Annotated in this window: 50 protein-coding genes, 5 tRNA genes and 3 pseudogenes (2 of these 58 only partly in view); 36 read left to right on the top strand and 22 right to left on the bottom strand. The window is 71.4% G+C overall.

Annotated elements, in window-relative coordinates:
* The 3 genes in view from OG875_RS07580 to OG875_RS07570 are tightly spaced (at most 8 nt apart) and all read right to left on the bottom strand, a layout consistent with a single transcriptional unit that may run on beyond the window.
* Positions 1–758: the 5' portion of a lysophospholipid acyltransferase family protein gene (locus tag OG875_RS07580; RefSeq protein WP_330173449.1), read on the bottom strand. 655 nt of this gene lie to the left of the window's left edge; 758 of the gene's 1413 nt are visible here — the first part of the coding sequence; its start codon is at positions 756–758; its stop codon lies beyond the left edge, outside the window.
* On the bottom strand, positions 755–1621 hold the full coding sequence (locus tag OG875_RS07575; RefSeq protein WP_443079074.1) for a phosphatidate cytidylyltransferase: 867 nt from the start codon (positions 1619–1621) through the stop codon (positions 755–757). Before OG875_RS07575 ends, OG875_RS07580 begins: the two co-directional genes overlap by 4 nt.
* Before the next feature lie 8 nt (positions 1622–1629).
* Positions 1630–2205 carry a CDP-alcohol phosphatidyltransferase family protein gene (locus OG875_RS07570; protein WP_330173447.1) on the bottom strand — a complete coding sequence of 192 codons (576 nt, stop codon included), beginning with the start codon at positions 2203–2205 and terminating at the stop codon, positions 1630–1632.
* A gap of 102 nt (positions 2206–2307) precedes the next feature.
* Between OG875_RS07570 and OG875_RS07565 the strand changes: the two genes are divergently transcribed.
* Positions 2308–2853, top strand: a complete 546-nt coding sequence (locus OG875_RS07565) for a GNAT family N-acetyltransferase (protein WP_330173446.1) — start codon at positions 2308–2310, stop codon at positions 2851–2853.
* 126 nt (positions 2854–2979) lie between these two features.
* On the opposite strand, the gene OG875_RS07560 is transcribed toward OG875_RS07565, so the two are convergent.
* Both OG875_RS07560 and OG875_RS07555 read right to left on the bottom strand, forming a co-directional pair.
* Positions 2980–3804 carry a hypothetical protein gene (locus tag OG875_RS07560; RefSeq protein ID WP_330173445.1) on the bottom strand — a complete coding sequence of 275 codons (825 nt, stop codon included), beginning with the start codon at positions 3802–3804 and terminating at the stop codon, positions 2980–2982.
* A gap of 128 nt (positions 3805–3932) precedes the next feature.
* A complete protein-coding gene (locus OG875_RS07555; RefSeq protein WP_330173444.1) occupies positions 3933–4271 on the bottom strand; it encodes a PadR family transcriptional regulator in 339 nt (112 codons plus the stop codon).
* A gap of 292 nt (positions 4272–4563) precedes the next feature.
* Between OG875_RS07555 and OG875_RS07550 the strand changes: the two genes are divergently transcribed.
* The 12 genes and pseudogenes from OG875_RS07550 to OG875_RS07495 all read left to right on the top strand — a co-directional run bounded on the left by OG875_RS07550 (position 4564) and on the right by OG875_RS07495 (position 21040).
* Entirely contained in the window at positions 4564–4692 is a 129-nt protein-coding gene (locus OG875_RS07550; RefSeq protein ID WP_023538442.1) for a hypothetical protein, read from the top strand.
* A gap of 162 nt (positions 4693–4854) precedes the next feature.
* A complete protein-coding gene (locus tag OG875_RS07545; protein WP_330173443.1) occupies positions 4855–5895 on the top strand; it encodes a 3-isopropylmalate dehydrogenase in 1041 nt (346 codons plus the stop codon).
* 227 nt (positions 5896–6122) lie between these two features.
* Positions 6123–7232, top strand: a complete 1110-nt coding sequence (locus OG875_RS07540; protein WP_330173442.1) for a branched-chain amino acid aminotransferase — start codon at positions 6123–6125, stop codon at positions 7230–7232.
* Between the two features lie 1060 nt (positions 7233–8292).
* Positions 8293–9900 (top strand): citramalate synthase, encoded by a 1608-nt coding sequence (cimA, locus tag OG875_RS07535; RefSeq protein ID WP_330173441.1) that lies wholly within the window; start codon positions 8293–8295, stop codon positions 9898–9900.
* A gap of 351 nt (positions 9901–10251) precedes the next feature.
* Positions 10252–11226 (top strand): annotated as a pseudogene (locus OG875_RS07530) (LacI family DNA-binding transcriptional regulator); the annotation flags it as partial.
* 480 nt (positions 11227–11706) lie between these two features.
* Positions 11707–13377: an ABC transporter substrate-binding protein gene (locus tag OG875_RS07525; protein ID WP_330173440.1), complete on the top strand. Its 1671-nt coding sequence runs from the start codon at positions 11707–11709 to the stop codon at positions 13375–13377.
* Between the two features lie 12 nt (positions 13378–13389).
* Positions 13390–14589, top strand: coding sequence for an ABC transporter ATP-binding protein (locus OG875_RS07520; RefSeq protein WP_330173439.1), 1200 nt, complete (start codon positions 13390–13392; stop codon positions 14587–14589).
* A complete protein-coding gene (locus OG875_RS07515; RefSeq protein ID WP_330173438.1) occupies positions 14586–15566 on the top strand; it encodes an ABC transporter permease in 981 nt (326 codons plus the stop codon). The genes OG875_RS07520 and OG875_RS07515 overlap by 4 nt, the downstream gene beginning before the upstream one ends.
* 3 nt (positions 15567–15569) lie before the next feature.
* Positions 15570–16520, top strand: a pseudogene (locus OG875_RS07510) (ABC transporter permease); the annotation flags it as partial.
* 233 nt (positions 16521–16753) lie between these two features.
* Positions 16754–17743: pseudogene (locus OG875_RS07505) on the top strand (ABC transporter ATP-binding protein); the annotation flags it as partial.
* 293 nt (positions 17744–18036) lie between these two features.
* Positions 18037–19446 (top strand): GH1 family beta-glucosidase, encoded by a 1410-nt coding sequence (locus OG875_RS07500; RefSeq protein ID WP_330173437.1) that lies wholly within the window; start codon positions 18037–18039, stop codon positions 19444–19446.
* A gap of 220 nt (positions 19447–19666) precedes the next feature.
* Positions 19667–21040, top strand: coding sequence for a hypothetical protein (locus OG875_RS07495; RefSeq protein WP_330173436.1), 1374 nt, complete (start codon positions 19667–19669; stop codon positions 21038–21040).
* Positions 21041–21142: 102 nt separating this feature from the next.
* Here the strand turns inward: OG875_RS07495 and OG875_RS07490 are convergent, their stop codons facing one another.
* Positions 21143–21772 carry a YceI family protein gene (locus tag OG875_RS07490; protein ID WP_330173435.1) on the bottom strand — a complete coding sequence of 210 codons (630 nt, stop codon included), beginning with the start codon at positions 21770–21772 and terminating at the stop codon, positions 21143–21145.
* Positions 21773–22028: 256 nt separating this feature from the next.
* On the bottom strand, positions 22029–23237 hold the full coding sequence (locus tag OG875_RS07485) for a glycoside hydrolase family 64 protein (protein WP_330177640.1): 1209 nt from the start codon (positions 23235–23237) through the stop codon (positions 22029–22031).
* Positions 23238–23747: 510 nt separating this feature from the next.
* Between OG875_RS07485 and OG875_RS07480 the strand changes: the two genes are divergently transcribed.
* Together OG875_RS07480 and OG875_RS07475 are read left to right on the top strand one after the other, a co-directional pair.
* Complete coding sequence (locus OG875_RS07480; RefSeq protein WP_330173434.1) at positions 23748–25331, top strand: acyl-CoA carboxylase subunit beta; 1584 nt, start codon at positions 23748–23750, stop codon at positions 25329–25331.
* Positions 25332–25423: 92 nt separating this feature from the next.
* Entirely contained in the window at positions 25424–25657 is a 234-nt protein-coding gene (locus tag OG875_RS07475; protein ID WP_330173433.1) for an acyl-CoA carboxylase subunit epsilon, read from the top strand.
* Between the two features lie 265 nt (positions 25658–25922).
* On the opposite strand, the gene OG875_RS07470 is transcribed toward OG875_RS07475, so the two are convergent.
* The 8 genes from OG875_RS07470 to OG875_RS07435 all read right to left on the bottom strand — a co-directional run bounded on the left by OG875_RS07470 (position 25923) and on the right by OG875_RS07435 (position 36920).
* The gene (locus tag OG875_RS07470) at positions 25923–26504 is read right to left on the bottom strand and encodes a GTP-binding protein (protein ID WP_031229389.1); all 582 of its coding nucleotides are present in this window, start codon (positions 26502–26504) and stop codon (positions 25923–25925) included.
* Positions 26485–27180: a DUF742 domain-containing protein gene (locus OG875_RS07465; protein WP_330173432.1), complete on the bottom strand. Its 696-nt coding sequence runs from the start codon at positions 27178–27180 to the stop codon at positions 26485–26487. Before OG875_RS07465 ends, OG875_RS07470 begins: the two co-directional genes overlap by 20 nt.
* A gap of 94 nt (positions 27181–27274) precedes the next feature.
* Positions 27275–27688: a roadblock/LC7 domain-containing protein gene (locus tag OG875_RS07460; RefSeq protein ID WP_330173431.1), complete on the bottom strand. Its 414-nt coding sequence runs from the start codon at positions 27686–27688 to the stop codon at positions 27275–27277.
* Between the two features lie 10 nt (positions 27689–27698).
* Entirely contained in the window at positions 27699–31190 is a 3492-nt protein-coding gene (locus OG875_RS07455) for a sensor histidine kinase (RefSeq protein WP_330173430.1), read from the bottom strand.
* Positions 31191–31530: 340 nt separating this feature from the next.
* A complete protein-coding gene (locus OG875_RS07450) occupies positions 31531–32112 on the bottom strand; it encodes a GTP-binding protein (protein WP_330173429.1) in 582 nt (193 codons plus the stop codon).
* On the bottom strand, positions 32093–32500 hold the full coding sequence (locus tag OG875_RS07445) for a DUF742 domain-containing protein (RefSeq protein WP_023538417.1): 408 nt from the start codon (positions 32498–32500) through the stop codon (positions 32093–32095). The genes OG875_RS07450 and OG875_RS07445 overlap by 20 nt, the downstream gene beginning before the upstream one ends.
* A 109-nt stretch (positions 32501–32609) precedes the next feature.
* Positions 32610–33023 (bottom strand): roadblock/LC7 domain-containing protein, encoded by a 414-nt coding sequence (locus tag OG875_RS07440; RefSeq protein WP_023538416.1) that lies wholly within the window; start codon positions 33021–33023, stop codon positions 32610–32612.
* A 9-nt stretch (positions 33024–33032) separates the two neighbouring features.
* Complete coding sequence (locus OG875_RS07435; RefSeq protein WP_330173428.1) at positions 33033–36920, bottom strand: sensor histidine kinase; 3888 nt, start codon at positions 36918–36920, stop codon at positions 33033–33035.
* Between the two features lie 582 nt (positions 36921–37502).
* On the opposite strand from OG875_RS07435, the gene OG875_RS07430 reads away from it, so the two are divergent.
* The 3 genes from OG875_RS07430 (at position 37503) to gltX (ending at position 40168) form a co-directional block, all read left to right on the top strand.
* Positions 37503–37679 carry a hypothetical protein gene (locus tag OG875_RS07430; protein WP_330173427.1) on the top strand — a complete coding sequence of 59 codons (177 nt, stop codon included), beginning with the start codon at positions 37503–37505 and terminating at the stop codon, positions 37677–37679.
* 220 nt (positions 37680–37899) lie between these two features.
* Positions 37900–38700: a fumarylacetoacetate hydrolase family protein gene (locus OG875_RS07425; protein WP_330173426.1), complete on the top strand. Its 801-nt coding sequence runs from the start codon at positions 37900–37902 to the stop codon at positions 38698–38700.
* On the top strand, positions 38693–40168 hold the full coding sequence (gene gltX, locus OG875_RS07420) for a glutamate--tRNA ligase (RefSeq protein WP_330173425.1): 1476 nt from the start codon (positions 38693–38695) through the stop codon (positions 40166–40168). Before OG875_RS07425 ends, gltX begins: the two co-directional genes overlap by 8 nt.
* A 317-nt stretch (positions 40169–40485) precedes the next feature.
* On the opposite strand, the gene OG875_RS07415 is transcribed toward gltX, so the two are convergent.
* Positions 40486–40812 carry a DUF6247 family protein gene (locus tag OG875_RS07415; protein WP_330173424.1) on the bottom strand — a complete coding sequence of 109 codons (327 nt, stop codon included), beginning with the start codon at positions 40810–40812 and terminating at the stop codon, positions 40486–40488.
* A gap of 133 nt (positions 40813–40945) precedes the next feature.
* Here OG875_RS07415 and OG875_RS07410 point away from each other — a divergent pair, with 133 nt between their 5' ends.
* The 6 genes from OG875_RS07410 (at position 40946) to OG875_RS07385 (ending at position 42245) form a co-directional block, all read left to right on the top strand.
* On the top strand, positions 40946–41668 hold the full coding sequence (locus OG875_RS07410) for an HAD family hydrolase (RefSeq protein WP_330173423.1): 723 nt from the start codon (positions 40946–40948) through the stop codon (positions 41666–41668).
* An 89-nt stretch (positions 41669–41757) separates the two neighbouring features.
* Positions 41758–41829, top strand: a tRNA-Gln gene (locus OG875_RS07405).
* A 19-nt stretch (positions 41830–41848) separates the two neighbouring features.
* Positions 41849–41921: transfer RNA gene (locus tag OG875_RS07400), tRNA-Glu, on the top strand.
* Between the two features lie 61 nt (positions 41922–41982).
* Positions 41983–42055: transfer RNA gene (locus OG875_RS07395), tRNA-Glu, on the top strand.
* A 26-nt stretch (positions 42056–42081) separates the two neighbouring features.
* Positions 42082–42153: transfer RNA gene (locus OG875_RS07390), tRNA-Gln, on the top strand.
* Between the two features lie 19 nt (positions 42154–42172).
* A tRNA-Glu gene (locus OG875_RS07385) sits at positions 42173–42245 on the top strand.
* A gap of 205 nt (positions 42246–42450) precedes the next feature.
* Here OG875_RS07385 and ndgR read toward each other — a convergent pair.
* The gene (gene ndgR, locus OG875_RS07380; protein WP_330173422.1) at positions 42451–43167 is read right to left on the bottom strand and encodes an IclR family transcriptional regulator NdgR; all 717 of its coding nucleotides are present in this window, start codon (positions 43165–43167) and stop codon (positions 42451–42453) included.
* Positions 43168–43349: 182 nt separating this feature from the next.
* Between ndgR and leuC the strand changes: the two genes are divergently transcribed.
* The 4 genes from leuC (at position 43350) to OG875_RS07360 (ending at position 46523) form a co-directional block, all read left to right on the top strand.
* Positions 43350–44774: a 3-isopropylmalate dehydratase large subunit gene (gene leuC, locus OG875_RS07375; RefSeq protein ID WP_330173421.1), complete on the top strand. Its 1425-nt coding sequence runs from the start codon at positions 43350–43352 to the stop codon at positions 44772–44774.
* A gap of 6 nt (positions 44775–44780) precedes the next feature.
* On the top strand, positions 44781–45389 hold the full coding sequence (gene leuD, locus OG875_RS07370) for a 3-isopropylmalate dehydratase small subunit (RefSeq protein WP_330173420.1): 609 nt from the start codon (positions 44781–44783) through the stop codon (positions 45387–45389).
* Between the two features lie 104 nt (positions 45390–45493).
* Positions 45494–45721 carry a hypothetical protein gene (locus tag OG875_RS07365; RefSeq protein WP_330173419.1) on the top strand — a complete coding sequence of 76 codons (228 nt, stop codon included), beginning with the start codon at positions 45494–45496 and terminating at the stop codon, positions 45719–45721.
* Positions 45722–45863: 142 nt separating this feature from the next.
* Entirely contained in the window at positions 45864–46523 is a 660-nt protein-coding gene (locus OG875_RS07360) for an HU family DNA-binding protein (RefSeq protein ID WP_330173418.1), read from the top strand.
* 101 nt (positions 46524–46624) lie between these two features.
* Here the strand turns inward: OG875_RS07360 and OG875_RS07355 are convergent, their stop codons facing one another.
* Complete coding sequence (locus OG875_RS07355) at positions 46625–46825, bottom strand: hypothetical protein (protein WP_330173417.1); 201 nt, start codon at positions 46823–46825, stop codon at positions 46625–46627.
* Between the two features lie 70 nt (positions 46826–46895).
* A complete protein-coding gene (gene cofC / locus OG875_RS07350) occupies positions 46896–47564 on the bottom strand; it encodes a 2-phospho-L-lactate guanylyltransferase (RefSeq protein ID WP_330173416.1) in 669 nt (222 codons plus the stop codon).
* A 262-nt stretch (positions 47565–47826) separates the two neighbouring features.
* On the opposite strand from cofC, the gene OG875_RS07345 reads away from it, so the two are divergent.
* Genes OG875_RS07345 through OG875_RS07335 form a run of 3 tightly spaced genes read left to right on the top strand, consistent with a single transcriptional unit; the run spans position 47827 to position 50769 of the window.
* A complete protein-coding gene (locus OG875_RS07345; RefSeq protein ID WP_330173415.1) occupies positions 47827–48579 on the top strand; it encodes a lysophospholipid acyltransferase family protein in 753 nt (250 codons plus the stop codon).
* Entirely contained in the window at positions 48576–49577 is a 1002-nt protein-coding gene (locus OG875_RS07340) for an NAD(P)H-dependent glycerol-3-phosphate dehydrogenase (protein ID WP_330173414.1), read from the top strand. Before OG875_RS07345 ends, OG875_RS07340 begins: the two co-directional genes overlap by 4 nt.
* 34 nt (positions 49578–49611) lie before the next feature.
* On the top strand, positions 49612–50769 hold the full coding sequence (locus OG875_RS07335) for a D-alanine--D-alanine ligase family protein (protein WP_330173413.1): 1158 nt from the start codon (positions 49612–49614) through the stop codon (positions 50767–50769).
* A 104-nt stretch (positions 50770–50873) separates the two neighbouring features.
* On the opposite strand, the gene OG875_RS07330 is transcribed toward OG875_RS07335, so the two are convergent.
* Both OG875_RS07330 and OG875_RS07325 read right to left on the bottom strand, forming a co-directional pair.
* Positions 50874–51359: a DUF3515 domain-containing protein gene (locus tag OG875_RS07330; protein WP_443079073.1), complete on the bottom strand. Its 486-nt coding sequence runs from the start codon at positions 51357–51359 to the stop codon at positions 50874–50876.
* A 20-nt stretch (positions 51360–51379) separates the two neighbouring features.
* Positions 51380–51613: an Lrp/AsnC family transcriptional regulator gene (locus OG875_RS07325; protein ID WP_330173412.1), complete on the bottom strand. Its 234-nt coding sequence runs from the start codon at positions 51611–51613 to the stop codon at positions 51380–51382.
* Between the two features lie 263 nt (positions 51614–51876).
* Here OG875_RS07325 and OG875_RS07320 point away from each other — a divergent pair, with 263 nt between their 5' ends.
* Positions 51877–52839: a thiamine-phosphate kinase gene (locus tag OG875_RS07320; protein ID WP_330173411.1), complete on the top strand. Its 963-nt coding sequence runs from the start codon at positions 51877–51879 to the stop codon at positions 52837–52839.
* 89 nt (positions 52840–52928) lie between these two features.
* Entirely contained in the window at positions 52929–53825 is an 897-nt protein-coding gene (gene thiD / locus OG875_RS07315) for a bifunctional hydroxymethylpyrimidine kinase/phosphomethylpyrimidine kinase (RefSeq protein WP_330173410.1), read from the top strand.
* Between the two features lie 248 nt (positions 53826–54073).
* Here the strand turns inward: thiD and rpmB are convergent, their stop codons facing one another.
* Positions 54074–54259, bottom strand: a complete 186-nt coding sequence (rpmB, locus tag OG875_RS07310; protein ID WP_003957616.1) for a 50S ribosomal protein L28 — start codon at positions 54257–54259, stop codon at positions 54074–54076.
* A 219-nt stretch (positions 54260–54478) separates the two neighbouring features.
* Here rpmB and OG875_RS07305 point away from each other — a divergent pair, with 219 nt between their 5' ends.
* From OG875_RS07305 to recG, 3 genes are all read left to right on the top strand, one after another.
* Complete coding sequence (locus OG875_RS07305; protein ID WP_330173409.1) at positions 54479–56287, top strand: DAK2 domain-containing protein; 1809 nt, start codon at positions 54479–54481, stop codon at positions 56285–56287.
* Between the two features lie 191 nt (positions 56288–56478).
* Positions 56479–56814, top strand: a complete 336-nt coding sequence (locus OG875_RS07300; protein ID WP_330173408.1) for a cupin — start codon at positions 56479–56481, stop codon at positions 56812–56814.
* Positions 56815–56961: 147 nt separating this feature from the next.
* Positions 56962–57340 carry the 5' end (the start) of an ATP-dependent DNA helicase RecG gene (gene recG / locus OG875_RS07295; RefSeq protein ID WP_330173407.1) on the top strand. It continues 1853 nt past the right edge of the window, so the window shows 379 of its 2232 coding nt (coding positions 1–379); its start codon is at positions 56962–56964; its stop codon lies beyond the right edge, outside the window.

The raw sequence follows: 57340 nt of genomic DNA, 5'->3' as shown, positions 1-57340 counted from the left end.
ATCCGTACCCGCACCGGCGACGGGCGCAGCCGCCCGTGCTTGGGCAGCAGCCGCTCCGTCCCCGTGATGCCCACCGGTACGACCGGGACGCCCGCCCGTTCGGCGAGGATCAGGGCGCCCCGGTGGAAGGCGCCGACCGTGCCGTTCGCTCCCCGGGTGCCCTCCGGGAACAGGGCGACCGCCCGGCCGGCCCGCAGCGCGTCCGCCATGGACAGCAGATCGGCCGTCCCGCCGCCGGTGCGCCGCACCGGGAATCCCGCGGCTAGCACGCGGCAGACGCGGCGCCGCCACGGCGAGGCGAACCAGTAGTCGGCCGCGGCACCGACGGCGGGCCGGTGCCGCGCGTCGAGCGCCGCGAGCAGCGCGGCGGTGTCCGCGTGCGAGGAGTGGTTGGCCACAACGACGCACCCACGGGGCGGCAGTTGACCCTGAACCCGTATGCCGCCGGTGAGCGTGAGGACGATCCACCACAGCGCGCGGCGCAGGCCCGCGCCGAGGAGCGACAGAGAACGGGCCGGGGTCGGCGTCCCGCCCGGCGAGCCGGAGCCCGTACGCCGCCCGCGCCGCCCCCGCCGTACCCCGTCGCGGTCGCGCGCCGTGCCGCGCCGCCGCCCCCGCGCGGCCCGCCCGCGCCTTTCGCCGGACCGGTCGGCCGCCCGCGCGAGACCACGCCGCCGCCGGTGCCCGTCAACCGTCCGGCGCCGCTCCCGCCCCGTCGCCGACCGCGCCGCCGCCCCGGCCCGTGCCCGTACCGTCATGCCGTCACCACCATCGCGAGCAGAAGGGCCACCAGCAGCGAGTCGACGCGGTCGAGCAGTCCGCCGAAGCCCGGCAGCCAACTCCCCGCGTCCTTCACGCCCGCCTCCCGCTTGACCATCGATTCGAGCAGGTCACCGAGGACACAGCCGGTCAGCACCGCCGCCCACAGCGGCGGCGTGAACGCCCCGACGGCGGCCAGCGCGAGCGCCGTCGCGACCGCCGCCCCGAGCACTCCCGCCCAGGTCTTGCCGGGGGAGAGCGGCGACAGCGACCGGGCGAGCGGGCCGCGCCGGCCCAGTGCCGTACCGCCGCACCATGCCCCGACATCGCCGAGCGCCACCGCCAGACCGACCGCGACCGCCGTCCCCTGGAGCAGTACGAGGCCCGTGAGCGGCACCGCGATCCACAACAGGCCGAAGACGGTGCGTGCGGCGCGGGTGAAGCCCCGCTCGTGGTCGCCCGCCAGCAGCGCGGGCAGCGCCGCCGCCAGGAGGAGCGGCGCCACCACCCTCAGGTCCACCGTGCTCGGATCCGTCGCACCGGGCACCAGCCACGCCAGGGCGGGCAGGACGACGGCGGCCACGGTCAGCACGGCGAGTTCCGCGCGGGGCAGCCCCGCCAGCCGTACGTATTCGCCCACCGCCGTCACCCCGAGCGCCGCGGCGAGCGCGAACGCGCCCCCGGTGCCCAGGAACAGCGCCCCCAGGAAAACGGGCGCGGCGATCGCCCAGGTCCGCCACCGTCTGCGCAGTTCCGCCCGCATCGCGACGCGCGACGGCAGCGCCGCCACCGCTACCCCGCTCACCCCGAGAACCCCGGCGACCAGCGGCACGGCGCGCCCCACGGCCTCGCCCGTGGTCATGACCCCGCTCATGCGAGGCGCCGCCAGATCCAGCCGAACCGGACCGCCGCGGTGAGCGCCGAGCCCGCCGCGATCACCAGGAGCACCGGCACCGCCCAGCCCGTCGCCGACGCGACGACGACGAGCAGGCACCGTTCGGTCTTGCCCACGGGGCCACCGTTACGGCGCGGCGCTCCCGCCGCCGCACCCGCGAGGGACACCCAGGACGGCGACGTCGCGGCCAGCCCCGCCACCGCGACGAGCCAGAGCGGCGCCAGGGTGAGGAAACCGGCCAGGACGACGAGGTCCGCGGCGCGGTCGCCGAGTTCGTTAAGGACGGCGCCGCGCCGCGTCGTCCGGCCGGTCTCCCGGGCCAGCGCCCCGTCCAGATTGGCGAAGGCCAGCCGGGCGGCGAGGAGGACGGCGACCAGGAGCGCGGCGACCGGCCCGGCGGGCAGCCACGCCACGGCGGCGCCCGCACCGGCCGCGCAGACGACACCCGCCGCCGTGAGCGTGTCGGGCGACACCTCGCGGCGGACGAGGGCGGCCCGCGTCCCGGAGAGCCGGGACGCGTACCAGGGCTTCAGTGCGTAGAGGCCGTTCATGGGCCCAACTGTCGCGACGTACCGGCCTTTTCACCACGGAACAGCTACTCAACCGGGCACTGAGTACGTGCGCGGGCGCCCCTTCCTGGGAGAGTGGGAGCCATGTCGGTTCCCCTGCGCACGGCGCACACCTTCGAACTCGACCCGGCCACCCTCGCCGAGGTCCGGGACCTGCTGGACGACGCCTTCGACGGCGGCTTCAGCGACGAGGACTGGACGCACGGGCTCGGCGGCGTCCATGTGCTCGTACGGGACGGCTCGGGCGCGCTCGTCGCGCACGGCAGCGTGATCCAGCGCCGGCTGACGCACGCGGGACGGTGGTACCGGGTGGGCTACGTCGAGGCGGTCGCCGTCCGCCCCGACCGGCGCGGAAGCGGGCTCGGCGGACGGGTCATGGAGGTACTGGAGCGTGTGATCGACCGGGCCTACGACATCGGCGGCCTCTCCGCGTCCACCGCGGGTGCACCGCTCTACGCGTCGCGCGGCTGGCACCGTTGGCGGGGCCGTGTCGAGGGGCTGAGCCCGGACGGGGTGGTGCGGCTTCCGGAGGAGGAGGGTTCGACCTACCTCTGGCCGGTGCCCGGCGGCGAACTCCCTTCCTCCGAAGACGCGTTGGTCTTCGACTGGCGGGACGGCGACGTGCTGTAGGGATGCTGCGGACGGCAGTGCCGGATGCCGCACGGGACGTCCTCAGCTCAACTGCCCGCCGCCTGCCCACCTGTGCCGCAGCGCGCCCGCGCACCGGGGTGCCGCGCGTCGCCTCGCGCAGGACGTTCAAGCCGTGTCGCCGCTCGCCGCGCGGTCGTCCTCCGTGCCGTTGACGATGTCCCTCCGCAGACCGGCCCACGCCGCGATCGCCCCCACTACGGCCGCCGGGACGAACACGGCCGCGTGGAACTCCACCGCCCCGGAGCCCAGCAGGAGCGCCACGAGTGCCGTACTCACCGCCCCGGTGCCCAGCAGCACGCGCGCCTTCCGGCCGGTGTAGAAGCCCCGACGGGGCCGGGCGGGCGGTGCGACCACCGTCGCCGCCGGTCCCGTGCTCGCCGCCCCGGGGCGCTTGAAGTACAGGTAGTACGTCCATCTCCCGCACGGCTCCCAGCCGTCCGGGGCGAGTTCGGCCTCCACCGCCCCGCGTTCGCGGTCGAGAAGTACTTCGCGCCGGTACTCCCAGCGCAGCGCCGTACCGACGGGGCGGCGGCACACGAAACGGCCGAGGCGGTCGAGCCGTTCGACCTCCCAGCCCTGCGCGCCGTGGAGGCCGAGGAGTCTGCGGTCGTTGTAGATGTCGGTGGTCCACGTCCAGGTCTCGGCACCGGCCTCCGGTCCACCGGGCCCGTCCCCGAGGTCGCCGCCGCTTTCCCCGCCGTCGCCGTCGCTGTCGGCGCGCCCGGTGAGCCGCGCCGCGAAGACCTCGACGGGGCCGAACTCCTCCTCGGCCGTGGAACCCGTCTCCGCGAGATACGCGCGCAGATCGGCGACGGTGACGGCGACCTCACGCTCGGCCACCCCACCCGCGCGCAGTGCGGCGGCCAGCCCCTCGAAGTACCCGTCCCCGCCCGCTGATCCGCCGCCTGATCCGGCCCCTGGCCCGCTCATGCGGCCGCCCGCCGTTTCGTCGGCAGCCCCGCCCACAGCTCCGCCCGTCGACCTGGCCGCCGCTCCCGTCGTGGACCCCTTCGTGGACCACGTCGTGGACTCCTTCGTGGATTCGTTCGGGTCATCCATCACGCCCCCTCGGTGCTGCTCAGCATGTTCCGCACGGTGGTGTGGAACTCCAGCCAGTTGCCGCTCTCGGTCGCGAGCCGGCGTCGCCCCTCGTCCGTCAGCCGGTAGTAGCGCCGCCCGGGTCCGCGCCCCGTGGCGCGGAACTCGCCGACGACCAGCTCCGCCTCTTCGAGCCGGTTGAGCACGGGATACAGCGTCCCGCCCTTGATCTCGCCGAGTCCGGCGCCCGCGAGGGCCTTGGAGATCTCGTACCCGTAGCTCTCACCGCCCGTGAGACACGAGAGGACGAGGAGGTCGAGGACCCCTTTGAGCCAGCTGGATCTGCGGTCTGCGGCCATGCCCGCATTCCATCACCCCCATAGGTAGGAATGCAATCTAGATGGCGATGCCGATCAATGTGAGCCGTCTCAAATAGTAGGACGTCCGACTAACTGTGGAGACAGAACGGCCCAGCTCCTCTAGCTTTGTAGAAGCCGAACGACTCGCTCGATCAAGCGAACGGCGGACGTGAGCGAACGCCCTCACGCAGGCAATCCCTGCGGGCGTGCTCCCCGCCCATCCGGCACCTCGAAGATGCCTCATGCGGATTCCCCCGCCGTATGCCTCAGCTCTCTCAAGGAGTCGATCACCATGGCCGAGACGACAGTCCGACGAGTCCGTCACCGTGTCCGCAGCAGTGAGTCCGACCGCAAGAACGCCGCGGCGGCCCTCCAGCGCGCCCTCGACCGCAGGGACAACGGCGGCTCCACCGGCCACTGAGCCGGCGCGAGCCCCCTCCCGGTCCACCGACCGGTCCACCGGTCCACGCCCGCCGCTCATTGCTCCACGCGGGGCGCTCCGCGCTCCCTGCTCACACGCGACGAGTGTCCGAATCGTGGACCACACATGTCAGGCACTGGGACGCGCAGTAGGGTGCCCGTCATGTCTCGCAGCATCAATCTCGCAGTGATCCCCGGTGACGGCATCGGCCAGGAGGTCGTGGCCGAGGGCCTGAAGGTCCTCGGCTCCGTGCTCCCGCCGGATGTGAAGCTGGAGACCAAGGAGTACGACCTCGGCGCCCGGCGCTGGCACCGCACCGGGGAGACCCTCCCGGACGCGGAGCTCACCGCGCTCAAGGCGCACGACGCGATTCTCCTCGGTGCCATCGGCGACCCGTCGGTGCCGTCCGGGATCCTGGAGCGAGGGCTGCTGCTCAAGCTGCGGTTCGCCTTCGACCACTACGTCAATCTGCGCCCGTCCAAGCTCTTCCCGAACCAGGCCACACCGCTGGCCGGCCGTCCGGACATCGACTTCGTCGTGGTCCGCGAGGGCACCGAGGGCCCGTACACGGGCAACGGTGGTTCCCTGCGTACGGACACGCCCGCCGAGGTGGCCACGGAGGTCAGCCTCAATACGGCGTACGGCGTGGAGCGTGTCGTCCGCGACGCGTACGAGCGTGCACGCTCACGCCCCCGCAAGAAGCTGACGCTGGTTCACAAGAACAACGTCCTCGTGTACGCGGGCCACCTCTGGAAGCGGATCTTCGACCGGGTCGGCCAGGAATATCCCGACGTCTCCACCGACTATCTGCATGTCGACGCCGCGACGATCTTCTTCGTCACCCGGCCCGAGCGGTTCGACGTGATCGTCACCGACAACCTCTTCGGTGACATCCTCACCGACCTCGCCGCTGCCGTGACCGGCGGCATCGGCCTGGCCGCGTCCGCGAACATCAACCCCGACCGGGCGTTCCCGTCCATGTTCGAGCCCGTCCACGGTTCGGCGCCGGACATCGCGGGCCAGGGGAAGGCCGACCCCACGGCCACGATCCTCTCCGTCGCGCTGCTGCTGCGGCATCTCGGCTTCGACGCCGAGGCCGTCCGTATCGAGGAGGCCGTGGCGGCCGACCTCACGGCGCGCGACGGCGCCACCCGCAGCACCGCCGAGATCGGCGACGCGCTCGTCGTACGAGTAGCGGGCTGACCCGCCGACGACTTCCACAGCCGCCGGGTCACAGCACCCGGCGGCTGTGCTTTGCTGCCACCGGGTGTCACCATCATTCGTAGGGCCGCATTCACCCCGTTTCATGCCCCGATCCGCCGCGCGCGACAATCGTGCCGGGCCGCGGCACCAGGGAAAGCTCGGACGTCCTAGTACTTGTAGCGGCGTGAGCGCGGTCCGTCACACACAACCGGTGAAGGACAGAAAACATGACCACGCCCCCGACGACGTCGCCGACGATCGCGCTGAAGCCCTCCTCGACCCCGCTGTCCGACGCACAGCGCGAGGCGATCCTGGCCGCGCCCGGCTTCGGCCGCCACTTCACCGACAACATGGTGACCATCCGGTGGACCGAGGGCCGGGGCTGGCACGACGCACAGCTCGTCCCGTACGGTCCGCTGTCGCTCGACCCGGCCAACATGACCCTGCACTACGCGCAGGAGATCTTCGAGGGGCTGAAGGCGTACCGCCGCCCCGACGGCACCGTCGCCACCTTCCGGCCCGAGGCAAACGCGCGCCGTTTCCAGGTCTCCGCGAGCCGGCTGGCGATGCCCGAGCTGCCGGTCGAGACGTTCGTCGAGGCGTGCGACGCGCTGGTCCGGCAGGACCAGGCGTGGGTGCCTGCGCACGGTGGCGAGGCGTCGCTCTATCTGCGGCCGTTCATGATCGCGACGGAGGTCGGGCTCGGGGTGCGGCCCTCGAACGAGTACCTGTTCCTGGTCATCGCCTCCCCGGCCGGTTCCTACTTCCCCGGCGGCGTGAAGCCCGTCTGCATCTGGCTCTCCGAGGACCGGGTGCGCGCCGTCCCGGGCGGCATGGGCGACGCCAAGACCGGCGGCAACTACGCGGCGTCCCTGCTCGCCCAGGCCGAGGCGGCCGAGAAGGGCTGCGACCAGGTCGCGTACCTGGACGCCGTGGAGCACAAGTGGATCGAGGAACTGGGCGGGATGAACCTGTACTTCGTGTACGGGAACAGAATCGTCACTCCTGAGCTGACCGGCTCGCTGCTGGCGGGCATCACCCGTGACTCGCTGCTCAAGCTCGCCCACGACCACGGCTACACCTCGGAGGAGCGCCGCATCTCCATCGACGAGTGGCGCCGCGACACCGAGAACGGCACCCTCACCGAGGTTTTCGCGTGCGGTACGGCCGCCGTCATCACCCCGGTCGGCCACGTCAAGTCGGCGAGCGGCGAGTGGACGCAGTCGAACGGCGAGTCCGGCGAGGTCACGTCCATGCTGCGCGCGGCGCTGCTGGACATCCAGACGGGGCGGTCCGAGGACACCCACGGGTGGATGCACCCCGTGGCCAAGGACTGACCTCCGATCCCGCTCACGGGGTCTCGGGGCCCCGTCCAGCCGCCCCCGTCCAGCCGTTCAGCCGCCCCGCCCCGCCCAGCCGCCCGCGTCTCGGCGCGGGCGGTGCGGCAGGGGCGGCGCCGGCGGCGCCGGTGGCCGGGGGCGCGCGGGCGGCGGCAGTGGTCGGGGCCAGGTGCCAGGTCGCTCGGGCCTCGCTGAGCACGCCGATCGCCGGCCCCCCGCGGGCCCAAGTCGGGCGACGTGTTCCCGAGTTGACCGGGGCCTGGCCGGCCCCGCCGCCCTGGTCCGGTACGCCTAGGTCCCCGGTACGGTCGGCTCATCGCCCCGTCACCCCCGCCCCGCGCGGGCCCAAGTCGGGCGACGTGTTCCCGAGTTGACCGGGGCCTGGCCGGCCCCGCCGCCCTGGTCCGGTACGCCTAGGTCCCCGGTACGGTCGGCTCATCGCCCCGTCACCCCCGCCCCGCGCGGGCCCAAGTCGGGCGACGTATTCCCGAGTTGACCGGGACCCGGCCGGCCCCGCCGCCCTGGTCCCCGTAGGCCCCGGTGCGCGGCACGCCCCCGGTACGGCCGGCCCCACCGCCCCGGCGCGTCCCGCCCGTCCCGCGCCCCGTCCCCCGATACGACCGCGCGCGGCAGGCTCCGCCGTACGACCGTCGGCCGGTACGACCACCGAACGACCGCGGTACGGGCCCCGGGTACGTCACCCCCCCGCCCCCTCCTCCCGCCCCGCCCCACCCTTCCCGTCGTCCCGCCGACCCCGCTGGGCGACACCCGTACCGCCCGCATCGTGAGACGGGGGCTCTCACGGTGGCGCGAACGTGCCACACTGCATTCGTGTTCTGCTTCGCCATGATTATCGGCAACAGGCGCGCCGGTCCGCAGTGACCGCCCCGTACCACCAGGTACGCGGTGGGCATCGTGCCCCAGACCCGCGCGCAGACCTCTCGCACCCGCGAGGGGTTTTTTCGTTTTCCGGCCCCACCCCGGCCGGAACGGGACGCACGCGGCGACGGGGGCAGTGGAGCCAGACCCTCCCTCACTCAACAGGAGCCACAGAGTCATGACCACAGAGCCAACGGTCACCGACGACAGTTTCCATGTCTTCGACACCACGCTGCGCGACGGGGCCCAGCGCGAAGGCATCAGTCTGACGGTCGCCGACAAGCTGACCATCGCCCGGCACCTGGACGACTTCGGGGTGGGATTCGTCGAGGGAGGCTGGCCGGGCGCCAATCCGCGCGACACCGAGTTCTTCGCCCGTGCCCGCGACGAGATCGACTTCAAGCACGCCAAGCTCGTCGCCTTCGGCGCCACCCGCCGCCCCGGAGCCAAGGCCGCCGACGACCCGCAGGTCGCGGCGCTCCTCGACTCCGGCGCCCCGGTGGTCACCCTCGTCGCCAAGTCGCACGACCGGCATGTGGAACTCGCGCTCCGCACCACGCTCGAAGAGAACCTGGCGATGGTCGCCGACACCGTCTCCCACCTGCGCGAACAGGGCCGGCGCGTGTTCGTCGACTGCGAGCACTTCTTCGACGGTTACCGCGCCAACCCGGAGTACGCCAAGGCCGTCGTCCGCGCCGCCTCCGAGGCCGGCGCCGATGTCGTCATCCTCTGCGACACCAACGGCGGCATGCTCCCCGCCCAGATCCAGGCCGTGGTCGCCACCGTCCTCGCCGACACCGGCGCCCGGCTCGGCATCCACGCCCAGGACGACACCGGCTGCGCCGTCGCCAACACCCTCGCCGCCGTGGACGCGGGCGCCACGCATGTGCAGTGCACCGCCAACGGCTACGGCGAGCGCGTCGGCAACGCGAACCTCTTCCCCGTCGTCGCCGCGCTGGAACTCAAGTACGGCAAGCAGGTGCTGCCCCCCGGCGCGCTCGCCGAGATGACCCGGATCTCGCACGCCATCGCGGAGGTCGTCAACCTGACCCCCTCCACCCACCAGCCGTACGTGGGTGTCTCCGCCTTCGCGCACAAGGCCGGGCTGCATGCCTCCGCGATCAAGGTCGACCCCGACCTCTACCAGCACATCGACCCCACCCTGGTCGGCAACACCATGCGGATGCTCGTCTCCGACATGGCGGGCCGCGCCTCGATCGAGCTCAAGGGCAAGGAACTGGGTGTCGACCTCGGCGACGACCGCGATCTGGTCGGCCGCGTGGTCGGCCGGGTCAAGGAACGTGAGCTGAAGGGCTACACCTACGAGGCGGCCGACGCCTCCTTCGAGCTGCTGCTGCGTGAGGAGGCCGAGGGCCGGGCGCTCACCTACTTCCGTACGGAGTCCTGGCGCGCGATCGTCGAGGACCGCCCGGACGGCTCGCACGCCAACGAGGCGACCGTGAAGCTGTGGGCCAAGGGGGAGCGCATCGTCGCCACCGCCGAGGGCAACGGTCCGGTCAACGCGCTGGACCGGGCCATGCGCGTCGGCCTGGAGCGCATCTACCCGCAACTGGCCAAACTGGAGCTGGTCGACTACAAGGTCCGCATCCTGGAAGGCAAGCACGGTACGGAGTCCACGACCCGGGTGCTGATCACCACGGCGGACGGAACCGCGGAGTGGTCGACGGTCGGCGTGGGCGAGAACGTGATCGCCGCCTCCTGGCAGGCCCTGGAGGACGCGTACACCTACGGACTGCTGCGGGCCGGGGTCGAGCCGGCCGAATAGGGCGTGACGGGAGATACCCACGGGATCCCACGGTGGATCCGCGCGGTGCGTACGGGGGCCGGTGACCGAAAAGGGTCACCGGCCCCCGTACGTATGAGGAGGCACTGAGGAGGCACCCGGCGCCGGGGCGTGAGCCGAGCATGAGCGCCGATGTGAACTCCGGTCAAGAGTTTGAACATTCAGAACCTGAACGCATAACCCCCTCTGGATCCCCAGGAGTCGCCTCCCGAGCAATTTCGGTGTGAAGTCTTGACGGTGTTGGTCTGGACCGGTTAACTCACCGCTCAAAATTGGAACCGGTTCCGGTACCGGTACCGGAACCGGTTCCGACCAACGATTCGAGGCCCTTCGATGCGTGTCACCATCGCGGATGTCGCCCGCGCGGCAGGTGTCAGCAAGACGACCGTGTCGCGGGTGATCAACACCAAGGGCGAGGTCGACATCGGAACGGCCGCCCGGGTCCGCGACGTCATCGCATCTCTTGGATACGTGCCCAGTTCGGGCGCCGTCGGACTGGCCCGCGGCAGCAGCCGTACGGTCGGGATGCTGGTGCCCTCACTGACCTGGCCGTGGATGGGTGAAGTCCTCCAGGGCGTGGTCGACACGGTGGAGGCCGCCGGTTACGGCCTGCTGCTCTTCACCATCAACCGCGGCGCGGACTCGGTCGAGCGTTTCACCACCCAGGTCTCCGCGCGGGCCTTCGACGGACTGCTCGTCGTCGAACCCGAGAACACGCTCGACAGGATCGCCGCGCTGAACCGCAAGGGTCTGCCCGTCGTGCTCATCGACGATCGCGGCAGTCACCCGGACGCGTTTCCCTCCGTCGTGACCACCAACCACGAAGGAGGTGCGTCCGCCGCCCGCCACCTGCTGGCCGACGGACGCGGCAGGCCCCTCGTCATCACGGGGCCGGAGCACTTCGGCTGTGTACGCGACCGGCTCGGCGGCTTCCGCGAGATCCTCCCGACCGACCTGGTCGCCGTGGGGGACTTCACGGAGCCCTCCGGACGCCTCGCCGTCGAGCGACTCCTCGCGGCGGGCACCCCGTTCGACTCCGTCTTCGCGCACAACGACATCAGCGCGGCCGGAGCGCTGAGGGCGCTGCGCGCGGCGGGGCGGTCCGTACCGGACGACATCGCCGTGGTCGGCTTCGACGACATCCCGATGGCCCAGCACACCGAACCGCCCCTCACCACCGTCCGTCAGCCCACCCGGCGGATGGGGGAGACGGCGGCGCGGATGCTGCTCGGGCATTTGGGAGGGCAGACCGCACCGGACGAACCGGTCGTTCTTCCAACCGAGTTGGTCGTACGGCAGTCGGCGCCGGCCGCCACCCGCGACCGCGTGGCCACGGGGTCGCCGGAGGCACCCGGGGCGAGCGTCCGGCCCGCCGGCCCCGTACCCGCGTAACACCCGCCCCGTATTCGTCACTTGACGGGGCGTCAGCACGGCCCGCACCAGCACTGCGCACTCCCCGTACACCCGGCACACCCAGCACGGCGGACGTACCGGCACCGCGCGGATCAGCACGACGCACCTCGGCACAAGGCACCTCGGCACGACGCACCTCAGCCCGGTCGCACAGCGCTCGTCGCACCACCCGTACAGCAGCAGATCGATACACCCGCACACCCGCACCCCCGTACGCGAGCAACACCCGCACGCGAGCAACACCCGCACGCGAGCAACACCCGTACACGAGCAACACCCGCACACGAGCCGGGCACCGCACCTCGCCCGGCCCCAGGCCCTCAGCCCCACGGGCCCGCCGTCCCACAGAGCCGCAATTCCCTTTCTGGAGTCGCCATGTCCGCACACCGCAAGCTCCGGGCGCTGGCCGCCGCCACCGTCGTGGCCGCGCTCGCCGCCGGATGTTCCTCGGCCAACTCGGATGCCAACCGGTCCTCAGGCAGCGCCTCCGGCGTCCTCAACATCGGTATGCCGAACGGCCCGCAGACCAACAACAGCAACCCGTTCCTCGGCACCTCCGCGGGCGCGTCGCTGGGCTACCGCTACATGATCTACGAGCCCCTGGTGATGACCAACCTGGTGCGCCCCAGTGAGAAGGGCGAGCCCTGGCTGGCCAGCGAATGGAAGTGGGAGGCCAACTTCACCAAGGTCACCTTCACCATCGACGAGCGGGCCAAGTGGTCGGACGGCAAGCCGCTGACCGCCGAGGACGTGGCGTACACCTTCGAACTGATCAAGAAGTACCCGGCGCTCAACGGCAACGGCGTGCCCTACGACGGCATCACTGCGGCGGACGGCAAGGTCGTTCTGACCTTCAAGGACTCGCAGTTCGTCAACCAGAACAAGATCACCACGACCTTCATCGTGCCCAAGCACATCTGGGAGAAGGTCAAGGACCCGGCGACGTGGCCCAACCGTGAGCCGCTCGGCTCGGGCCCGTACAAGCTCAAGACCTTCACCCCGCAGACCACCACGCTCGACACCACGTCCTCCTACTGGAAGGGCAAGACGCAGGTGAAGGAGCTCCGCTTCACCTCGTACAACGACAACAGCGCGCAGACCACCGCCCTCGCCAACGGCAAGTCCGAGTGGTCGTTCGTCTTCATGCCGAACTACAAGCAGCTGTACGTCGCCAAGGACCGGGAGAACAACAAGCTCTGGTTCCCCTCCGGACTCGGCATCCACGGCCTGTGGTTCAACACCACCCGGGGCCCGCTCGCCGACCCCGCGCTCCGCAAGGCCATGGCCATGGTCGTCGACCGCAGGGCCATCCACATCCAGGCCCAGGCCACGCTCTACCCGGAGATCACCAACCCGACCGGCATCCCGCTGCCCGCCGGTGAGTCCTTCATCGCCCCCGAGTACAAGGGCGTCACCATCAAGCCCGACGTCGCCGGCGCGAAGAAGGTCCTGGACGAGGCGGGCTACACGCTCGACGGCAGTGTCCTGAAGGACCCCGACGGCAAGGCCGTGAAGCTCACCTTCACCGACCCCGCCGGCTGGAACGACTACATCACCGGTCTGTCCATCATCAAGGACAACATCAAGCCCCTGGGTATCGAGGCGCAGGTCAAGACCCAGACCGCCGAGGCGTGGACCTCGGACGTCAACAACGGCAAGTTCGACGCCACGCTGCACTGGACCAACTCCGGTGCCACGCCGTACGACATGTACCAGAACATCATGGACGGCGCCCTGCTCCAGCCCGTCGGCAAGAGCGCGCCGCTCGGCAACTTCGGCCGGTTCGACAGCCCCGAGGCGACCAAGGCGCTGAAGGAGTACGCGAACGCCACCGAGGACTCGGCGCGCACCACCGCGCTCAACACCCTCCAGAAGATCATGGTCGAGGAAGTCCCGATGATCCCGACGGCGGCGGCGCCCATCGGCGCCGAGTACTCCACCAAGAACTGGGTGGGGTGGCCGACCGAGGCCGACCCGTACGGACCGCCGCAGCCGACCCAGCCCAACGCGCTGGACGTCGTGCTGCGTCTCAAGCCCGCTAAGTGACGAGGCCGGCCGATGACCAACCACGACCGAGACCTCGCTGAGAACCGCTCCACCCACGACGACGACATCGTGCTCGAAGCGCGCGGCGTCACCAAGCACTTCCCCGTCAGACGGACTGTCGGCGACCTCCTCGCCCGGCGGCACCGCACCGTCCACGCCGTGGACGACGTCTCGCTGCGCCTGCGGCGCGGCAGCGTCACGGCACTGGTCGGTGAGTCGGGGTCGGGCAAGTCGACGGTGGCCCGGCTGCTGTCCCAGCTGTATCCGCTCACCTCGGGCGAGATACGGCTCGGCGGTGCCCCGGTCACGGCTGGTCGCGGCCGGTCCTTCCGGGCGTACGTGAAGCAGGTCCAGCTGATCTTCCAGGACCCGTTCGCGTCGCTCAACCCCGTGCACACCGTGCGTTACCACCTCACCCGCTCGCTGAAGATCCACGGCAAGCAGGCCACCGAGGCGGAGGCGTGCGAACTGCTGGAACGGGTCCAACTGCTGCCACCTCTTCAGTACTTGGACAAGTTCCCGCACGAGCTGTCCGGCGGTCAGCGCCAGCGTGTCGCCATCGCTCGGGCGCTGGGCGCCGACCCCAAGGTGCTCCTGGCCGACGAGCCCGTCTCGATGCTCGACGTCTCGATCCGGCTCGGCGTACTGAACCTGCTGCGTGATCTCAAGGAGCGCCTGCACCTGGCGATCCTCTACATCACGCACGACATCGCGTCCGCGCGGTACTTCGCGGACACGACACTGGTGATGTACGCCGGCCGGATCGTGGAGGGTGGTGACAGCGAGACCGTCACCCAGCAACCCGCGCACCCTTATACCCAGTTGCTGATCGCCTCGGCGCCCGACCCCGACCGGATCGCGGACGAGGAGGACCAGGAGGAGGCCGGGAGCGGCGAGCCGCCCTCGCTCATCTCCCCGCCGGCGGGCTGCCGCTTCCACCCCCGCTGCCCCAAGGCGATGGAGCGCTGCCGCACCGAACTGCCGCCGCGCTTCGCACTCGACGGCGGCCAGTGGGCGGCGTGCTGGCTGTACGAGGACCGCCCCGTCACGACGGCCGTGCCGGGCGCCCCCGTGAGTACCGACACCCCCGCGGGCACCGACGCTCCCGCGAACCCCGGCGGTCCCGAGGCCACCGGCACCGGGGCCACCGGCACCGGGGCGACCGCGTCGTCCGGGACCCCCACGAGCACGACGGAGGTGACGGCGAAGTGAAGTTCGCACTCCAGCGGATCCTGTTCTACGCCGTCACGGCGTGGGCGGCGATCACCATCAACTTCCTGATCCCGCGAATGATGCCCGGCGACCCCGTCCAGGCCCTGATCGCCCGTTTCCAGGGCCAGCTCGACACCAGCGCGATCACCTCCCTCAAGGCCCTCTTCGGCCTCGACAAGGAACGCACCCTCTGGCAGCAGTACACCGACTACTGGAGCCAGCTCCTCCAGGGCGACCTCGGGCTCTCCTTCACCTTCTTCCCGACACCCGTCAGCGAGGTCATCTCGCAGTCGCTGCCCTGGACCCTGGTACTGGTCGGACTCACCACCCTGCTCAGCTTCCTGCTCGGCACCGGCATAGGCGTCTACAGCGGCTGGAAGCGCGGTTCGTGGATGGACAGCCTGCTGCCCGTCACGACGTTCATCTCCTCGATCCCTTACTTCTGGCTCGGGCTCATCGCCATCGCCCTGTTCGCCGTGAAGTGGCCGATCTTCCCGGCCGCCGGGGGCTACGACAGCTCACTGGTGCCCGCGTTCGACGTGCCGTTCATCTCCAGCGCGCTCTACCACGGCTTCCTGCCCGGCGTCACGATCATCCTCAGCGCCATCGCCGGCTGGATCCTCGGTATGCGCAACATGATGGTGACTGTCTCGTCCGAGGACTACGTCATGGTCGCGCAGGCCAAGGGACTCTCCGAGCGCCGGGTGATGTTCTCGTACGCCGCGCGCAACGCGATCCTGCCCAACATCTCCGGCTTCGCGCTCTCCCTCGGCTTCATCGTCGGCGGCACGCTGCTGGTGGAGATGGTCTTCTCCTACCCGGGCATCGGCTACCAGCTCTTCCAGGCCGTCGGTGCCAAGGACTACCCGCTGATGCAGGGCGTCTTCCTGATCATCACGCTCTCCGTACTCGCGGCGAACCTGCTCGCCGACATGGTCTATCTCTTCCTCGATCCGCGCACCCGGAAGGAGAGCTGAGCCATGTCCATCCCCGCGACAGAGGTCGCCGTGCTCGACGCGGCTCCGGCACCCACCCCCTCCAAGCGAGCCAGGCTGCGCTTCCTGCGCGGCGGCAAGACCCTCACCGGTCTGTCCATCCTGGGCTTCTTCACCCTGCTCGCGATCATCGGGCCGTGGATCGCCCCGTACGACCCCGACATGATGAGCGACAAGCTGCTCCAGCCGCCGTCGGGCGACCACTGGTTCGGCACCACCCAGACCGGTCAGGACGTGCTGTCACAGATCCTGGTCGGCACCCGCGGCGTGCTCCTGGTGGGCTTCGTCGCCGGTTTCTTCGCGACGGTCCTGTCCGTGCTGATCGGCGTCACCTCCGGCTTCCTCGGCGGCGTCATGGACGAGGTCCTGTCGGCGCTCTCCAACATCTTCCTCGTCATCCCCGCGCTGCCGCTGATCATCATCATCGCCAGCTTCGTCTCGGACGCGGGAGACCTGCTGATCGCCGTCGTGATCGCCTTCACCTCGTGGGCCTGGGGCGCGCGGGTGCTGCGCGCCCAGACGCTCTCGCTGCGCAAACGCGACTACGTCGAGGCGGCCAGGGCCACGGGTGAGCCGACCTGGCGGATCGTCGGCTTCGAGATCATGCCGAACCTCACCGCCGTGATCGCGTCCGGCTTCGTCGGCACCGTGATCTTCGCCGTCCTGCTGGAGATCACGCTCGCCTTCATCGGCGTCGCGGACATCTCCAACTGGAACTGGGGGACGGTCCTGTTCTGGGCACAGTCCAACCAGGCGCTCGCGCAGGGCGCGTGGTGGTGGTTCGTTCCCGCCGGACTCTGCATCGCGCTGCTCGGCACCGCGCTCGCGCTGATCAACTTCGGCATCGACGAGTTCGTGAACCCCCGGCTGCGCACCGAGACCGGCTCCTCGCGGACGATCCGGATGCGGGTCGGCTTCACACCTGTCGCGCGCACGGACCGCGCCGACGGTGCCGTCGGCACGAAGCGCGCCGCCGCCCCCGCGACGAACGGCGCCGCCCCCCGTACGAACGGCGCTGCCGGTACGCCGCGGGACGCCGTCCTCACGAAGAACGCCGCACCGGCGAACGGGGCCGCACCGCCCGTACCCGCCGCCCCGCCGTCCGCCCCGTCCTCCGCGGGCACGCCCGACCGCACGGCTGACCGCACGCCCGACAAGGAGGCCCGCTCATGACGACCGGTCGCCCCGTCCTCACCATCAGCGGCCTCAACGTCGACTACGGCACCGGCCCCGGCGCCGTCCACGCGCTGCGCGACATCGACCTCACCCTGCACCGCGGCGAGGTCCTGGGCCTGGCCGGCGAGTCGGGCTCGGGCAAGTCCACGCTCGCGTACGCCGTCACCCGGCTGCTCTCCCCGCCCGGAGTGATCACCGGCGGCGACGTCCACTACCAGCCGCCCGGCGACGGCGCGGCCCCGGTGGACCTGCTGGCCCTCACGCCGCAGGAGTTGCGCGCCTTCCGCTGGCAGGAGCTCTCGATCGTCTTCCAGGGCGCGATGAACTCCCTCAACCCCGTGCACACGGTGCACAGTCAGCTCACCGACGTACTCCGGGCACACCGCCCCGACATGCGGTCGGCCCAGCGCACGGCGCGCGCGGAGGAACTGCTGACCCTGGTCGGCATCTCCCGCGACCGGCTCGGTGCCTTCCCGCACCAGCTCTCCGGCGGCATGCGCCAGCGCGTGATGATCGCGATGGCCCTCGCCCTGGAGCCGGAGATCGTCATCATGGACGAACCGACCACCGCCCTCGACGTGGTGATGCAGCGTCAGATCCTGCGCAAGCTGGTCGCGCTCCGCGAGGAGCTGGGCTTCTCGGTCGTCTTCATCACCCACGACATCTCGCTGCTGGTCGAGTTCTCGGACCGGATCGCGATCATGTACGGCGGGCGGATCGTCGAGGAGGCGGGCGCCGCGGAGATCTACCGCGACCCGCGCCACCCGTACAGCGACGGCCTGCTCCATTCCTTCCCCGCGCTGCACGGGCCCCGCCGGGAGCTGACCGGCATCCCCGGCTCACCGCCGCACCTCACGGCGATGCCGACCGGCTGCGCCTTCCATCCGCGCTGCGGCAAGGCGTTCGACCCGTGCGCGGAGCACGTACCGGTGCTGTCGCCGCCGGACGGCGCGGAGGGCCGCACCGTGGCGTGCTGGCTGCACCGGTCGCCGCCGGCATCGGCGTTCGCGTCGGACACGGCCCCGGAGCCCGCACCGGCGACAGGACCCGCGCGGGACGAAACCACCAGAGCCACAGCCGAAGCCGATGCCGGAACCAACCCCGAATCCGGGACCGGCACCGAATCCGGAGCCGCTCCCGGGTCCCCGGAACCGGCCGGGGGCCCCTCGGCGGCGCGCTCCGGCTGATCCGCGCCCGCCCCGTTCCCACCCGCCTCGTGTTCCACGCGCCCGGCGCCGCGCCCGCGCCGTGCGCTCCCCTCTGAACCAGGAGACCCATGAACGCCACTCCCGTCCAGGACCTCGCCCGCCCCGTCGCGGCGATCAAGGGCCTGCCCGCCGACTTCCGGTGGGGCGTCGCCACCTCCGCCTACCAGATCGAGGGAGCGGCTGCCGAAGACGGCAGGACCCCCTCGATCTGGGACACCTTCTGCCGGGTCCCGGGCGCGGTGGAGGGCGGTGAGCACGGCGACGTGGCGTGCGACCACTACCACCGGATGCCGGCGGACGTGGAGCTGATCGCGGGCCTCGGTGTCGACACGTACCGCTTCTCGCTCGCCTGGCCGCGTATCCAGCCCGGCGGGCGGGGGCCGGCCAACGCGAAGGGCCTGGACTTCTACAAGCGGCTCGCCGACGAACTGCACGGCAGGAACATCACCCCGTGGATCACGCTCTACCACTGGGACCTGCCGCAGGAGTTGGAGGACGAGGGCGGCTGGCCGGCCCGCGACACCGCGTACCGCTTCGCCGACTACGCCGCGCTCGCCTACGAGGCGCTGGGCGACCGCGTCGAGCACTGGACCACGCTCAACGAGCCCTGGTGCTCCGCCGTGCTCGGGTACGACGCGGGCGTCCACGCCCCCGGCCGCAAGGACTTCGGCGACTCGATCCGCGCGGTGCACCATCTGCTGCTCGGGCACGGCCTCGCCGCGCAGCGCATCCGCGACGCCGCCGGCGACAACCCGCTGGAACTCGGCATCACCCTCAACCTCGGTACGGCCACGCCCGAGACCGACAGCGAGGCCGACCGCGAGGCGTGCCGCCGCGCCGACGGCCAGGGCCGGCGGCTCTACCTCGACCCGCTCGTGCACGGCCGCTACCCCGAGGACGTCGTCGCCGACCTGGCGCTGCGCGGCGCCGAACTGCCCGTCCAGGACGGCGACCTGGAGATCATCGCCCAGCCGCTGGACGTCCTCGGCGTCAACTTCTACCGGGGCGCCCTGTTCTCCGGCGTCACCGAGACCGGCTCCCCCGTGGACGCCGACGGGCTGCCGGTCACCCGCGGCGTGGAGCGCGACCTGCCCCGTACCGCCATGGACTGGGAGATCACCCCCACCGAACTCACCGATCTCCTCCTGGGGCTCCAGGAGGACTACGCCGTCCCCACCGTCATCACCGAGAACGGAGCGGCCTTCGACGACACCGTCGCCGCCGACGGCTCCGTCCCCGACGCGGACCGGACCGCGTATCTCGCTGACCACCTCGCGGCCGTCGCCGAGGCGCGCGCACAGGGCGCCGACGTACGTGGCTACTTCGCCTGGTCGCTGATGGACAACTTCGAGTGGGCCTACGGCTACGACAAGCGCTTCGGCATCGTCCGCGTCGACTACGACACCCAGGTCAGGACCCTCAAGGACAGCGCCAAGTGGTACCGCGACACGATCGGACTCACCCGCGAGGCCCGATAGGTCCCACCGGACCCCCGGCACCCCCCGGCCTCCCTCCCGCCCCGGCCACCGACGCGCCGGGGCGGGGGAGGGGCCGTACCGGCGCGGGTACGGCCCCGCCTCGCCCAGCGCCGCCTGCCCACGGACGCCTCGCCCCGTCCCCGCCCCGTACCCGATCCGTCCTCGTTCCGTCATATCTCCGACCGCTCGGATCGTGCCGTACGGCGGTACCGTCGTGGATATGAGGACGAGGCTTTTCACCACTCTGTCCGGGTTGCTGCTCGCCTTCACGGGCGCCGCCGTCGTCGCGGCACCGGGCGCGCAGGCAGCCACCGGCCCCGACGCGGTGGCCGCGGCCTTCGAGAAGGGCCCGGTCTACGTCGACCCGCGCGCCTCCGGCCAGCTCTCCCGGTCGGACGCCGACGCGCTGACGAAGAAGATCAAGGACGCCGGCAAGCCCGTTTTCGTCGCCGTCCTGCCGAACACCGCCGACTTCGGGCCGGACAACACCCTGCTGGACCGGCTCCGCACCGAGACCGGGGTGTCCGGCGTCTACGCCGTCCGGCTCGGCGACCGGTTCGACGCCGCCGCCGACGCCCGGGTGCTGCCGCCGGCCACCGTCCGTTCGCTCACCGACGGGGCCCGGGGCACCGGCCCTGTCGCGGCGTCGACGGAGCTGAACAACTTCGTGGACCAGGCGCTCGCCGAGTCGCGCGGCAGCGCGCCGCCGAGCTGGGACGGCGCCTCCGGCGACGACGGGGGCAGCACCGCGACCGGGCTGATCACCCTCGGCGGTGTCGTGGTGCTGGGCGGCGCCGGTATCTACGCGCTGCTGCGCCGCAACCGCCTCCGCCAGGAGGAGCGCGACCGGCAGGCCCTCGCCAGGCTCCGGGTCGTCGTGGACGAGGACATCACCGCCTACGGCGAGGAACTCGACCGGCTCGACTTCCACCCGGGCGAGAAGGGCGCCGACGACGCGATGCGCGCCGACTACGAGCGGGCGCTGGACGCGTACGAGAAGGCCAAGTCCCTCATGGACGGCGCCGGGCACCCCCGGGACGTACGCGCGGTGACCGAGGAGCTGGAGGACGGCCGGTTCTCCCTCGCCTCACTGGCCGCGCGGCGGGAGGGCACGCCCCTGCCGGAGCGCCGTCCGCCGTGCTTCTTCGACCCCCGGCACGGCCCGTCCGTCAAGGACGTGGACTGGTCCCCGCCGCCCGCCGGTGCCCGCCGTCCGATCCCGGTCTGCGCGGCCGACGCGGCGCGCCTGGAGGACGGGGACGACCCGATGACGCGGATGGTGCAGACCGAGTACGGTCCGCGCCCCTACTACGACGCGGGCCCGGTGTACGGCCCCTGGGCGGGCGGCTACTTCGGCGGCGGGGTGCTCCCCGGCCTGCTGGTCGGCACCCTGCTCGGTTCGGCCCTGACCGGCCCCGCCTACGCCGCCGACTACGGAGGGGGCGACTACACCGGCTACGACGGCGGTCCGGGCGGCCCCGACGGCTCGGGCGGCGGTGACTTCGGCGGCGGCAGCGGTTTCGACGGCGGCGGCTTCGGCGGGGGAGGGGACTTCGGGGGCGGCGGCGGTTTCGACGGGGGCGGCGGCTTCTGACACGTACCGCCGCCCGCGTACCGAGGTCCCGCCCACGTCGCGGTACGCGCCCGGCGGTGCGCACGCCGCCCCTGGGCCCCTGCGCACGGCCCGGCCGCCCGGTCAGCCGGCCTGCGGCTTGTTCCGGATCGCCGAGATGTCGAAGACCAGCTTGACCTTGTCGCTGACGACGACGCCGCCGGACTCCAGCGCGGCGTTCCAGGTCAGCCCCCAGTCCGAGCGCGAGATCGTGGTGCCGCCCTCGAAACCGACGCGCTCGTTGCCGTACGGGTCGGTCGCGCTGCCGTTGAACTCCAGGTCGATGCTGAGCGGCTTGGTGACGTCCTTGATGGTCAGATCGCCCGTGATGCGGTACCGGTCGCCGCCCAGCTGCTCCGCGGCGGTCGAGCGGAAGGTCATCCGGGGGAAGTTCTCGACGTCGAAGAAGTCCGCGCTGCGCAGGTGACCGTCCCGGTCCGGGGCGCCGGTGTCGATGCTGTTCAGCTCCACGTCGATGGACGCGGTCGAGTTCTCCGGCTTCGAGCCGTCCAGGCTCAGGGTGCCCTCGTGCGTGCCGAAGACGCCGCGGACGTTGGTGACCATGGCGTGGCGCACGGTGAAGCCGATGCTGGTGTGCGTCGGGTCGATGGTGTAGTCACCGGTCAGCGCGGCCAGCTCGGGGTTGACCTCGGCGACGGCGGTGGCGGAGCCGGTGGTGGCGGCGGACTCGGACTTGCGGCTGAAGAGGGACATGGCATCTCCTGGTGCGGTAGTTGTTTAAGGTTCAACTGACGTCAGCGTAGACCCGTCTCGTTCAAATTTCAACATCTTCCGCCGATCGGGTGACCGCCGCCCATCGGGTGACCCCGTCGACCGGGTTCGCGCCGACCGGGTTCGCGCCGACCGGGTTCGCGCCGACCGGGTCGACCCCGGGCGCACACGACAGTGCCCCGTCACCCCAGGGAGGAGGGGTGACGGGGCACCGCCGGGAATGGCCCGGCGCCGTGGCTCAGGAACCGACCGACACGGTGAAGCGCACCGGGTTCCCGTCGTGCGCCGCGCCCGAGACGTCCGGCTCGCCGTCCGGCCGTACGTCGTCGTACGGGAACGCGTAGCCGATCGGGGTGTTCTCGTGCAGCAGCCGTGCCCAGTGATTGGTGGACGGGTCCCGGTAGTAGTCCGCCGCCGTGGCGCCGTTCGGCTGGTCCGGGTGGGTGAGCAGCGTCGAGCGGTTGAAGCCGGCCGCCAGCCGCGCCAGGAGCCCCTTCTTGTCGTCCGAGTCGCCCGGGTTGTTGGTGAAGGGGCCGTGGTTGCAGGTGAAGATGTCCTTCGAGACCGGCCGCGAGAAGGTGTGGCCGCCCGCGAAGGTGAGCGTGTCTCCCGCGACCCGGCCGGCCAGCACGCCGCGCCCGCCCTGGAGGTCGATCTTCAGGTCCTCGGCGGCGTACTTCTGCCAGACCTGCTCGATGTAGCCGTCGAAGACGTCCCGGAACGGCATCTCGTCGGGCCGGTCGAAGTACGGCGCCATGGCGTTCTGCGGGGCGATGACCCGCAGCACCTGGCCGTCGGCGCCACGGGTGATCAGCGAGTCCCACGGCTGCCCGTCGGCCGCCGCCTGCGCCGTCAGTCCGTCGGCGATCTTCTGGAGCGCGCCGTCGGGCAGCGGGGCGACCTCGTGCGTCGCGTCGCCCTCCAGGGTGATGCCGATGGGCAGCGCGGTCACCAGGTCGACGTAGCTGATGTTGGAGTACAGCTGCTGCGGGTTGAAGGTGAACTCGCAGAACGACCATGTACGGCCGTAGTTGGGGTCGTCCTCGCTCGCGAACGCGGGTTCGACCAGGGACGGGCCCGGGTTGAGGAAGAAGTCCAGCGTGTCGTCCCGTACGAAGTAGACGCGGGCGCCGTACATCTGGGGCAGCGTCATCGTCACCGCGGCGCCGCCCGCCGCGCCCAGCGGAATGGCGCAGTCGGCCGGCAGCGGGGTGTTGGCCTCGGCGGGCGACTCCGGCCGGTAGACACTGCCGTCGGCGCGGAGCAGCACCCAGCGGTCGGTGCCCTGCTCGTGGCCGGTGACGTACGCGTTGACCGAGCCGGGCAACGACTTGTTGACCAGGGCCAGTTCACAGGTCTCGGCGGCGTTGGCGCGGGGGCTGAGAGCGCTTCCCCAGGCGGGGTAGGTGAGCGCCGTCGCCGCGGCGGCCGTGCCGGTCAGAAACATCCTGCGCGAAATCACGGAAGTTCTCCTGAGATGTGGGGGGATCGCGGCCGGGCGCGGCGTGTGGGGGGCACGCGCCCGGGTCTGCGTCCCCCACTCTCGTCACGTGTCCGGGACGCGTCAAGGGTGTTGCTGAGAGCGCTCTCATTCGTTCGAGGGTCTTCACATCGGCCACATCGGCCACAGCGGCACCGGCGTCCGTCACCCCGCCCGCCACCCGACCGTGGCCGACCCCACCCGCCGCCCGCGATCGGGCCGCGCCGTCCGCCCGCCCGCACCCGGCCCCGTGGCCGCCCCCGCCCCCGGCCACGCCCCGACTCCCCACACCCCCGCGACCGGCCGCCGCCCGACATCCACCCGACATCTGGAGGAACCTCACAAGCACGAGGGGTATCAGGCTGTCGAACCGGGCCCCGCACGCCCCGGTTCTGTCCGGCTCCACCAGGAATCCGGTCAGGAGACTGTGCGGAGTCGACGGCGGCTTTTTCGCTCCGTTCTTCGTAGGGTCGATACATGACCGTTGTGGACCAGACGCCGAGTGAGCCCGTCGACGCCCGTGGGCGCGTGGCCGAGTTGCACTCGCTGCGGCAGCAGGCACTGAGCGGCCCGAGCGAACGCGCCACCGAGGCGCAGCACGCGAAGGGCAAGCTGACGGCCCGCGAGCGCATTGCGCTGCTGCTCGACGAGGGCTCGTTCCGAGAGGTCGAACAGCTGCGCAGGCACCGGGCCACCGGGTTCGGCCTGGAGGCCAAGAAGCCGTACACGGACGGTGTGATCACCGGCTGGGGCACGGTCGAGGGCCGTACGGTCTTCGTCTACGCGCACGACTTCCGGATCTTCGGCGGCGCTCTCGGTGAGGCCCACGCCACCAAGATCCACAAGATCATGGACATGGCCATCGCGGCCGGTGCCCCGCTGGTCTCGCTCAACGACGGCGCGGGCGCCCGTATCCAGGAGGGCGTCTCCGCGCTCGCCGGCTACGGCGGCATCTTCCAGCGCAACACCCGGGCGTCCGGTGTCATCCCGCAGATCAGCGTGATGCTCGGCCCGTGCGCCGGCGGCGCCGCGTACAGCCCCGCCCTCACCGACTTCGTGTTCATGGTCCGTGAGACGTCGCAGATGTTCATCACCGGCCCCGACGTCGTCAAGGCGGTCACGGGCGAGGAGATCACCCAGAACGGTCTGGGCGGCGCGGACGTGCACGCCGAGACGTCGGGCGTCGCGCACTTCGCGTACGACGACGAGGAGACCTGCATCGCGGAGGTCCGCTACCTCCTGTCGATGCTCCCCTCCAACAACCGGGAGAACCCGCCCGCCGCCGAGTCCGAGGACCCGGCCGACCGCCGCTCCGACGTGCTGCTCGACCTGGTACCGGCCGACGGCAACCGCCCCTACGACATGCGCAAGGTCATCGAGGAGCTCGTCGACGACGGCGACTTCCTGGAGATCCACGAACGCTGGGCGACCAACATCATCTGCGCGCTGTCCCGGCTCGGCGGCCAGGTCGTGGGCATCGTCGCCAACCAGCCGCAGTCGCTGGCGGGCGTCCTGGACATCGAGGCGTCCGAGAAGGCCGCTCGCTTCGTGCAGATGTGCGACGCCTTCAACATCCCGATCGTGACGCTGCTGGACGTGCCCGGCTTCCTGCCCGGTGTCGACCAGGAGCACGGCGGCATCATCCGCCACGGGGCGAAGCTGCTCTACGCGTACTGCAACGCCACCGTCCCCCGGATCTCGCTCATCCTGCGCAAGGCGTACGGCGGTGCTTACATCGTCATGGACTCCCAGTCCATCGGCGCCGACCTCACCTTCGCCTGGCCCACCAACGAGATCGCGGTGATGGGCGCGGAGGGCGCCGCCAACGTCATCTTCCGCAAGCAGATCGCCGACGCCGAGGACCCCGAGGCCATGCGGGTACGCATGGTCAAGGAGTACAAGGCCGAGCTGATGCACCCCTACTACGCCGCGGAGCGCGGGCTGGTCGACGACGTCATCGACCCGGCCGAGACCCGTGAGGTCCTCGTCTCGGCCCTCACGATGCTCCGTACGAAGCACGCCGACCTGCCGTCCCGCAAACACGGCAACCCCCCGCAGTGAGCGCGCCCCCGCGGGGTGCGGCGGCCCTGCCGCCCACGCCGCCGCCCCCGGCACAGCCGCCCGCCCGCCGAGAAGACGGAGACACGAGCCCGATGAACGATTCCGCAGACGTCACCCCGCTCCGCGCCGACAGCTCCCTGCTCCGCGTCGAGAAGGGCCAGGCCGGCCCCGAGGAGCTGGCCGCCATCACCGCCGTCCTGATGGCCCGCGCCGCCGCCCGTACCGGCGCGGACACCGCCCCGTCGCACCGTGGCCGCTCGACGGCCGGCTGGCGCCGTCTGGAGCGCACGCCGGGCTTCCGGGCCCCGCACAGCTGGCAGGGCTGAGCACGGGGCGCCCCGGCGCCCGTACGTACGACAGGAGCCCCGCACGGACCACCGTGCGGGGCTCCGGCACGTCGCCGTCCGTGTCGGTGCGTCTGTGCCGGTGCGCCCGTGTCGGTGTCGGTGTCGGTGTCGGCGGCGGCGACGGTGTCGCGCTCGGAGCCCCGCACGGGCCGGCGGGCGGGGGAACGGCGAAGGCCCCGCACTCCGAGGAGTACGGGGCCTTTCGCGGCATCGGTCCGGACGCGCGCGGCCCGGACGGACGGAACTAACGCAGCCGCGCCATGAGGGCGTGTTCGACCAGGGTGATGAGTCCGCTCTTGGCGTCCGCGCGGTGGCGGGCGTCGGTGGTGATGATCGGGGTGTCGGGGCCGATCTGGAGCGCCTCGCGTACCTCGTCGGGGGTGTAGGGCTGGTGTCCGTCGAAGCCGTTGAGGGCGATGACGAAGGGGAGGCCGGAGTTCTCGAAGTAGTCGACGGCGGGGAAGCAGTCGGCGAGGCGGCGGGTGTCGACGAGGACGACGGCGCCGATGGCGCCGCGTACGAGGTCGTCCCACATGAACCAGAAGCGGTCCTGTCCGGGGGTGCCGAACAGGTACAGGATCAGGTCCTGGTCGAGGGTGATGCGGCCGAAGTCCATGGCCACCGTGGTGGTGGTCTTGTCCCCGGTGTGGGTGAGGTCGTCGATGCCGGCGGAGGCGCTGGTCATGACGGCTTCGGTACGCAGCGGGTTGATCTCCGAGACGGCGCCGACGAACGTGGTCTTGCCCACGCCGAAGCCGCCCGCCACCACGATCTTCGCGCTGGTGGTTGAGCGGGCTGCACCGCCGCTAGAGCTTGCGAAGTCCACTGAGCACCCTTTCGAGCAGTGTCACATCTGGTTGGCCCCCGGCGGTCTCGTCGCCGCCGGGTTGGTGAATGGCGACAAGTCCGGCCTCCGCCAGGTCGGCTACGAGGATCCGGGCGACGCCCAGGGGGATGGAGAGCAGTGCCGAAATCTCGGCGACCGATTTGATCTCGAAACAGAGTCGGCAGATCCGCTGGTGCTCGGGCAACTGCCCTTGCAGCCGCGACGGATCGGCCGTCGTGCTGACCAGTGCCTCGATGGCGAGCTGGTACCGCGGGCGCGTCCGGCCGCCGGTCATGGCGTACGGACGTACCAACGGGTTGTGCGTGGCGTACTCCGGCTCCTGACGGCGCCTCGGCTGTGCCTGCTGACTGTGTGGCTGTCCCTGACCGTACGAGGGCCGCTGGCCGTACGGCTGTTGAGACCCCTGATCGTACGACGCCTGCCGCCCGTACGGCTGTTGGGGTCCCTGACCGTACGACGGCTGCTGTCCGTACGGCTGTTGGGGCTGCTGGTACGGCTGCCCCAGCGGGTCGTACGACTGCCCGCCGCCGTCCCACTGCCCGCCCCGGCCGCCGTTTCCGCCCGGCGTGGAGGGGGAGTTGAAGTGGTTCCGGGCATGATCACCCGGTACCTGTCGGCCACCCTCGTAAGGATGTCCGCCTGGGGGTGTCGCCACCGTTTCCTCCTCCGACTCCGGTCGCCGGTAACTGTCGTGTGGAGTCGCGCCACGAACCCTATGGTGCAATGGCGCGAAACGCACTGTCTGTCTGTTAGTTGAGAAGACTTCCCTGGAGTTCGGCGCGCAGGTCCGGCGTCAGCACCGTTCCCGCCCGGTCGACGAGCAGAGCCATTTCGTAACCCACCAGGCCGATGTCGGCGTCGGGGTGCGCGAGGACGGCCAGCGAGGAGCCGTCCGAGACCGACATGAGGAACAGGAAGCCGCGCTCCATCTCGACCACGGTCTGGGTCACGGCACCGCCCTCGAAGATCCGGGAGGCCCCGGCGGTCAGCGAGGTCAACCCGGAGGCGACAGCAGCCAGTTGGTCGGCGCGGTCCCGCGGGAAACCCTCGGACATGGCCAGCAGGAGTCCGTCGGCGGAGACCACCACGGTGTGGGACACCCCAGGGGTGTGGTCCACGAAGTTGGTGATCAACCAGTTGAGATTCTGCGCCGCCTGGCTCATCGGGCTCACACTAACGCTCCTGGTGGTAGGTACCGCCCGGGCCTCGGCCCGGTCCGTTCGTATCCGTCCCCGTTTCCGTCGCTCCGGTGTTGCCCGCGTTGGCGTCGCGGCCCCGCTGGACGCCCCGCCGCAGGCTGCTCAGCCTGCCACGGATGTCCTCCGGCGCTCGCGAGACCTGGGGCCCCGTCTGCGGCGTCGCCTCCGCCGTTCCCTCGATCAGGTTGGCCTTGGGAACGCGCCGGGGAAGACCCGACGGGGTGATCCCGCCCGCCTTGGGCTCTCGGAGCTTCTCGGCCCGCTGCCACCGCGCGTCGTTGGTCGAACGCCAGTCGTCGCTGCCGTCCGCGTCACTCAGCCCGTTCCGCGACTGCGGGGTCGCCGGTGCGTACGTCGTCTCGTGGGTGTCGTTCTTCCGATGGGTCCCGGGGGACGGTGTCCGCCGGTCGGCGCCCGCCGGCTCCTCCGGCGTACCGGCCGGCCGAGGGGCACGGCCGAAGAGATCGACCCCGCCGTTGTCGTGTCCGTTCTGCTGTCCGTCGCCCCCACCGGTGGTCTCCCACGACCCCGGCCCCGGCTTCGGGGACTTCGCCGGACCGCCGCGGCGCGGCAGACCGGCTCCGGTCAAGGTGTGACTGGTGCTCGGGGAGGGCCCCGGCCGTTCGAATTCTACGCGGTCCCCGGAGTCCGGCGCGGCGCCGTTCGGCGATTCCGCATCGGGCTGCCCCGCCGACTCGTAACCGCCCTGATAGCCACTCGGGTCACTCCAGCCACCCTGGTTGGCCTGCGGCGCGAACAGGTCCCCGGAACCCGCACCGTTCGACCGCGCGGCGTCCTGGCCCGCCTCCGGATAGGGGCCGCCCAGCGGGTCCTGCTGCTCCGGATAGCCGTCGGGGGTGCCGTACCCCTCACCGCCCGCCGGGTAGCCGCCCCCGGTGCCGTACGCGTCGTAGCCCGCGCCCTGGTAGCCCTGCCCGGCCTCGGCGCCGTTCCGGTCGGCGGCGTAGCCGTTCTGCTCGTACGGCGCCTCCTGCGGGGCGAACTGCCCGTCCGCCCCCTCGCGGTACTGCCCGTCCACCTGGTCGCCGTACAGCGGCTGCCCGGAACCCGGCAGCCCCGGGGCGGTGCCCCCGCCCAGCGCCGCACGGCGCTCGTCGCGCATCAGGGAGCGGTTCACCGGGTCGAGACTGCGCGGGTCGGCGCCCGGTGTCCCGGAGCCGTCGTCGTAGCGCGAATCGTCGAAGCCGAGTTCGGCCGCCGTCAGCATGGGCGTCGAGAACGCCCCCGACTCCGGCTCGAACGCCGCGCCCCGCTGCTCCGGAATGATCTGCGAGACCGTGAAGTCGTCCGGCGGAAGCTGCTCGCCGCCGCCACCGTGGGTGATCGCGTCCGGGAGCATGACCAGCGACGTGGTGCCCGCCTGCTCGCCCGAGGGCCGCAACTGCACCCGTACACCGTGCCGGTCCGCCAGCCGGCCGACCACGAACAGACCCATCCGCTGGGACACCGCGGCGTCCACGGTGGGCGGGTTGGCCAGCTTGTGGTTGATGTCGGCGAAGTCGTCGGCGGTGAGACCGATGCCCTTGTCGTGGATCTCGATCATCACCCGGCCGTCCGGCAGCCGGGTCGCCGTCACCCGCACCTTGGTCTGGGGGGAGGAGAACGTCGTGGCGTTCTCCAGCAGCTCGGCGAGCAGATGCACGAGGTCGGTCACGGCCTGACCGTGGATCTCGGTCTCCGGCACCCCGCTCAGCTCGATGCGCTCGTACGACTCCACCTCGGAGGAGGCGGCGCGCAGCACGTCGACCAGGGGCACCGGCTGGTTCCACCGGCGGCCCGGCTCCTCACCGGCGAGGACCAGCAGGTTCTCGCCGTTGCGGCGCATACGGGTCGCGAGGTGGTCCAGCTTGAAGAGGTTCTCCAGCTGCTCCGGCTCGGCCTCGTTGTTCTCCAGCTCCGTGATCAGGGTCAGCTGGCCCTCGATCAGCGACTGGTTGCGCCGCGACAGATTGGTGAAGATCGCGTTGACGTTGCCCCGGAGCATGGCCTGCTCGGCGGCCAGCCGGACCGCCTCCCGGTGCACCTGGTCGAAGGCGCGCGCGACCTCGCCGATCTCGTCCCTGGAGTCGATCGGGATCGGCTGGACCCGGGTGTCGACCCGGCCCGGCTCGGTCCGGGACAGCTGGTCGACCAGCATCGGCAGCCGCTGCTCGGCGATGCCGAAGGCCGCCGTACGGAGCTGGCGCATCGACCGGCTCATCTGCCGCGCCATCATGCCTGCCAGCACGAAGGCGGCCAGCAGGGCGATCACCACGATCGCGCCGTTGAGGACGGCGTCGTTGCGGGCGCCGTCGGCGATCTGCGCCGCGTCGCCGACCGCGTTGTCGACCAGGTCCTTCTCGATGATCGTGTAGCCGTCGAACTCGGCGGTCGTCGCGGCCATCCACGCTCCGGGCGTGACGCCGCGCTCCTCCAGCAGGGCCGGGCTGTCACCGGTGGCGATCGCGGCGACCATGCCGTCGACCACCGAGCCGTCCACGGCCGGCGGGGCGACGAACTTCTCACCCGCCGCCGCGGCCTGCTGCCGCGCCGTCGCCAGCCGCTTGGCGCCCTCGACGGCCTGGGCCGTCATGACCTTCCGGAGCTTGGCCGTGTCCGCGTCCGTACCGCCGGAGACGTACTCGGCGAGCGCGATGTCCTCCAGGTACGCGTACGACGAGAACGCGATCGACTGGCCCGCGCGGACCGCCGGCTTCTCGCTCGGCCGCACCAGGAGGTGCAGACCGATGGACCGCTGGAGCGAGGCGGCGGCCTTGGAGAGCTGGATGGCGTAGACGGTGCGGCCGTAGCTGGTGATGTTGCCGGTGCCGAGACCCAGTTCGTTGGAGAACTCCATGAGGGAGTGCTGGACCAGCACATAACCCTCTTCGGTCGCCACCGGGCCGCCGCTGCGCCCGGACTTGTCCGGGGTCTCGACGCCCGCCGTGTACGCGGTCTGGCGGATCGCCTCCAGCTTCGGCTCCTCGCCGCGGAAGAGGCGCAGCCGCCGCTCCAGGCCCGCCGTGTCCGGCATGGACCGTACGGCGCGGTCGAAGCCGGCCTTCGCCGCGTCGGTCGCCGCGCGGGCGTCCACGACCGCCTTGGCGTCGCGCTGGTTCGTCAGCAGCGGCTGAGCGGTCAGGTCGCGCTCGTTGAGCAGGGCCTGGCCGTACTCGGACGCGGCCCGGACGACCAGCGCGGTGCGCTCCGCGTCCTGCGCCTCCTGCCAGGTGTCGACGGACGCCTTGACCTGGAAACCGCCCATGACCAGGCCGACCAGGACCGGTATGAGGAGGATCGCGTTGAGCCGGGTAGGCACCCGCCAGTTGCGTGGCGCCAGCCGGCTGGTACTGCCGGGGACCGGCGGCTTCCCGGACGCGTCCGCAGGCGGCCCCGCCGTTCGCCGCGGCGGGGTGAAGTTGCCCCGTGCCGCCCGTTCCGCGGTGCTCGTCTTGCTGCGCCTCACTCGACCAACAACCTCTCGGCGTCGGCACCTGCTGCTGTGCCGTTTTTCGTTCAGGGCTGTACTACTCGGGAGTTCATCGAATTCCAGCACGTGAGGCGGCCCCGTTCCAAACAGCGGAAATCAGCCACTCCGACCAGCCCATACCGCCGATAAATCGGGCATAAAGAACGAGCCTCGTCAAAAGACGAGGGCGACATGAGCACAGGGATACCACCCGAACGCGTCGGGTGTCCGAGAGGCGTGAATTCTCTCTCGAAACGTTATGAACACCAGCGCGGGCTATGTCGAACGACACAGCCCGCGCGGGGTTTCGGCTACGGCAACCGCCGTACGGATACGTCTACTTGAGCCGCGCCATGAGGGCGTGCTCGACCAGGGTGATGAGTCCGCTCTTGGCGTCCGCGCGGTGGCGGGCGTCGGTGGTGATGATCGGGGCGTCCGGCCCGATCTGGAGCGCCTCGCGTACTTCCTCGGGGGTGTAGGGCTGGTGTCCGTCGAAGCCGTTGAGGGCGATGACGAAGGGGAGGCCGGAGTTCTCGAAGTAGTCGACGGCGGGGAAGCAGTCGGCGAGGCGGCGGGTGTCGACCAGCACGATGGCACCGATGGCGCCGCGTACGAGGTCGTCCCACATGAACCAGAAGCGGTCCTGTCCGGGGGTGCCGAACAGGTACAGGATCAGGTCCTGGTCGAGGGTGATGCGGCCGAAGTCCATGGCCACCGTGGTGGTGGTCTTGTCCCCGGTGTGGGTGAGGTCGTCGATGCCGGCGGAGGCGCTGGTCATGACGGCTTCGGTACGCAGCGGGTTGATCTCCGAGACGGCGCCGACGAACGTGGTCTTGCCCACGCCGAAGCCGCCCGCCACCACGATCTTCGCGGAGGTCGTGGAGCGTGCCGCTCCGCCGCTAGAGCTTGCGAAGTCCACTGAGCACCCTTTCGAGCAGTGTCACATCCGGCGTTCCGCCGGCCTCTCCGTTACCCGGCTGGTGGATGGCCACCATGCCGGCCTCTGCCAAGTCGGCCACGAGGATGCGGGCCACACCGAGCGGCATGGACAGCAGCGCCGACACCTCGGCGACGGACTTCACCTCACGGCAGAGGTGGCAGATCCTCTGGTGCTCGGGAAGCAGACCGGCGAGATGCGCCGGGTCGGCCGTCGTGCTGACCAGTGCCTCGATGGCGAGCTGGTACCGCGGGCGCGTCCGGCCGCCGGTCATGGCGTACGGACGTACCAACGGCTGGTCGCCCTCAAGTCCGTAGGACGCGTCGACTGAGGCGCCGTACGGATCGTGAGAGGCGGGTGGCGGGGTCATGAATCCTCCGGGCGTGACAGCAAGAAGTCTGCGTGCCGTCTGACTGGGCCGGGGTGGGGCCGGTTCGCGGCCTGACGGTGGTTGGCGCTGTGGGCGGTACCTGAGAGCCTCAGTGCAGCAGGCTCCCCTGGAGCTCGGCGCGCAGGTCCGGTGTCAGCACCGTGCCTGCCCGGTCGACCAGGAGGGCCATCTCGTAGCCCACGAGGCCGATGTCGCAGTCGGGATGCGCGAGCACCGCCAGCGACGAACCGTCGGAGACGGACATCAGGAAGAGGAACCCGCGGTCCATCTCCACGACGGTCTGGGTGACCGGGCCGCCCTCGAAGATCCGGGAGGCCCCGGCGGTCAGTGAGGTCAGCCCGGAGGCGACGGCCGCGAGTTGATCGGCACGGTCCCGCGGGAAACCCTCGGACATGGCCAGCAGCAGTCCGTCGGCGGATACGACCACTGTGTGGGACACCCCTGGGGTGTTGTCCACAAAGTTGGTGATCAACCAGTTCAGATTCTGCGCCGCCTGGCTCATCGGACTCAACTAACGCTCCTGCTGGTGAGAGGGGCCGAGGTTGAAACTGCCGGTCGTCGAGCTGTCGGCGGTTCGGCCGCCGGCCTGACGACCCTGCTGAATGCCCCGGCGAAGGTTGGTCAGCCGGCCGCGTACGTCGTCTGGCGCACGCGAGACCTGCGGACCGGTCTGGTTGCTCTGCTCCTGAGCGGTTCCCGGTACCAGGTTGGCACGAGGGACCCGCCGAGGCAGACCTGAGGTGGTGATCCCGCCCGCCGCGGGCTTCTTGACCCGCTCGGCCTGGCGTACCAGCTCGTCGTTGGGTGACGTGCGCCAGGAGGACGTGACGGCGCCGTTGCCGTTGGCGCCGCCGTTCGCCGGCTGCCGTTGCGGCATCGGGGGAGGGGAGGAGACCGACGGGTCGGCCAGGCCCTCCGGGGAGTGCGGCGGGAAGGGCTGCCGGGGCGCGTCGGACTGCGCCGCCTGGGCGCTGTGCTGCCCGTGGAACCAGTTGGTCTCCAGCGTGTCGAACAGCGGCGTACGGCCGTCCCCCGGCCCGGCCGGGGGCAGTGCCTCCGGCTGCGGTTGCGGGGGAAGCGCGCCGAGGGGCGGGCGCGGTGCGCCGAAGTCGGCACCGTTCACGCCGTTCTGGCCGAAGCCCTGGCCGTAGTCCTGACCCGGACCCTGGGTCCTGCCGTAGTCCTGGCCCTGGTCGGCTCCCGGACCACCCGGTGCGGGCGGCGGGGTCCGGCCGAAGAGGTCGGAGCCGGGCGCGGACGCCGGGGGACGGGGCGCGTCGAAGTCGGGGCGGGGGAACGCGGCCGTGGACGCGGCGTCCTGGCCCTGCCCCTGCTGCCCCTGGTTCTGCCAACCGCCATTGACGTCGCCCGAGTTGAGCACGGGGTGGGAACCGGTGTCACCGAATCCGCCCGCGCCGCCCGCGCCGTTGTTCAGGTCCGGTCGCGGACCGTCGAAGTCGGGACGCGGGAACTCGGCGGTGGAGCTGGGGCCCCGGCCGCCCGGTCCGGGCGGCGGCACGGCGAACTGACCCGTGTTCTCGGTCTCCTCGTGGCCGCGCGGCGTGTCCTGGGAGAACCGCCGCTGTCCCGGCTGCTGTTCGCCGGACCAGCCGGAGGCGGCGGGACGCTGCGGCGGGCGCGGCGCGCCCCCGGGCAGCTCCGCGCGGGGCCCGCCGGGCGGCGGCAGCTGACGGCCGCGGTCGACCGGCGGAGGCCCGCCCGCCGGGCCCGTGGCGCCCTGTGCGAAGGCGTCGCGGTCGCGACCGCCGGGGCCACCGGGACCGCCCCGCCCGTTCGGGCTGGACAGGCTCTGACCGGGCCGGGCCAGCCGGCCACCGGCCTGCGGCACCGGGCCGTTCGGCCGGCCACCGGGGGCCGCCTGAGGATTCGGACGACCGGGCGCGGCCTGGTCGCGGGGGCTGCTGCCGAACAGGTTCGGCTGCCCCGACGGCAGTTCCGGGCCCTGGCCCGGCCCCCGGCGCTGCGGGTCCTGCGGCGGACCGGACTGCGGCCGGGTGGGCAGACCGTTCTGTGCCCCGTTCCGGGCCGGCAGCGCGGCACGGGGCCCCGTACCTGCGCCGACCTGGCCACGCTGCGGCGGGGTGCTCAGCCGGCCCGCTCCGGCGGCGCCGCCCGCGAGTCCCGCGGCGATGCCGGACTGCTGGCCGCCACCGGGGCCGCCCTGACCGGCGGACACCGGTCCGCCCGCGCCGTTCTGCGCGCCGGCGCCGGGGCGCGGCGGAGGCTTCCGGCCGCCGTTGGCGACATCGACGGGCAGCATGACGAGCGCGGTGGTGCCGCCGGAGTCGGACGGGCGCAGCTGAATCCTGATGCCGTGCCGCAGCGACAGCCGGCCGACCACGAACAGACCCATGCGGCGCGACACCGAGACGTCCACGGTGGGCGGCGAGGCGAGCCGTTCGTTGATCGCGGCCAGGTCCTCGGGGGAGAGGCCGATGCCGGTGTCGTGGATCTCGACGAGCACCCGCCCGTCGGGCAGCGCGTGACCGGTGACCCGGACCTTGGTCTGCGGCGAGGAGAACGACGTCGCGTTCTCCAGCAGCTCGGCGAGCAGGTGCACAAGGTCGTTGACGACGCGGCCGGCCACCTCGGTGGTGGGCACCGAGGCCAGTTCGATCCGCTCGTACTGCTCCACCTCGGAGGCGGCGGCACGGAGCACGTCGACCAGCGGCACGGGGCGCGTCCAGCGGCGGCCCGGCTCCTCACCGGCGAGGACCAGCAGGTTCTCACCGTTACGGCGCATACGGGTCGCGAGGTGGTCCAGCTTGAACAGCGAGGACAGCTGGTCCGGGTCGGCCTCGCGGGACTCCAGTTCGGAGATCAGCGACAGCTGACGCTGGATCAGGCCCTGGCTGCGGCGCGACAGGTTGGTGAACATCGCGTTGACGTTGCCCCGCAGCAGCGCCTGCTCGGCGGCCAGCCGGACCGCCTCGCGGTGCACGTCGTCGAAGGCCGCGGCGACCTTTCCGATCTCGTCCCGGGAGTGCACACCGACGGACTCGACGGAGGTGTCCACGTCCTGCGGGTCGGTCTCGGAGAGCTGCTTGACCAGCTCGGGCAGCCGGTCCTGGGCGACCTTGGTGGCCGTCTCCTGGAGGCGCCGCAGCGAGCGGATCATGGAGCGGGCGACGACGAACGCGCCGACCAGCGAGACACCGAGGACGAGCAGGATCAGCGCGCCGTTGACGAACGCGTCCTGCTGCGACTTCTCGCGCAGCTGACGCGCCTTGTTCTCCATCTCGCCGAGCAGCGTCTTCTCGATGGTGTTCATCGCGAAGATCTTGGCGGTGGCCTGGTCGGTCCAGTCCAGGTACGAGCGGTTCGGCAGCCCCGCCATGCCGCCGGAGACGCCCAGCACCCGCTGGGCGTACTCGTCGGCGGCGTTGATCTCGGGGTTGCCCTTGCCGCTGAGCGGTTGCGTCAGCTCCTCGGCGTCGCCGCCCATCGACTCGTACAGGGCGTCGAACGACGCGAGGGCGTTGGTGCCCTTGGTGGCCGCCGCGAGACCGTACAGGCGGTCGTTGTCGTTGAGATCGCCCTTCTGGTCGGGGTCGGCGGGCAGCGCCGAGGCGATGATCGCGCGCTGGATCGAGGCGTACTCCTTGGCGGAGGAGAAGGCCGCCAGGGCGCGGGTGCGCTTGATCATCTCCGGGTTGTTGGTCGCCTGCGCCATGTCCTGCGAGAGGCTCAGCAGCGCGTCGATCAGACCGCTGTACGCGTCGACCGTCAGGGAGTGCGACGTCTCCGTGGCGTACGCGTCCTTGCGGATCTCCTGGATCTTGTTGACCTGGGTCGCGATCTGGCTGACGTTGGCGCGGATCGACTCCAGCGCCTGGTCGCCGTCGGTGTTCCCGATGTCCACGGTGGCGGCCAGGAACGCCTTCTTGGCCCGGTCCGTGGTGGTACGGCCGTTCTGGATGGCGAAGTCCGTGGCGTCCGTGCCGTTGGTGAGCGGCCCCGCCGACTCGTCGCGCTCCGCCTGGAGCGCGGTGGCGAGGGCGGTCGCCTCCTTGGTCATCTTGGTCAGCAGCTGCATGTGCTCCAACTGCTGCATGTCGTTGAGGGATTCGTTGATACGCAGCCCGCCCAGGGTGGTCGCCGCGACCACCGGAAGGGTCAGCAGTGCCACCAGACGGGTGCTGATGCGCCAGTTGCGCAGCGCTATTCGCGAACCGGCGTCGGTCGACGCCGACTTGGGCGCGGAGTTCGGGGCGTCGCCGCCCTGCGCCGTAACGGGCTGGGCACCCCGGTCACCACCCTTGCCGGCCGGTCCCGGGCCCGGGTTCTGGGCGTGCTGGGGCGAGGAGCCGCGGTCGGTTCCGCCGCGGGGCTCCTGCTCCGCCGCAGCGCTGCTATCCCTCTTGAAACGTCCCTGCACTAGCGTCGCAACCTCTGGACCAGGCGTCCCTCCGCAGAACGGCGGAACGGTGTCGGCGTCGTGGAGCGCAGAACGCGCTCCAAGGTGGTCGTATGAGTGACCGGCGATGCTCCCCTTCCCCGCATGCCACTCGGCGCCGCGTCGCGCCTCTTACGCGCCGGCCTCTTAAACCCGCGGCGGTGCTCGGAATTTCAGCACAGAGCAGGATCTCCAACAAGGGCCGCGTACCGGGCTGTGACCTGTGTGACGCGTTGTGAGGAAAGTGTGACGATCGGTAGAGCGGGTTCAGGGAGGAAGTGGACGTACCGGAACGAGTCCCCGGGGGGTGAAGGGTGCCCCAGTCCTGATGATCAGGAGCGGAATGAAGCGTTCGATAAGGCAATGTCCGTTTCCATCGGTCTCGACCACTGCCCGTGATGGGCGAATTGCCCGGCAGGTCGTGAGCAAACTCACATGGAGATCGTTGGGTGGTCCAGTCTTCCGCGGGGAATCTCGTGTTTAGCCTGACGCTTTACAGGGACGGCACATCCGACAACTGGTGCTTCCTGAGCACCCGTACCCCGACAAGGTCTGAAGCAACCGATGAAGATGACGAAGATGTTCCGCAACACCGCCAACCCCCGCCGCACCACCCTGGCGAACCTGACCGACGCCGGCGAACTTCTGCCGCCCGCGCCGCCGGAACACTCCGTCGACCTGCCGGTCCGCACGGCCAACCCGCGCCGTACGACGCTGATCGACGCCCCCGTCGCCCCGTAAGGACGGACGCCCCCGCGGCGCCGGGGACAACATCGTAGATCCGGGCCCGGTACGGAGACCAGGACACCGCCCCCGGCGGCGCCGCACCGCGCCGGCCTCGGCGCCCTACCGGCCGGCCGCCGCGCGGCACCGCGTCGGACCCCACCCCTCACCGCGCTAGCCTGGGACGTCAGTCTCCGGTCGGATCAGCCAGCAGCAAAGTGAGGGGCGACAGCTACCCGTGCGCATCGCCAGATTCTCCATCGACGGCAATGTCGCCTTCGGCGCGGTCGAGGAGGACGGCACCGGCGGCAGGGCCGCCGGCCTCGTCCTCGACATCATCAAGGGCATTCCGTACGCCGACTTCGAACTCTCCGGCACCAAGGTCCCGCTGAGCAAGGTCCGGCTGCTCCCGCCCGTGCTCCCCAACAAGGTCGTGGCCGTCGGCCGCAACTACGCGGCGCACGCCGCGGAGATGGGCAACGAGGTACCCGAGGCACCGATCACCTTCTTCAAGCCCACCACCTCGGTGATCGGCTCCGGGGACGCGATCGAGTACCCCTCGTTCTCCTCCGACGTCCACCACGAGGCCGAACTCGCCGTCGTCGTCGGCCGCATGTGCCGCGAGGTCCCGCGCGAGCGCGTCAAGGACGTCATCCTCGGATTCACCTGCGCGAACGACATCACCGCGCGCGACACCCAGCGGCGCGAGAAGCAGTGGGCCCGCGCCAAGGGATTCGACACCGCCTGCCCGCTCGGCCCCTGGGTGGAGACCTCCGTCGGCCTGGACGCCGTCCGCGACGGCCTCGCCGTCCAGTGCACCGTCAACGGCGAGCAGCGCCAGCTCGGCAGCACCCGCGACATGATCCGCTCCGTCGAGGACCTCGTCGTGCACATCTCCGAGGCCATGACCCTGCTTCCGGGCGACGTCATCCTCACGGGCACCCCCGCGGGGGTCGGCCCCCTCAACGTCGGCGACGAGGTCGCCGTCACCATCGAAGGCATCGGCACTCTCACCAACAAGGTGATCAAGCGTGGCTAACGCGACCGTCCGCGTACGTTTCTGTCCCTCGCCGACCGGCAACCCCCACGTGGGCCTGGTCCGCACCGCCCTCTTCAACTGGGCGTTCGCCCGCCACCACGGCGGCACCCTGGTCCTGCGCATCGAGGACACCGACGCCGCGCGCGACTCCGAGGAGTCGTACGAGGCGCTGCTCGACTCGCTGCGCTGGCTCGGCCTCGACTGGGACGAGGGACCCGAGGTGGGCGGCCCGCACGCCCCGTACCGCCAGTCGGCGCGCATGGACATCTACCGCGACATCGCCGACAAGCTGCTCGCCGCCGGCCACGCGTACCCCTGCTACTGCACCACCGAGGAGCTGGACGCCCGCCGGGACGCCGCGCGCGCCGCGGGCCGCCCCTCCGGGTACGACGGCCACTGCCGCGACCTGAGCGCCGAGCGGAGGGCCGCCTACGAGGCCGAGGGCCGCACCTCCATCGTCCGCTTCCGGATGCCCGACGGGCCGATCACCTTCACCGACCTGGTCCGCGGCGAGCTGACCTTCACCCCGGAGAACGTGCCCGACTACGGCATCGTCCGCGCCAACGGCGCGCCGCTCTACACTCTCGTCAACCCCGTCGACGACGCGCTCATGGAGATCACCCATGTCCTGCGCGGCGAGGACCTGCTCTCCTCCACGCCCCGTCAGATCGCCCTCTACCAGGCGCTGATGGGGCTCGGCGTGGCCCATTTCGTGCCGCAGTTCGGGCACTTGCCGTATGTGATGGGCGAGGGCAACAAGAAGCTCTCCAAGCGCGACCCGCAGTCCTCGCTCAACCTCTACCGCGAGCGCGGCTTCCTGCCCCAGGGGCTCCTCAACTACCTGTCCCTGCTGGGCTGGTCGTTCGCCGCCGACCAGGACGTGTTCTCCGTCGCCGAGATGGTCGGCGCCTTCGAGATCACCGACGTCAACGCCAACCCGGCCCGCTTCGACCTGAAGAAGGCCGAGGCGATCAACGCCGACCACATCCGTCAGCTGGACGTGAAGACCTTCATGGAGGCGTGCGAGCCCTGGCTGCGCGCCCCGTACGCCAACTGGGCACCGGAGGACTTCGACCGGGCGGCCTTCGAGGCGATCGCCCCGCACGCGCAGACCCGTGTGACGGTGCTCTCGGACATCACGGCCAACGTCGACTTCCTCTTCCTGCCGGAACCGGTCGAGGACGAGGCGTCCTGGACGAAGGCGATGAAGGGCGACCCGGCGGGCCTGCTGACCACGGCCCGCGCGAAGCTCGCGGAAGCGGACTGGTCGAGCGCGGAGTCGCTGAAGAACGCCGTCCTGGTGGCCGGCGAGGAGCACGGCCTCAAACTCGGCAAGGCCCAGGCCCCGGTCCGCGTCGCGGTCACCGGCCGCACGGTGGGGCTGCCGCTCTTCGAGTCCCTGGAGATCCTGGGCAGGGAGCGGACACTGTCCCGCATCGACGCGACGCTGGCGAAGCTCGCGGCGTAAGCAGGCCAGGAGGTACGGCGCGGGCCCGCCGCCCGCGCCGTACCGCACGGGCGTCGCTCGCGCCGTACCCCGTCGGCCTGGTCGGAGAGTCACCAGGTCGATCACATTGATCATGACGTGGCGGTTGGACACGACGTACGTCACGAAACCTCCGCCGAACGTCGCCGACCAACTGTTGTCCCGATCGCTCGTCGCGGGCGCCCCGTACGGGTTGACGGCCAGTCGCTTCTCCAGGGCGGACAGCGCGACGAGTTGGGGCCCGGTGAGCGCTGCCCGACGGCGGGCCGCCCGGTTCGCGTAACGGATCGTGCAGGCGCTCATTCGCACCTCTGGGCGTCCACCGGGTTGTTCTCGGCGTCGTAGGCCCTGCCTTCCGCGTCCCAGAAGACCATTCCCTCGGTGTTGCCCTCGGTCATCCGCCTGACGGTGTGCTCCACGTCGTCCAGGTACCCGGGGGTGGCGCAGGCACGGGCGAGCGGGAACCACTTGTCGACGACATCCGTCAGCGCCGGCAGGTCGAAGTCGGTCGCCGTGCTCGGCCATTCCTGCTCGAACGCCCGCAACCAGTCCGGCCGTCTCCGCAGAGCCGCGCGGACGGCTCCCGGGGTCTTCTCGCAGACATTCGGATCCACATCGGGGACCATGGTCAACTTCCTCGTGCAGGAGGGGTGAGGCGGGAGCGCCACGCTAGGTCGCCCCGCGCCGGGACGAGCCGCCCACCACATGACCCCACCCCTCCGAGGGCGGGTGCGCGCGGCTCTGTCGTACGGTCGGGGCATGCCTATCCGCGCCGTCGTCTGGGACATCGACGACACCCTCTTCGACTACACGACCGCGGACCGCACCGGTATGCGGCTGCATCTCGTGGCCGAGGGGATCGCCGACCGGTTCGGCGGCGTCGAGCGGGCGCTGGAGCGCTGGCGCGAGATCACCGACGCCCAGTGGCTCCGGTTCGCCGACGGCGCGACCACCTTCCAGGGACAGCGCCGCGACCGGGTGCGGGAATTCATCGGCGCGCCGACGCTCGGCGACGCCGACGCGGACGCCTGGTTCGACCGCTACGTCGCGCGCTACGAGTCCGCCTGGAAGCTCTTCCCGGACGCCCTCACCGCCCTCGACGCACTGGCCCCCGACTACCGCCAGGCCGTGCTCTCCAACTCCAGCATCCACAACCAGGACCGCAAGCTGCGCGCCCTCGGCGTACGCGACTACTTCGAGACCGTCCTGTGCGCGGCCGAGCTGGGGGTCTCCAAGCCCGAGGCCGCGGCCTTCCACGCGGCGTGCGACTCCCTGGAACTCGACCCCGCCGAGGTCGCGTACGTCGGGAACGAGCCCGACATCGACGCGGGCGGCGCCTCCGCCGCCGGACTGGCCGGAGTCTGGCTCGACCGGGGCCGGCTCGGCGGGCGGCCCGAACTGGTGACGATCACCGGTCTGGACCGCCTTCCCGCCCTGCTGCGCGGCGATACCCGTTTTGGAGCGCCGTCGCCCATCGGGTAATGTTCTTCCTGCGCCGCCCGGAAACCGCAAGGTCCGACCGGAAGGCGCAAACCCAAACAAAGCCCCCCATGTCGGGGGTTGAGTTTTGGTGGGCTATGGTGTAATTGGCAGCACGACGGTTTCTGGTTCCGTTAGTCTAGGTTCGAGTCCTGGTAGCCCAGCGCAGAGTTCTTCTGCAACGCCCCCGTTGTGTAGCGGCCTAGCACGCCGCCCTCTCAAGGCGGTAGCGCCGGTTCGAATCCGGTCGGGGGTACAGATCCTTCTCTCCGATTTCTCCGGGTCGCACCCGGACATCTCGATGCAGGATCGCTAGGGCCCCCGTTGTGTAGCGGCCTAGCACGCCGCCCTCTCAAGGCGGTAGCGCCGGTTCGAATCCGGTCGGGGGTACGCAGAAACGCAGGTCCGAACACCCTTGGGCTATGGTGTAATTGGCAACACGACGGTTTCTGGTTCCGTTGTTCTAGGTTCGAGTCCTGGTAGCCCAGCTCAATGCTCCACCCGCTGGCCCCCGTTGTGTAGCGGCCTAGCACGCCGCCCTCTCAAGGCGGTAGCGCCGGTTCGAATCCGGTCGGGGGTACGTGACGAGAAGGCTCCTTGCTGAGGCGGGGGGCCTTCTCGCATGTCCGGCACTCCAACTCGGAAACATGTCGCCCGAGTTGACCGTCCCCCGGCGGGCGTACGGTGACGGGCCCCGCCTCCGTACTCCGGACCCGTCACTGCCTCCCGCCGCCCCGTGGCGCCCGCCCCGTACCCGAGACACCCGCCCCGTACCGCGTGGCCGCTCAGCCGGACCGGCGCAGCGCCTCCGACAGGCGGGCCGCCGCGTCGATGATCGCCTGCGCGTGCATCCGCCCCGGGTGCCGGCTCAGCCGCTCGATCGGCCCGGAGACCGAGACCGCCGCGACCACCCGGTTCGAGGGCCCGCGCACCGGCGCCGACACCGACGCGACGCCCGGCTCACGCTCGCCGATCGACTGGGCCCACCCCCGCCGCCGTACGCCGGAGAGCGCCGTGGCCGTGAACCGTGCCCCCTGGAGGCCCCGGTGCAGCCGCTCCGGCTCCTCCCAGGCCATCAGGATCTGCGCCGACGAGCCCGCCTTCATGGTGAGCGTCGAGCCGACCGGCACCGTGTCCCGCAGACCGGACAGGCGCTCCGCGGCGGCCACGCAGATCCGCATGTCACCCTGGCGCCGGTAGAGCTGCGCGCTCTCCCCGGTCATGTCCCGCAGATGTGTCAGCACCGGTCCGGCCGTCGCGAGCAGGCGGTCCTCGCCGGCCGCCGCCGCCAGTTCCGCGAGTCGCGGCCCGAGAATGAACCGGCCCTGCATGTCCCTCGCCACCATCCGGTGGTGTTCCAGGGCCACGGCCAGCCGGTGGGCCGTGGGCCGCGCGAGCCCGGTCGCGGCGACCAGCCCCGCGAGGGTGGCCGGACCGGACTCCAGGGCGCTCAGCACCAGAGCCGCCTTGTCGAGAACGCCGACTCCACTAGAGTTGTCCATGAAACGATACTCGCGTCTCACTCTGTGAAACGCAAGTTCAATTTTCCGGGGAACTTGTCAACCTGTAGGGACGGGCCCGCACCCGAAACCGGGTTCGCAGCCGACACGGGCGCGCGGGACACCGGCGCCGGCCCCACATGTCTCCAGGACCGCCGGCGGCGCTGCCGGCCGAAGGGAAAGCGATGGGTAGGACACTCGCGGAGAAGGTCTGGGACGACCACGTCGTCCGGCGCGCCGAGGGCGAGCCCGACCTCCTCTTCATCGATCTGCACCTGCTCCACGAGGTGACGAGCCCGCAGGCCTTCGACGGTCTGCGGCAGAACGGCCGACGGGTGCGGAGGCTCGACCTCACCATCGCGACCGAGGACCACAACACCCCGACGCTCGACATCGACAAGCCGATCGCCGACCCCGTCTCGCGTATCCAGCTGGAGACGCTGCGCAAGAACTGCGCGGACTTCGGCGTACGGCTGCACCCGCTGGGCGACGTCGAGCAGGGCGTCGTCCATGTCGTGGGCCCCCAGCTGGGGCTGACCCAGCCCGGCACCACCGTCGTGTGCGGCGACAGCCACACCTCCACCCACGGCGCGTTCGGCGCGCTGGCCTTCGGCATCGGCACCAGCCAGGTCGAGCACGTACTGGCCACCCAGACGCTCCCGCTGGCCCGGCCCCGCACCATGGCCATCACCGTCGAGGGCGAACTGCCCGCCGACGTCACGGCCAAGGACCTGATCCTCGCCGTCATCGCCCGTATCGGCACCGGCGGCGGCCAGGGCTACATCCTCGAATACCGCGGCTCCGCCATCGAGAAGCTCTCGATGGAGGCCCGCATGACCATCTGCAACATGTCGATCGAGGCCGGCGCGCGGGCGGGCATGATCGCCCCGGACGAGATCACCTTCGACTACCTCCGGGGCCGCGACCACGCCCCCGAGGGCACCGACTGGGACGACGCCGTCGCGTACTGGCGCACGCTCCGCACCGACGACGACGCCGTCTTCGACGCCGAGGTCTTCATCGACGCCACCGAACTGGCCCCGTTCGTCACCTGGGGCACCAACCCCGGCCAGGGCGCGCCGCTGTCGACGCACGTCCCCGACCCCGCCTCGTACGAGGACGCCTCGGAGCGGCTCGCCGCCGAGAAGGCCCTGGAGTACATGGGGTTGACCGCCGGGCAGGCGCTGCGGGACATCACCGTGGACACGGTCTTCGTCGGTTCCTGCACCAACGGCCGCATCGAGGACCTGCGCTCGGCCGCCTCGATCCTGGACGGCCGCAAAGTCGCCGACGGCGTACGGATGCTGGTGGTCCCCGGCTCCGTACGGGTCGCGCTCCAGGCCGTCGCGGAGGGCCTGGACAAGGTCTTCACCGGCGCGGGCGCCGAATGGCGGCACGCCGGCTGTTCGATGTGCCTGGGCATGAACCCCGACCAACTGGCGCCCGGCGAGCGCTCCGCGTCGACCTCCAACCGCAACTTCGAGGGCCGGCAGGGCAAGGGCGGCCGGACCCACCTCGTGTCGCCGCAGGTGGCCGCCGCCACCGCCGTACTGGGCCACCTGGCCTCGCCCGCCGACCTGTCCGACACCCGCACCCCCGTGGAGGCATGAGCGGTCATGGACGCTTTCACCACACACACCGGCCGTGCCGTCCCGCTGCGCCGCGGCAACGTCGACACGGACCAGATCATCCCGGCCCACTGGCTCAAGAAGGTCACGCGCGACGGCTTCGAGGACGGGCTGTTCGAGGCGTGGCGCAAGGACCCGGACTTCGTGCTCAACCAGCCGGAGCGACAGGGCGCCTCGGTGCTGGTCGCCGGACCGGACTTCGGCACCGGCTCGTCCCGGGAACACGCCGTGTGGGCGCTTCAGAACTACGGCTTCCGCGCGGTCGTCTCCTCCCGGTTCGCCGACATCTTCCGCGGCAACTCCCTCAAGAACGGCCTGCTGACCGTCGTCCTGGAACAGCGCGTCGTCGACCACCTGTGGGAGCTGACCGAGGCCCATCCGGGCACCGCGGTGACGGTGGACCTCGAAGCGCGCCAGGTGCGCGCCGAGGGCCCCGACGGGACGACACTGACGGCTGATTTCGACCTTGACGAGAACGCCCGCTGGCGTCTGCTCAACGGACTCGACGACATCGGTCTCACCCTGAAGAACGAAGGGGACATCGCCGCGTACGAACGCTCCCGGCCCTCCTTCAAACCTCGCACAATTGCCGTCTGATCAGCGCTTTTCCTCGACTGCGCCCCCTGCCTCCGGGTAGGGGGCGCAGTGCGTTGTTGGGACCCTGTCGGGCGACAACTCGCCCCAGATGGCACAATCGGTGCATGGAACGCGACAGCCAACTCGACCTTTACGGAGTGGTCGCGCACCGGCTCAAGGAAGCGCACACAACCGTGCGCGCACTGCAAGTCCCGGAGGGCGTACGGATGGCGCTGAACCGGAAGCTGCTGGTCATCACGGCTGCGACCAAACACGATCTCTTAGACGCGGCCCGTCGTCTGGACCGCTTGATGAAGGACCTCGACGAGGGTCGATTCCCGGAAGGCGACTGAAGCCGCGGAACTCCGCGGGGTCGACTTCGTTGCGGCACTAGGGTGATTAGCCCGTTTCGTGTTTGATTTGCGGTATATATCTGCCTAACGTGCGGAAAAGCTTGAACACTTTCGTTCTGGCAATGTCTCCGAAGGGGAAGACGTGAACAAGGCGCAGCTCGTAGAAGCAATTGCGGACAAGGTCGGCGGACGCCAGCAGGCGGCCGACGCGGTCGACGCGGTACTGGACGCGGTTGTCCGCGCCGTCGTCGCGGGTGAGCGGGTCTCCGTCACCGGCTTCGGTTCGTTCGAGAAGGTCGACCGTCCGGCCCGTTACGCGCGTAACCCGCAGACGGGCGAGCGGGTGCGGGTCAAGAAGACGTCGGTGCCGCGTTTCCGCGCGGGGCAGGGCTTCAAGGACCTGGTGAGCGGCACGAAGAAGCTTCCGAAGAACGACGTGGCGGTCAAGAAGGCGCCCAAGGGCAGCCTCTCGGGCGGTTCCCCGACCCGGACGACCGCCAAGGCCGCGGCCAAGAAGGCCACCGCCAAGAAGGCGACGGCGAAGAAGACCGCCGCCCGGAAGACCGTGGTCGCGGGCACCGCCAAGAGGGCCGCCAAGAAGACCTCGGCCACCGCCCGCAAGACGACCACGAAGAAGACCACGGCCGCCAAGAAGACCACCGCCAAGAAGACGGGCACGGCCAAGAAGGCCACGGCGAAGAAGACCGCGCCGGCCAAGAAGGCGACCGCCAAGAAGGCGCCGGCCCGAAAGGTCGCCGCACGCACCACCACCGCCAAGAAGGCCACCGCGAGGAACAACTGAGCGGTACGCGGTCGCAGGGCCTGTTCACGCGCCGGGCCGGGCTCCCCTCGGGGAGCCCGGCCCGCGGCGTTGGGCGGCGCGCCCCGCCGTCCTCAGAAGCTTCAGAAGGTCTGGAGCGTCACCAGCGTGACGGCCCCGCTGTTCCCGCCCTCGCGTTCGATACGGACCCGCTGGCCCGGCCGCAGCAGCCGCAGGCCGCCCGCGTCGAACGCCGCGGCGTCGAAGTCCACCGGAGTCCCGTCGTCGAGCAGCACACTGCCGCTGCGGGTCTCGGATACGAAGGTGTACGCGGTCGCCTGCATGCCCGCCAGCGTATCGGTCGCCCTACCCGCCGCGCGGCACCGATCGGCGAGGACGGTCGGGCGGAACGGATCAGGGGGCGGGCCGGGTCCCGGGAGCGGTGACACCCGCCCCGCCGGCGCCCGGAACGGGGCCGGGAACCGCCCGCTGCCGGGCCGTGTACGGGCCCAGCCCGAGGGCCGAGGCGGCCAGCAGGTCCTCTCCCGTATCGACGTCACGCCGTACGGAATCCACACCGGCCAGCACAATTTCCACCGCCCCCGCGGACAAATGCCGGAGCCGTGAAGCGCCACCGAATGCCGGATTCAATTCCGATCCGGCCCGCGCGGCCAGCAAAGTGGTACCGATTTCGGCGGCGTCCGCGAGAAATGCGCGCGGGAAATCCCCGGCGGTGGCCAGCACCCGCGCCAGTTCCGCCGGACGCAGCGCCGGCAGATCGGCGTTCAGGGCCGCGACGGCGGCTCGGGGCCGGCGCTCCCGCACCACCCGCGCGCCGTGCGCCAGCGCGGCGTTGAGCCCGGCGGCCGGGCTGTCGGGGACGGCGCGGGCGCCCAGCGCGGTCAGTTCGGCCGCCGCCAGCGGGTCGTCCGTGACGACCACCACGTCGCGTACGACGGGGCAGGCCAGCGCCGCGGCCACGGTGTCCTGGGCGAACGCCAGCGCCAGCCGGGGCCGCAGCGGCTCGCCCGTCGACCCGGCGAGCCTGCTCTTGGCCACCGCCAGCGGCTTGAGCGGGACCACCAGGGACCAGGGGGCGGTCGGGTCGGTGTTCGTGGCGTGCGCTCCGTCCTTACGCGTTCAGCCCTCGTATGCGCCCTATTGTGGCCCGACCGCGGCGTACGGCGCGGAGGGGAGCCCGCCACGCGCCGGGAAAGGCCGACCGATCCCGCAGTTCCGCTCCGCGCGCCGGGGCGTACGGTGTCCTCGACAGAGCAGAGGCATGGGGCGACACTTGACCCCCAGCAAGGCCGGCCCGAGCCAGGCCACAGAGAAAGGTGTCCGAGTGCCCCGCCCCAGAATCGGCTTCTGGTACCGCCTGGCAGCGGTCATCGCGAAACCGCCGTTGGTCGTTCTGTTCAAGCGGGACTGGCGGGGAATGGAACACATTCCGGCGCACGGCGGATTCATCACCGCGGTGAACCACAACTCGGCTCTGGACCCCCTCTCCTACGGACACTTCCAGTACAACACCGGGCGGGTGCCGCGACTGCTCGCCAAGGCCGGACTCTTCGACGTCCCCTTCGTCGGGATGATGCTCCGGGGCACCGGACAGATCCCGGTCTATCGCGAGAGCTCCAACGCACTGGACGCCTTCCGGGCCGCCGTGGACGCCGTCGAACGCGGGGAATGCGTCGCGTTCTATCCCGAGGGCACCCTCACCCGCGACCCCCGCATGTGGCCGATGACCGGCAAGACCGGGGCCGCGCGCGTCGCCCTCCTCACCAAGGCGCCCGTCATTCCCGTCGCCCAGTGGGGCGCCAATCTCGCGATACCGCCGTACGCCAAGGTGAACCGGGTCCGCCTCCTTCCGCGCCAGACACTGCGCGTACAGGCGGGCCCGCCGGTCGACCTCTCCCGTTTCTACGGCAAGGACCCGACGCCCGAACTGCTCCGTGAGGTCACCGAGGTCATCATGGCCGCCATCACCGAACTGCTCGCCGAGGTACGCGGCGAACCGGTGCCCGCCGCACCGTACGACCACCGCAGGATTCTGGAAGAGAAGCGGCGCAAGGCCGCGGAAGAGGGGTTGAAGTGACGCGCGTCGCGGTCTTCGGGACGGGATCGTGGGGCACGGCGTTCGCCATGATTCTCGCGGACGCGGGGTGCGAGGTGACGCTCTGGGCCCGCCGCGCCGAGGTCGTCGACGCCGTCAACAACACCCGCTCCAACCCGGAGTATCTGCCGGGCGCCGAACTGCCCTCCTCGGTGCGGGCCACCACCGACCCGGCGGAGGCGGCCAGGGGCGCCGAGTTCACCGTCCTCACCATCCCCTCGCAGACACTGCGCGCCAATCTCGCCGACTGGGTCCCGCGGCTGCCCCCGGACACCGTCCTCGTCTCGCTGATGAAGGGCGTCGAACTGGGCACCGCGAAGCGCATGAGCGAGGTGATCGGCGAGGTGGCCAAGGCGCCGGCCGACCGGGTCGCCGTCCTCACCGGACCCAACCTGGCCGGCGAGATCGCCGCCAGGCAGCCCGCCGCGGCCGTCGTGGCCTGCACCGACGCGGCCGTCGCCAACCGGCTCCAGGCGGCCTGCCACACCCCGTACTTCCGCCCGTACACCAACACCGACGTGGTCGGCTGCGAACTCGGCGGCGCCGTCAAGAACGTGATCGGCCTCGCGGTCGGCATCGCCGACGGCATGGGACTCGGCGACAACACCAAGGCGTCACTGATGACGCGCGGTCTCGCCGAAACCACCCGGCTGGGGCTGGCGATGGGCGCCGACCCGCACACCTTCTCCGGACTCGCCGGAATGGGCGATCTGATCGCGACGTGTTCCTCGCCCCTCTCGCGCAACCACACCTTCGGCACCAACCTGGGCCGCGGCATGACGCTGGAGCAGACGATCGCGGCCAGCAAGCAGACCGCCGAGGGCGTCAAGTCCTGCCAGTCGGTGCTGGATCTGGCCCGGCGGCACGACGTCGACATGCCGATCACGGAAACCGTCGTGAGCATCGTCCACGAGGGGAAGCCCCCGCTCGTCGCCGTGAAGGAGCTGATGGCGCGCAGTGCCAAGCCCGAACGCCGCTGACTCCGCGCCGGTCAGCGGGTAACCTCATCGCGATATGAGCAGCGAGAACCTCCCCCAGAACCCTGAGCGGCAGCCCCGCAAGCCGCGTGTGGCGGTCGTCTTCGGCGGCCGCAGCTCCGAGCACGCCATCTCGGTGGTCACGGCCGGCGCCGTGCTGCGGTCCATCGACCGGACGAAGTACGACGTGCTGCCCATCGGCATCACCCCGGACGGGCGCTGGGCGCTCACCGCCGACGAGCCCGGCCGGATGACGATCGCCGACCGCAGGCTGCCGAGCGTCGAGGAACTGGCCGAGTCGACGGACGGCACCGTCGTCCTCTCCGTGGACCCCGGCAACCGCGAGGTCGTCTACAGCGAGCAGGGCTCCGTGCCCAAGGCGCTGGGCGAGGTCGACGTGGTCTTCCCGGTGCTGCACGGCCCGTACGGCGAGGACGGCACCCTTCAGGGGCTGTTGGAGCTCTCCGGCGTCCCGTACGTGGGCGCGGGGGTCCTGGCGTCGGCCGTCGGCCAGGACAAGGAGTACATGAAGCGGGTGTTCCTCTCGTACGGGCTGCCCGTCGGGCCGTACGAGGTGATCCGCCCGCGCGAGTGGGAGCAGGACCCGTCCGCCGCCCGGCGCAAGATCGTGGACTTCGCCGCCGAGCACGGATGGCCGCTCTTCGTGAAGCCCGCCCGCGCCGGTTCCTCCATGGGCATCACGAAGGTCGACGCCCTCGACGGGCTGGAGGCCGCGATCGAGGAGGCCCGGCGCCACGACCCCAAGATCCTGGTCGAGTCGCTGCTGCGCGGCCGGGAGATCGAGTGCGGGGTACTGGAGTTCGAGGACGGGCCGCGCGCGAGCGTGCCCGCCGAGATCCCGCCCGTCACGTCGCACGAGTTCTACGACTTCGAGGCCAAGTACATCGACGCCGCCACCGGTCTGGTGCCCGCGCCTCTTACGGAGGAGCAGACGGCCGAGGTACGGCGGCTGGCCGTCGAGGCGTTCGACGCGGTGTCCTGCGAGGGGCTCGTCCGCGCCGACTTCTTCCTCACGGAGGACGGCCGGTTCGTCATCAACGAGATCAACACCATGCCGGGCTTCACGCCGATCTCGATGTATCCGCGGATGTGGCAGGAGAGCGGCGTGGACTACGCGGAGCTGATCGACCGCCTCATCCAGGCGGCGCTGCGCCGCCCCACCGGACTGCGCTGAGGATCGGCCCCGGGGCCCGGGGCCCGTCCGCCCGGCGCGGCGCGGTTCGGTACGGGGCTCACGGGACGGGGCCCGCGCGGGGCGGGGTCTCCGAGGCTGGTTTCTCAGAGGCTGGGGGGCACCGTGTCGGCGACCGGTGCCGCGAAGTCCGCGAGCGGGCCGATGTCGTGCCGGAAGCGTTCGTCCAGGGTGACCTCCACGTACGCCTCGCGGTAGGTGGTGGTGAACCGCGGCCCCGAATCCCGCTCCTCGACCAGCCAGTTGACCCCGTCGACGTCCACGGCGTCCGCCTGGGGGTCACTCATCCGTTCCGGGCGGGGGACGCCGCACCGCAGTACGATCGCGGCGTCCCCCCACCCGGCCGTCAGCGCGGAACCCGGCTCCGGATCGCTCCGGTCGTGTCCCGCCACGGTCGTCGGCAACTCCTTGTCCAGTGCGCGGCACAGCGCCGCCTCCTCGGCCGGAGGGCCGGGAACCGGCACCGCGGGCGAGGCGTCCGGGGAGAAGCAGCCCCCGGTCACGGCGAGCAGGAGGACGGCGGGCAGACGGGCGAGTCGGGGGCCGGATAGCCTGCGCGTCGAAGGGGTCACCGGCCAAGCGTAGACGGGGGCTACAGGTGCACGACCGGGCAGGTCAGGGTGCGGGTGATGCCGTCCACTTGCTGGACCTTGGCGACCACCAGGCGGCCGAGGTCGTCCACGGTGTCGGACTGCGCCCGCACGATCACGTCGTAGGGGCCGGTGACGTCCTCGGCCTGTATCACGCCGGGGATCTTCGCGATGGTCTCGGCGACGGTCGTCGCCTTGCCCACCTCGGTCTGAATGAGGATGTACGCCTGTACCACGGAACCTCCAGGGCGGCCACGAGGATCTTGTGGGGGGAAGGGACGCCACGGTATCGCGTCACCCAGTGCCGCGGGGAGACCCGGGCACCCGGCGGCACCCGCGGTGTGAGGCACGGAGCGGTGACACCGGCGTGCGCGTCGGCGCCACCGGCGGCGACGGCGGTCCGCGACCGCGGGCACGCGGCCGACGCAGGGGGCCGGAATCCCGGCCGGAGAAGCGGCACGGCCGGATCGGCCGGCCGCACGACGAGAGGTGGGACTCGGTGAAGGGCACCGTGGGCGAGTTGGGGGAGTTCGGACTCATCAGGGAGCTCACTTCCCGGCTCACCACCACTCCGGCGGTCCGGCTCGGGCCGGGCGACGACGCCGCGGTGGTGGCCGCACCCGACCGCAGGGTCGTGGCGAGCACCGACATCCTGCTGGAGGGGCGGCACTTCCGGCGCGACTGGTCGACCGCGTACGACGTGGGCAGGAAGGCCGCCGCGCAGAATCTCGCCGACATCGCGGCGATGGGGGCGGTCCCGACGGCGCTGCTGCTCGGCCTGGTCGTGCCCGCCGAACTTCCCGTCACCTGGCCCACCGAGCTGATGGACGGCATCCGCGACGAGTGCCAGGTCGCGGGCGCCGCGGTGGTCGGCGGCGATGTCGTACGGGGCGAGACGATCACCCTCGCGATCACCGCGCTCGGCGACCTGCGCAACCACGAGCCGGTGACCAGGGCGGGGGCGCGGCCGGGCGATGTGGTCGCGTACACCGGGTGGTTGGGCTGGTCCGCGGCGGGGCACGCGGTGCTGTCGCGCGGCTTCCGGTCACCCCGTGCCTTTGTCGAGGCGCACCGGCGTCCCGAACCGCCGTACCACGCGGGGCCGGCGGCGGCGGGGCTCGGCGCGACGGCGATGACGGACGTCAGCGACGGCCTCGTCGCGGACCTCGGGCACATCGCCGACGCGAGCAAGGTCCGCATCGACCTGCGGTCGGGGCTGATCGACATCCCGTCGCAGATGAACGACATCGGGCAGGCGGTGGGGGTGGATCCGCTCCAGTGGGTGCTGACGGGGGGCGAGGACCACGCGATCGTCGCGACGTTCCCGCCGGACGCCAAACTGCCCGCGCGGTGGAAGGTGATCGGCGAGGTCCTCAACCAGTCGGCGCTGCCTCAGGTGACGGTCGACGGGGCGCCGTGGACGAGCAAGGGCGGCTGGGACCACTTCGGCGACTCGGAGTAGCGGAAGGGCACGGGGCGGGCCACGGGGCGGCACGGGGCGGATTCGGCGGTACGGGGGAGGGGCGCCCCGTCGGCCAGTAGATTCGGGGCATGCCGACATCCTCCGAGCCCTCCGAGTCCGCCGGGCCCGCCGCGTATTCCGCGTCCTCGGCCGGGTCCGCGCGCGCTCCGTCGGGTCGGGCGGCCCCCCGTGTTCGGGCGCGTGTCCCGGCCCGTGTCCTCACCGTCGCCGGGTCCGACTCGGGCGGCGGCGCGGGCATCCAGGCCGACCTCAAGACCATGCTGGCGTTCGGTGTGCACGGCATGAGCGTCCTCACGGCCGTCACGGCGCAGAACTCGCGCGGCGTGCAGGGCACTTGGGAACTACCCGTGGAGGCGGTACGCGCCCAGTACCGCAGCGTCGTGGACGACATCGGCGTCCAGGCCGTCAAGACCGGCATGCTCGCGTCGGCGGCGCTGGTGGAGACCGTGGCCGGACTTCTCGCGGGGACCGACGCCCCCGTGGTGGTCGATCCGGTCGGCGTCTCGAAGCACGGGGACCCGCTGCTCGCGGCGTCGGCACTGGACTCCGTACGGAAACGGCTGCTGCCGGCGGCGACCGTCGCCACCCCCAACCTGGACGAGGTGGCCCAGCTGACGGGGGTGGAGGTACGGGACGAGGACGGCATGCGGCGCGCCGCGGGCGCCGTACTCGGCTTCGGACCGCGCTGGGTGCTGATCAAGGGCGGGCATCTGCCGGGGGACGCCGTGGACCTGCTCACGGACGGCGGTGAGGAGCACTGGCTGCGGGCGCCGCGCCACGACAACCGGCACACGCACGGGACCGGCTGCACGCTCGCCTCGGCGATCGCGGCGGGCCTGGGGAGCGGGCAGGGGGTCCTGGAGGCCGTCGTCGCCGCGAAGGAGTATGTGACGGGCGCCATCGCGGCCGGGTTTCCGCTGGGCGGCGGCATCGGCCCCGTGGACCACGCCTGGCGCTTCCGCTGAGGGGCGGCGTCGGGCGCACGGAGGTAAGGAGCGCGGGGTGCGCGGAGCCCGGGGTAGGGGCTCAACTACCGGAACACGGTGCCGCAGTTGAGACCCGGAGTTGAGCGCGGAGTCACGGAGGCACGGGCCAGGGAGTCGCGCGGTTGCGGCACCGGGGGCGGGTGCCCGCGCGGGCACGACAAAAAGCCGGTCCACCGAGGTGGACCGGCTTTCAAGGCAACCGCAGGGGCTGCGCTACGACGAGAACGTCAGCGCGAGACCTTGCCGGCCTTGATGCACGAGGTGCAGACGTTGAGCCGCTTCGGCGTCCGACCGACCACGGCACGCACGCGCTGGATGTTCGGGTTCCAGCGACGGGACGTACGGCGGTGCGAGTGCGAAATGTTGTTGCCGAAGCCCGGCCCCTTGCCGCAGACGTCGCAGTTGGCAGCCACGGGTCACTCCAAAGACTTCAGATGCACTTACGGTGAATTCCGGCGTGGCAGACTCAGTGTCTGAGATCGGCTGCGCCGGGGGAGAAGGCCCGACTCTCGCCGGGCAACCGGAGGAGCATACAACGCGCCAGCCGGTTGAACGAAACTACCACGACCGGACCCGCCCTCGTCCCGCCCCCCTTCCCACCTGCCACGACGGTCCGGGCGGACTACTCTGCGGTGCAGCTCACAGTCCAGGCCGCCAAGGAGGACCCCCAGGTGCCGCAGACCCTCGACGCCGCAGCGGTGCGTACCTGGTGCTCGCTGGCGCTGGACGCCCTGGGCCGGGACCGTGAGGAGATCGACGCGATCAACGTCTATCCGGTCGCCGACGGGGACACCGGCACCAACCTCTATCTGACCGTGGAGTCCGCCGCCCAGGCCGTCGAGGCCGTCTTCGACGCGCACGCGACGGGGGTGTCCGTGCCGGACCTGCCCGACGCCGTACGGGCCATGGCGCACGGCGCGCTGATCGGCGCACGGGGGAACTCGGGCACCATCCTTGCCCAGTTGCTGCGAGGCATGGCCGAAATCCTGGGCGAGGGCGAGGGCGAGGGCGAGGGCGAGGGCGAGGGCGAGGGCGGTGCCGGAAGGCGGGCGCGGGGTGACGGGGCGGGCGCGACGGGCCGCGACGGGGCGCCGCGGGGCGGCGGGGACCACCTCGCCAGAGCGCTGCGCCGGGCGGCCGGGCTGGCCCGCGAGGCCGTCGCCCATCCCGTCGAGGGAACGATCCTCACCGTGGCGTCGTCGGCGGCGGATGCCGCGGCGCGCGCGACCGAGGACGCTGAGGACGCCGCGGACGGGAGCGGGCGCGCGGACGCGGACGGCGGCGCGGTGTACGGCGCCGGGCCGGTGCTCCACGCCGCGTACGCCGCCGCCCGTACCGCCCTCGACGCGACCCCCGGCCAGCTGGCCGTCCTCGGCCGCGCCGGCGTCGTGGACGCCGGCGGACGGGGCCTGCTCGTCGTCCTGGCCGCGCTCGTGGAAGCGGTCACGGGCGACGCGCCGTCCCCCGTCGCACCGGGCCCGCGCCCGCACGACCTCCCCGCCGTCGTGGAGTCCTGCGACGCCGACGACGCCCCCGCCGGCCCCGCCTTCGAGGTGATCTACCTCCTGGAGACGGACGAGGCGGGCATCGCCCGCGTCCGCCGCAGGCTCGACTCCCTCGGCGACTCCCTCGTGGTCGTCGGCGGCGACGGGCTGTGGAACGTGCACGTGCACGTCGACGACGCGGGCGCCGCCGTCGAGGCGGGTGTCGAGGCGGGCCGCCCGTACCGGATCCGTATCACCCACTTCGGCGCCGCCGCCGGACACCGGCGGGAGCGCGCACAGCGCGCCGTCGTCGCCGTCGTCCCCGGCGAGGGCCTCGCCGGGCTCTGCGCCGAGGCCGGGGCCACGACGGTGCTCGCCCGCCCCGGAGAGCCGCCCGCCAGCGGCGAACTGGTCGACGCCATCCGCCGCGCCCACGCGCACGAGGTGGTGCTCCTGCCGAACGACACGGAACTGCGCCACACCGCCGCCGCTGCCGCCGAACAGGCCCGCGCGGAAGGCATCCGTGTCGCCCTCATCCCGACCAGGGCAGCCGTGCAGGGCCTCGCCGCGCTCGCGGTGCACGTACCGGACCGCCGCTTCGACGAGGACGTGGTGGCCATGACCTCCGCGGCCGGCGCCACCCGCTACGCCGAGGTCGCCGTCGCGGAGCGGCAGTCCTGGACCATGGCCGGTATCTGCCAGGCCGGCGACCTGCTGGGCCTGATCGACGGCGACGTCGCGGTGATCGGCACCGACCTCACCGCCATCGCCGAGACCGTCCTGGACCGGATGCTGTCGGCGGGCGGCGAACTGGTCACCCTCGTCCTCGGCCAGGACGTGCCCGGCACCCTCGCGGAGCGGCTGGAGCGACACGTACGGGGCGGGCACCTCGCCGTGGACACGGTGGTCTACCAGGGCGGCCGTCAGTCGGCGCCGCTGCTGATCGGCGTGGAGTAGGGGCACCGGGTTGCGCACCTCGCCCATGTACCGAAGGCGGCGTGACGCACCCGCCTCCGTAAGGAGGGAGGGCCGCCACCGCGCGTACGGGGCGCCCGGCGTACGGCTTGCACGGGGGGCCGTACCTGTGACGATGGGGGGTAGGCGCACCAGGACAGACGCGCGTACCGCCCGAGGTGAGAGGCCCACCGATGGACGACCTGACCGCACTCGCCCGCCATCAGATCGACGACGCGCGCGCCAGCGCCCACGGCCGCAGCGCGCATCTCTTCCTCCACGACGGACCGCTGCGGCAGACGGTCATCGCCCTCACCTCCGGCGCGTCCCTCGACGAGCACAACGCGCCCCCGGCGGCCAGTCTCCAGGTCCTCCACGGCCGGGTGCGGCTGACGAAGGAGTCCGGCGACCAGGACATGATCGCCGGCCAGGTGGGCCCGATCCCGCACGAGCGGCACGGTCTGAAGGCCCTGGAGGACTCCGCCGTCCTGCTCACCGCCGTCACCCGCGTCCGGCCGTCACAGGGCTGACCCCGCCCTCGACCGCCCCTGAACCGCTGTCGACCGGCCGTCGACCGCCGTGGGACTGTGGCCGACCCGCCGCCGAGGCACCCCGACCCGCCGGGCAACAGGGAGTTGTCCACAGGTGTGCGACGGATGTCGGTGACGTGGTGTGCAATGGATCGTGTGTCCGCGCTGGATGAATCACTCACGAAGACCCTCGGCCCCGCCACCGCGAAGGTGATGGCCGAGCAGCTCGACCTGCACACGGTCGGTGATCTGCTGCACCACTACCCGAGGCGGTACGAGGAGCGGGGCCGGCTCACCCGTCTCGCCGACCTTCCCCTGGAGGAGGACGTCACGGTCGTCGCCCAGGTCGCCGACTCCCGCGTCCTGAAGTTCAACGGCGGCCGGGGCCAGCGGCTGGAGATCACCCTCACCGACGGCAGCGGCCGGCTCCAACTGGTCTTCTTCGGCCGGGGCATCCACAAACCGCACAAGGAGCTGCTGCCCGGCAGCCGGGGCATGTTCGCCGGCAAGGTCTCGATGTTCAACC

Source organism: Streptomyces sp. NBC_01498, assembly GCF_036327775.1.
Classification (GTDB): Bacteria; Actinomycetota; Actinomycetes; order Streptomycetales; family Streptomycetaceae; genus Streptomyces.
This window is presented reverse-complemented; position numbering and strand designations above follow the sequence as displayed.

Excerpts from the sequence above, each read along its gene's own strand:
- OG875_RS07445 (WP_023538417.1), bottom strand. The coding sequence starts at position 32,500 with ATGACCCCGCCACCCGCCTCTCACGATCCGTACGGCGCCTCAGTCGAC.
- leuD (WP_330173420.1), top strand. The coding sequence starts at position 44,781 with ATGGACGCTTTCACCACACACACCGGCCGTGCCGTCCCGCTGCGCCGC.
- OG875_RS07545 (WP_330173443.1), top strand. The coding sequence starts at position 4,855 with ATGTCTCGCAGCATCAATCTCGCAGTGATCCCCGGTGACGGCATCGGC.
- ndgR (WP_330173422.1), bottom strand. The coding sequence starts at position 43,167 with ATGGACAACTCTAGTGGAGTCGGCGTTCTCGACAAGGCGGCTCTGGTG.
- cimA (WP_330173441.1), top strand. The coding sequence starts at position 8,293 with ATGACCACAGAGCCAACGGTCACCGACGACAGTTTCCATGTCTTCGAC.
- OG875_RS07495 (WP_330173436.1), top strand. The coding sequence starts at position 19,667 with ATGAGGACGAGGCTTTTCACCACTCTGTCCGGGTTGCTGCTCGCCTTC.
- OG875_RS07575 (WP_443079074.1), bottom strand. The coding sequence starts at position 1,621 with ATGACCACGGGCGAGGCCGTGGGGCGCGCCGTGCCGCTGGTCGCCGGG.
- OG875_RS07415 (WP_330173424.1), bottom strand. The coding sequence starts at position 40,812 with ATGGTCCCCGATGTGGATCCGAATGTCTGCGAGAAGACCCCGGGAGCC.
- OG875_RS07475 (WP_330173433.1), top strand. The coding sequence starts at position 25,424 with ATGAACGATTCCGCAGACGTCACCCCGCTCCGCGCCGACAGCTCCCTG.
- OG875_RS07460 (WP_330173431.1), bottom strand. The coding sequence starts at position 27,688 with ATGAGCCAGGCGGCGCAGAATCTCAACTGGTTGATCACCAACTTCGTG.
- OG875_RS07550 (WP_023538442.1), top strand. The coding sequence starts at position 4,564 with ATGGCCGAGACGACAGTCCGACGAGTCCGTCACCGTGTCCGCAGCAGT.
- OG875_RS07365 (WP_330173419.1), top strand. The coding sequence starts at position 45,494 with ATGGAACGCGACAGCCAACTCGACCTTTACGGAGTGGTCGCGCACCGG.
- OG875_RS07525 (WP_330173440.1), top strand. The coding sequence starts at position 11,707 with ATGTCCGCACACCGCAAGCTCCGGGCGCTGGCCGCCGCCACCGTCGTG.
- OG875_RS07570 (WP_330173447.1), bottom strand. The coding sequence starts at position 2,205 with ATGAACGGCCTCTACGCACTGAAGCCCTGGTACGCGTCCCGGCTCTCC.
- OG875_RS07500 (WP_330173437.1), top strand. The coding sequence starts at position 18,037 with ATGAACGCCACTCCCGTCCAGGACCTCGCCCGCCCCGTCGCGGCGATC.
- OG875_RS07430 (WP_330173427.1), top strand. The coding sequence starts at position 37,503 with ATGAAGATGACGAAGATGTTCCGCAACACCGCCAACCCCCGCCGCACC.
- OG875_RS07520 (WP_330173439.1), top strand. The coding sequence starts at position 13,390 with ATGACCAACCACGACCGAGACCTCGCTGAGAACCGCTCCACCCACGAC.
- OG875_RS07485 (WP_330177640.1), bottom strand. The coding sequence starts at position 23,237 with ATGTTTCTGACCGGCACGGCCGCCGCGGCGACGGCGCTCACCTACCCC.
- OG875_RS07560 (WP_330173445.1), bottom strand. The coding sequence starts at position 3,804 with ATGAGCGGGCCAGGGGCCGGATCAGGCGGCGGATCAGCGGGCGGGGAC.
- OG875_RS07565 (WP_330173446.1), top strand. The coding sequence starts at position 2,308 with ATGTCGGTTCCCCTGCGCACGGCGCACACCTTCGAACTCGACCCGGCC.
- thiD (WP_330173410.1), top strand. The coding sequence starts at position 52,929 with ATGCCGACATCCTCCGAGCCCTCCGAGTCCGCCGGGCCCGCCGCGTAT.
- OG875_RS07490 (WP_330173435.1), bottom strand. The coding sequence starts at position 21,772 with ATGTCCCTCTTCAGCCGCAAGTCCGAGTCCGCCGCCACCACCGGCTCC.
- OG875_RS07555 (WP_330173444.1), bottom strand. The coding sequence starts at position 4,271 with ATGGCCGCAGACCGCAGATCCAGCTGGCTCAAAGGGGTCCTCGACCTC.
- OG875_RS07440 (WP_023538416.1), bottom strand. The coding sequence starts at position 33,023 with ATGAGCCAGGCGGCGCAGAATCTGAACTGGTTGATCACCAACTTTGTG.
- leuC (WP_330173421.1), top strand. The coding sequence starts at position 43,350 with ATGGGTAGGACACTCGCGGAGAAGGTCTGGGACGACCACGTCGTCCGG.
- OG875_RS07335 (WP_330173413.1), top strand. The coding sequence starts at position 49,612 with ATGAGCAGCGAGAACCTCCCCCAGAACCCTGAGCGGCAGCCCCGCAAG.
- OG875_RS07540 (WP_330173442.1), top strand. The coding sequence starts at position 6,123 with ATGACCACGCCCCCGACGACGTCGCCGACGATCGCGCTGAAGCCCTCC.
- OG875_RS07480 (WP_330173434.1), top strand. The coding sequence starts at position 23,748 with ATGACCGTTGTGGACCAGACGCCGAGTGAGCCCGTCGACGCCCGTGGG.
- OG875_RS07355 (WP_330173417.1), bottom strand. The coding sequence starts at position 46,825 with ATGCAGGCGACCGCGTACACCTTCGTATCCGAGACCCGCAGCGGCAGT.
- OG875_RS07300 (WP_330173408.1), top strand. The coding sequence starts at position 56,479 with ATGGACGACCTGACCGCACTCGCCCGCCATCAGATCGACGACGCGCGC.
- OG875_RS07410 (WP_330173423.1), top strand. The coding sequence starts at position 40,946 with ATGCCTATCCGCGCCGTCGTCTGGGACATCGACGACACCCTCTTCGAC.